The organism is Povalibacter sp. (assembly GCF_036520495.1).
Lineage (GTDB): Bacteria > Pseudomonadota > Gammaproteobacteria > Steroidobacterales > Steroidobacteraceae > Steroidobacter.
The window spans coordinates 1-57,671 of the sequence record NZ_DATDJO010000003.1; the positions used below are offsets into that span (position 1 = coordinate 1).

Consider the following 57,671-nt stretch of genomic DNA (forward strand, 5'->3'; position numbering starts at 1 on the left):
CGCGCAGCCCGTTCCGCGTTTGCCTGAGCCTGCAGTTCCGCGGCGCCATGATTCAAGGCTTCGAGCGAATCCGCGACCTGGCTGAACGCTTCGAGCACGGTCTGTTCATAGTTTGCAGCGCTCGCGTGCAACGCATCGACCGATGCCCGCTTCTGTGCACGCAGCTTGCCGCCATCGAAGATCGGCGCCACGAGATCTGCGGCCAGGCCAAAAACACCGCTGCCGCTGTCGAACAAGTCTGCAGCCGCAATCGACTGCTGGCCGAGCGACGCAGTCAGGTCGATGTGCGGATACAGGTTGGATTCGGCGATGCCGACTGCGGCCGTGGCGGCATGCAGCTGCGCCTCGGCAGCGAGTATGTCCGGCCGGCGACGCGCGAGTTCCGACGGCAATGTCACCGGCAGATCGTCGGGCAAGGTGAGCTGGGCGAGATTCAGATCTGCAGGTGCCGCCGCGGCCGGTGCATTGCCGAGAGTCACCGCCAGCCGATGACGCGCCTCACTCAGCTGCTGGCGCAGCGGCGACAGCGCCGTGGTATCGCTGGCGAGCTGACTCTGCGCGCTGACCACATCGAGACGCGATACTGAACCTGCGTCGAAGGCGATCTGCACGAGCTTCAGGTTCTCCTGGTCGCGATCGAGCAATGCTTCCACCGTCTCGATCTGCGTCCGTAGCGATGCCACGCGCAATGCTTCCGTGATGGCATTGCCAGTGACTGCGAGCCGCGCCGCCTCAACCTGTTGCTCACGGTAGTCGACCAGGGCGCGCTGCTGTTCTATCGAGCGAGTGAGGCCGCCCGTGTAGTCGAGTGCATAACTCACCCTGGCGCCCACCGAGAAATACGTGAATGGCGCCGGCTTCGGAAACGATCCGAGAAACTGCGCGCCGATTTTCTCGCGGCCCACACCGGCAGTCGCATCCACCTGTGGCCAACGCGCACCTGCACGTGCATTGGCGAGTTCCTGCGCTTCGGACAGTGTCCACTGTGCCGCTGTCAGCGTGCGATTGCCTTGCAGCGCACGCGCCACGATCTGATCGAGTGCCTCCGAACGAAACAGCTTCCACCATTCGGTCGGCGGCGCCTCACCCAGCGACAGCGTCTGCATCCCTTCGCCCGCGGGCGTCGGATCCACATAGCGCTCAGCCGCCGGTGGTTCTGGGCGCCGGAAATCCGGGCCGACCGTGCAGGCAGACAGCAACATCGCCAGAGTCAGAACCACCGGGCGTACCGGCATTGCATGTGTCGTCATTCGATCACCGCAGCAGCCTGCTCGTTGCGCGCCCCTTTGGATGAGCGCAGCAGCAGGGTCAAAGGAACCGCACAAAGCGTCAGCACGAGCATCAGCTTGAAATCATTGTTGTAGGCGAGCATGGCCGCCTGTTGCGTCACAGAGGCATTGATGCCCGCCAGTCCCATGGGAGACGCCAGGGCCTCGTTGAGCGGCGTGAGCCCATCGCTGAAGGGCGTGATGTGTTCGGCCAGACGCGAATGCATGATCTGCGTGTTGCGCACCCACATCATCACGACGACGGAGATGCCGATACTGCTGCCGATATTGCGCATCAGACTGAACATCGCCGTGCCCTCGTTACGCAATTGCGGCGCGAGCGTCGAGAACGCAATGGTCGACAGCGGCACGAATGCGAGGCCCGTGCCGATTCCCTGCAGGACACCGGACCAGATCACCATCCCCGGCCCCATCTGCAGATAGAAGCCCGTCATCTGCCACAACGCGAGCGCGGTGATCAGCAGCCCGGCCACCACCATGTAACGCTGGTCGACACGTCCTGCGAGGACACTCACCAGCACCATGGCCAGCAACGTTCCGATACCACGCGGCGCGGTCACCAACCCCGTAAGGACAATCGGGTAATTGAGGAGTCCCTGCAGCATCGGCGGCAGCAACGCCAGAGTGGCGAAGAGCACGACACCGACGATGAAAATGAAAATGCAGCCGGTCAGGAAGTTGCGATCGCGGAACAGACGCAGGCTTACGAACGGCGCATGTTTCGTGGTCAGGATATGGACGATGAACGTGTACATGGAAAGCGCGGCAATGCCTGCTTCGATCCAGGTTTCCGGATCATTGAACCAGTCATTGCCCTGGCCGCGGTCGAGCATGAGCTGGAAGCTGCCGATCGCGAGCGCCAGTGACGCGAAGCCCATGAAATCGAAGCGGGAAATTTTCTGCGGCGTCTCTTTCAGGAAGGACATGACGCCGAGAAAACTCAGGATGCCGATGGGCACGTTGATATAGAACACCCAGCGCCAGGTGTAGGCCTCCGTGAGCCAGCCGCCGAGCGCCGGGCCCAGAATCGGACCGAGCGTAATACCCATCACCCAGGTGGTCATCGCTCGCGCATGGCGCTCGGGTGGATTGATATCGAGCAACGTGGCCTGTGCCATGGGCACCAGTGCCGCGCCGGAAATGCCCTGGAGCAGGCGCGCCGTCACGATCTCCGGCAGGCTGTTCGCCAGACCGCAGAAGGCCGATGCGAGGGTAAAGCCGAAGATGGAGAACAGGAACACGCGCCTGCGCCCGAAGCGCCCGGCGAGCCAGCCGCTCAGCGGCGTCATGATGGCTGCAGCGACGATGTACGACGTGAGCACCCAGGACATCTGATCCTGTGTGCTCGACAGCGATCCCTGGATGTGCGGCAACGCCACGTTGGCGATCGTGTTGTCGAGCACTTGCATGACGGACGCCAGCATCACCGACACGGTGATGAGTCCGCGATGCTTCACGGTCGGATGCACTTCGCTCACGCCGTCCGCCGTGGCAGCCGCGACGCTCATCTGCTGGCAGTGGCCGCCGCCGGCACGCCGGTGGGATCTTCGTTGGCCCCGAACAGATGCCGCTGATAGCGCGTATCGACTTCGACGACCGCACTGAACCCGCTGTGCAGGGGAATGCTGGTATCGATCTCATCGAATTCGACGCGCACCGGCAGTCGCTGTACGACCTTCACCCAGTTACCCGTCGCATTCTCCGCCGGCAGCATCGAGAACTGCGATCCGGTGCCGGGACTGACGCTGACGACGCGTCCAGGGAATTTTCTCCCGGGATAGCTATCGACCTTGATGGTCGCTTCCTGGCCGGGGCGCATATGAGCGAGCTGGTCCTCCTTGAAGTTCGCCTCCAGCCACACGTCATGCGTCGACACGAGCGCAAAGACGGGAGTGGACGCCGCAACGAAGCTGCCGACCTGCAACTGTTCGACCCGCGTCACCACACCGTCGCCCGGCGCGCGCACTTCTGTGTACGACAGATTCAGATTGGCACGATCCAGCGCAGCCTGCGCCCGCAGTACCGTGGGATGTTTCGCCAACGCGATATTGGCGTCGCCGCCCAACTGCGCGAGCACCCCGGTCAGTTCGTGCTGCACGCTGTCGACGCGGGTGCGCGCTTCGTCGAATGCATGATTCGTGCGATCGACTTGCGACTGGGACGCGATGCCGGACGCGAAGAGCTTGCGCTGACGCTCCATCTCGCTGCGCTGATACGCCAATGTCTCCCTGACCGAATCCAGTTCGGCACGCTTCTGCAGGTACGTTGCCTTGAGCGAATTGACCTGCAGCTGCGCCGCGCCAAGCTGCGCTTCGGCCTCCGCCACGGAGATGCGAAACGGCTGCGGATCGAGCCGGAACAGCAGATCCCCGCGCTGCACCACCTGGTTGTCATGAACCAGGAGTTCGACGACGCGGCCAGGCACGTTGGTACTGACCGCCACGCGTGCGGCGGTGACATAGGCGTCGTCGGTCGACTCGTAGCGACCACCCGTCACATAGAACCAGGCAGCGAACGCCACGAGAATCACCGGACCGGCGATGAGCAGCGGCAGACGGGCACGCTGCAAAGCGGTGGCAGCATTCCCCTCATCGGGGACATCAGTTGCGATGGTGGACATGAGAGTGAGTTCTGGATGACGGAAGGAAACTACTTGGCTGTGGCAGCACGCGAGGCGCCGCGGATACGCCGTGCCGGCGAAGGATCCGTTGTCTGCGGCGGCGCTGCTGCCTCGGGGGCGCTGAGCGCGCAGGCGTTCTCATGAACACGTTCGAGAACGCGCATGAATTGTTCGCGCTCGACCTTGCCGATGCCGGCGAAAATTTCTGCGCGTGTGAGCTGCGCGATACGGTCGACTTCCTCGAGCAATGGCTTGGCTTTACTGGTCAGGTACAGTCGGCGGGCCCGCCGATCGCTGGGATCGTCTCGGCGCTCGAGCAGCTTGTCGGCCTCCATGCGATCCAGCATCCTGACCATCATCATCGGCTCGACATCGGTCAGCTCAGCCAGCCGCGCCTGGCTCACTCCTTCGTTTTTCTCCAGTTGCAATAGCAGCTTGCACTGAACCAGGGTCAGCGAAATTTCGCGCGCATGCTGCTCGAAACGCACCGTGAAACGGCGCGTCACATCCTTCAGGAGAAAACCTACATTCTTGAGCGGATCCACGACTCGCCTCGTTCGCCCGCCAACGGCGGGACCTAACGAGCGATATAGTAACGATCGTTACTATATCCAATGTTTCTTTTTCGTAATGCTTGCCGAAATGGCGCGACGCCTGCAGAAGAAATGGCCGCAAAAAAGGCGCAAGAATCGCAACAGCAGGAATCTATTCTTCGATCTGGTTTTGGAGGCACGTAGTGCGCACCTCTGCTTCAGCGTCGCTGCGCCTCCGACTGGCGGCGGATGGCGTTGAACTCCGATTCCGCCCGCCACTGCGGCCAGCGTCGGGAGTTCGCGAGATCCTGGCCAAGGATGCGGAACAGCTCGATGTCCTGAACTGCGCCGCGCAGATCCCAGTTTGCATTCCAGGCGTCGCAGGGCTGGTGATAGCAGCGCATGTAGCCCTCGAGCCAGCGATTGCCCGCCTCGCGTCCGCCATCGACCATGTCGGCGGCGCCGCTGATGGCCATCAACAACAACACGGGCACGCCCTCGCGCGCCAGCGGAAAGTGATCCGCACGGTAGAAGAGTCCACGCTCGGGCAAGGTCTCCGGGGTGATGCTGCGTTGCTGCGTGGCTGCAGCCCTGGCGAGGTCGTCTTCCAGACTGCTCTGGCCGGCGCCGACCAGCAGCACATCGCGCGCGAGACCCGCGGTCTGCAGGATATCGAGCGTCAGGTTCGCGGCGGTCTTCGACAATGGATACAGCGGCTTCGCTGCGTAGGCCTGCGAGCCGATCAAGCCGCGCTCTTCGGCGGTCCAGGCGGCGAAGACCAGCGTTCGCTGCGGTCGCGGCCCGGCTTTGAAAACACGCGCCAGTTCGATCACGCCGGCCACCCCCAGCGCATCGTCGTTGGCACCCGCCCGGATCGTACGACCGTCGGCGTCTGGCGGGCCGACGCCGTATGCATCCCAATGCGCGCCAAACATCACTGTCTCATCAGGTCGCTCGCTGCCGGCGATCTTCGCCAGCACGTTGTGGCTCTCGGCCAGCGTCGCGGTGACCGGTAAGTCGACGGAGAACGTCGTGCCCCGCAATTCGACGGGTTTGAAATCCGCACGACGCGCCTGACGACTCAATGCGGCCAGATCGAGGCCCGCGGCGTGAAACAGCTCGGTCGCCGTGCCGGCTGCGATCCAGCCCTGCAATTGCACGCGCTCCTGCGGATTGGCCCGCACCAGATCGTAGTTTTCGCCCGCGCCAGCGATCACCGTGGGCCAGCCATAGCCCACCCCGTCGGTGTCGTGCACGATCAACGCCGCTGCAGCGCCGCGGCGCGCGGCCTCCTCGAACTTGTAGGTCCAGCGGCCGTAGTACGTCATGCGCCGACCGCCGAACTTGCCGGCCACCGGTTCATCAGGCGCGGCATGGAAATCAGGATCGTTGATCAGGAAGACGGCTACCTTGCCCTTGAGATCGACGCCCTTGTAGTCATCCCATTGCCGCTCCGGTGCATGCACGCCGTAGCCGACGAAGATCACCGGCAGGCTCTCCAGCGCCACCCTGTCAGTGTTGCGCACGGTGCTGACGTAGATGTCCCGGGACTGCGTCAGAGCGCGGTTCTCCGCGTTGACACGGAAACCGAGGGTGCGCGGCGTGCCGACCTGAGTTCGCACCAACTGCACCGCCTGCGTCCATCCGCCCTTTTCCCCGCCAGGCTCGAGGCCCAGGTCGGCGAAAGTCTTCGACAGCCAGGCGATGGTCTTCGTTTCTCCTGCCGTTCCGGGCGCGCGGCCTTCGAAGTCATCGGAGGCCAGCACTTTCACGGTCTGCGACAAGCGCTGCGGATCGATCGTCACCGCCGGTGCGGCACTCACGGCCGACGCGAGGAATGCCGCGATCGGGACGAGTAGCACGTTGCCGCGGGACATGGCTGCCATTGCGATCTCCACATGGACGAATTCGGTGCGCGACAGTGTGCCCTGCACCGGAACAAACAGCATCGTGAAAAAATAATTCCACCGGAAACGCAATGAGGCCTTGGAAGGTTCATTCCCTACTCGCTATGATCGGTCCGTCGCTTGCCGCTCCTACGTGATCGGATGACGCTGATCGAACTGCCTCGCGCACTCGAAGACTATTTTGCTTTCGCCGAAACCGAGCCGACCCGCAGAGGTCGCCGTTTCTCGATCTCATTGCCGTACTTCCAGGGATCGCGACTCGAACGGTTGCAGTGGTGGTATCACGTGACTCCGGGGCAGGAGCAGATGTACGAAGGCACCGGCCTCGTCGTCTTTCGCGAGCGGGCTATCGAGCGTTTTCGCCGCCACATCGAACAGTGGCTCGCGAACACCCACCAGCAACTGCACGGCGACGAGCCCATCCCCCACCTGAGCACACGTCCCAGGTCCATTCCCGAAACCGAAACCGACACGCGGCCACTCGCCGATGTCATCCCGCTTCCCGTCGATCGGGTCGCGGTGAACGGATAAGCAGCGCCCGGATTTCACACAGAGAGCACAGAGGGCACAGTTAGAAAAAAAAGAACGGGAGCACTCACGGGGGAAGAGAGCTCTTTTTCTCGGTGCTCCTTGGGTCCGTGACTCTCCCCCTGTGACCTCTGTGTGAAATCTTTCTCTCTGGCGACATAACACGGTCTGCCAACCGAATCCCGGCACCCGGATGTAAGCAATTGCATCCAATGGACCTCATGGCGGAGGAAATGAGCCGGCGTTCACATCCTGTTACGCGCGCACGTGAATATTCTTCGAGCCACGCACATCTGGATCCCGGGGCAGCTATCCGGTCTGACAAGGAAGAAAGCGTATGGCGCGGCACATCGACCAGATCATCGACGATCTGTGCAACGGCTCGCTGACACTGGAGGCAGCCTGCAGCACGTTGCTGCAGTCGAGTCAGGAGGACCCGACCGGCACCCGCTTCTGGAATCTCTCCATCGAAACTGCGCTGAAGCACAAGCGCATACCGCATGCGGCGGGACGTGTCCTGCTCGATGCCCTCGAGGGCTTCCCGACCGATCGCACCGTGTGGATCGACTCCGGCATGCTCGATGCGTCGATCGGCAATGCCACCGGCGCGCGTATCAGGGATACGGAACGCCGCATTGCCAGTGTCCTGCAGTGCGTCGCCAGCAATGACATCCCCATGGCGGCCGCCGCCCGATCGCAGGCACCACTGACCGGCCCCATCGAGTGGTACGACTCGCGGGCCATCGCCGATGCTTCCTCAACCAGGCCGGAAACGATCGGCGCAGGCTCGGTGCTGAAGGGGCGGTACCAACTGGCCGAACACCTGGGCGCCGGCGGCATCGGCCAGGTCTTCGCAGCCGTCGATCTCGCCGTCACGGACCATGAACGCAAAGTCACGGTGAAGATCGTTGCGGTGAACCTGCGCCATCAGCCGGATGCGCTGTCCATTCTCGAAACCGAAGTGCGGCGCACGCAGCATCTCACGCACCCGAACATCGCCTGCATTCACGACATCGGCCGCCACGGCGACAACGTGTTCATCGTGATGGAGCCGTTGCGCGGCCGCTGGCTGAGCAGCCTGATCCGCGAGGCGCGCGGCAAGGGCCTGCCTTACGCGACGGCCTGGCCGATCATCTCGGCCATTGCGAACGGCCTTGCCCACGCGCACCAGCACGGCATCGTGCACGCGGACCTGAGTCCGCATGCAATCTTCCTGTGCGATGACGGCACGGCGAAGATCATGTGCTTCGGACTGATCAATGCCCTGCCGAACAGCAATGAATCGCTCGACGTTCTGGACACCCAGACTCTGCGGGCCTACACCGAAGCCTATGCCGCCGATCCGTGGGCACAGATCTCCCGCCCGCATCCGGCCGATGATCTGTATCCACTCGGCGTGATCGCGTACGAAATGCTCACCGGCAAGCATCCCTACCAGCGTCACAGCATGATCGTGGCCCGCCAGAAAGGCCTGAAGTTCGCACCCATCCTCGGCCTGCACAGCCGCGCCCGCAAACTGCTCGAACGCTGCCTGTCATTCGAGCGCGCCGACCGGCCGCAGAATGCCGATGGCTTCCTGCGCAAGATGCAGCCCGGCCTTCTGGATCGCATGCTGACGGCGGGATAGGAAGACTGAAGATCTCCACGGGGAGCACCGGGTATCACGGGGCGAGGCAATAAACGCACGACAGTTTTCATGCCCCGCGTTTCCCCGTGAGCCCCGTGGAATTTCTTCTTCCGCTCTGGTCCACCTCAGAAATCCACGCTGATCTCCGCCGAGTACGAGCGCTGCGTATACGGGTGGAAGGCCCAGTACGTTTGGTTGTTGAGGTTGTCGATACCGAGTGAGACCGTGCACAGATCGGTCAGGCGATAGCGCGTACGCGCATCGATGACGAAGTAGCTGCTGGTGCCGGTGTACGTGAATCCGTTCGGATCGGTGTTGTCCAGCGTGTTGTACTGCCGGCCGCTGTAGCGCGCGCCGAGCGATGTGGTCCAGCGATCGCCGCTGCGGTACGTGGCCAGCAGATTGCCACGCCATTCAGGCACGCGTGGCTGCCACTTGCCCTCGCTGTCAGGGAAGTTCTCGTTCTCGACGATGCGCGAATGCGCGTAGGTCAGGCTCGACAACAGGTCCAGACCTTCGATCACGACATCCCGCATCTGCCATGCAACTTCGCCGCCGCTCGTACGGATGTGCTCGACGTTCTGAATGGTCGTGACACTCGTCGTGCCGGTGACATTCGTCTGTGAGTACAGCGCATCGCGCGTGTCCTCGTGGAAGAATGTCATACGCAGCAGTCCGCGATCGAACGCCCGCTCCGCGGTCAGCTCGCCGGTCCAGGATTTTTCCGGTTCGAGATCCGGATCGTTGTTGACGATCGCATTGGTCGCGATCGATCCCTGATACAGCTCGGCCACTGTCGGATTGCGTACTGCTCTGCCGAGCGAGGCCTTGAGCGCCCAGTCCGGCGAGACCTGCCAGGCGATGGCTGCTTTCGGCGAGACATGGGTCTCGGCACGCTTCGCGAATGGCAGCGTGTCCTGCGCATTCGAGATCGACCCATTCGATGCCTGCCACTCCTCGAACCGCAAGCCGAGCGTCGCGCGCCAGTCTGTGGCAAACCGCCACGTGTCCTGCGCATAGAGGCTCTGCAGTCGGGTATCGCCCTGGAATGCGGAGAAACGCGTCATCGCCGCACCGCTCAGCCAGTCGTCGGTGTTCGAGACGAGTGTTCGCAGTTTGTGCGCGTCGCGCTGATACCCCACATCGATCACGTGATTGCCAGCGACCCCGCCGGGTCGCCACGTTCCTTTGAGTGCAATCGCATTCCAACCCGTGCCGTCCTGATCGGTGATGCGGCCTGCCCCGCCGCTGGCGGCCGCGGGCAGCGCGCCGAGCGGCGAGCGCACCTCATCGCGTGCGTAGTCATACAGACTTGCCGCGACCTCCCAATCCCAGGTGCCGCGCGTGTCCGATTTGAGCGCGATCCCGTGCATCAGATGCTGCAGATCGCCGCGGCTGATCGAGATGTCCGTCGGTGCCAGCGTATAGGTGCGTCCGTCGACATTGATCGGACCGCTGTAGATGGGATCGCCGCTGGCATCGTGCAGATAGGTCTCGGCATTGCGATCGGCCTCGTTGCGCCACCAGCCGAACGTGTAGCTGAGGCGCAGCGTCGGGGAGAAATCGTAGGCGAGCTTGGCCTTCGCGTGATCCTGCACGGTGTGCACCTGGCTGGTGGCACCGAGAATCAGCCAGTCCTGATTGCGCGGATTCCTGTCCGCAATCGCACCGGTCACCGGCGTGCCGGCGCTTCCCGGTATGCCCGCACTGACGAGCTTGTTGGCGAAGACGATCGGATGACCGTCGCTGTCCAGGCGATTGTAGTTCAGCCACCAGGACCAGTTGCCGGTGCGATCGCCGACCGATGCGCTGGCCTGCCAGCCGGTGTAGCGCCCGTCGGAGCCGTAGACGCTGAAATCTTCGCCGAAGCTCGTGATCTTCGCGTGTGCCTCCACCTGCGTCGGCATACGCGTCACATAGTCGACCACAGCGCCGACGGAGTTGCCGGGATAGGCCGCGGAAAACGGCCCGTACAGCACGTCGACGCGCTCGATCTCCTCCGGCGTCACCATGCCCCAGCGCGGCGTGAAGGTGGCGCCGTTGCCGAGCAGGTTCGACAGCAGGATGCCGTCCGCATAGACGAGCGATCGCGCACTGTTGTTGGTGCCGGAGGCGCGACTGGCGAGCACGGCATGATCGTAGTCGCCGATGTAGCGCTTGCGCACGACCAGGCTGGGCAGGTACTTCAGCGCGTCCTGGGCGTCGGTGGCATTGATCGTGTCGGCGATATCGGCACCGGTGATGCCTTCGATGGTGGTTGGAATCTGGGTCGGTAACGACGTGGGCCGCGTGCCCACCACCGTCACCGTACCCAACGTCCTGGTCGGCGCCGTGTCTTCAGCCGCGGCAGCCTGCAACAGCGCGCAGGCCACGACGAGGCTCGTCGTAGCCGGCACGCAGATCCGGGTAGTCATTAGTCTGTCTCCGAATGCCGGCGCGAACCGGCATGAAAAGCGTCGCGGCCATTGTCACGACGACAACGGACGCATCATTTCCAGGAAGTTGCTTTTCAGGAGAACTGCGGCGGACCGCGAATGCGCTCGACGTGCAATGGACCGGCACTGACGGCCGGACCGGTGGTGAAATCGACGCGCTCTTCGGGAGCGCGAATCGAATCGGTGGCAACGAAGGACGCATCGAGCAGCGCCGCCGCTGCGACCAGCGAGAACGGACAGGCCGACACTTCGTGCGACGTGTCGTCGGATGCAGCCTCGCTGTGATGGCCGGCGTGCTGCGACATGTCGTGATGACCGGCATGCGCCGAATGATCCATCGCAGGCGCAGGAAGACTCATCGACGCGGGCTGGAGCACGCCCGGACAGAACATGAGCTGCAGGCCATCCGCCGTCGACAACATATAGCCGGCCGGGATCATGGCGCGTGCGATGAGCAGCGGCAGGATCCAGAGCGACAGCAGTTTGAGGATGCGGCGGTTCATGGTGGTATGGGCGGTCGGCCGCAGTATAGGTTCGCGACGCCGCGGACGGTTACCCCAATTGGGAGGGGTCGTCTGCCTGTCTTTGGAGAGGGGTATCAGGCCGCGAGCGGGCTAAACCGCCAACCGATAGCCGATCCCCGGCTCATTGACGATGTACTTTGGCGCACCCGTGGTGTCACCGAGCTTTTCGCGCAGCTGCGCGACATACACGCGCAGGTACTGCACGTCGTCACTGTGAGCGGGGCCCCAGACCTGAGCCAGCAACTGGCGATGCGTGCAGACACGCCCTGCCGCTCTCGCCAACACCAGCAGCAACTCGAACTCCCGGGGCGACAGTTTGATGGGAACGTCGCCGAGTCGCACCTCGTGCGCCGGCACGTCGATGCGCAACGCCCCTGCTTCGATCACCGGCGACGTCGTCTCGCCGGAATACACACGCAGCGACGCGCGGGTGCGCGCCAGCAGCTCCGCGGTACTGAAGGGCTTCTGCACGTAGTCGTTGGCGCCCGCATCGAGCGCTGCCACTTTGTCGGCCTCGTCCGATCGCACCGACAGGACGATGATCGGCAACTGCGTCCACACGCGCACCGCGCGGATCACGTCGAGCCCTGAGATGTCGGGCAGGCCCAGGTCCAGCAGGACCAGGTCGGGCTTCCTGCCAGTGCAGGCCTCGATAGCGGCACGACCATCCGCGGCTTCGATCGTTTGGTAGCCGGCGGCTTTCAACGTGATGCGCAGGAACAGGCGGATCTGTTCATCATCGTCGACAACCAGGATGCGCGGTCGGGCGTTCATGACGGCGATTGTGACCGATCGCCGTCAACCCGACACCGGCAGATCGAATTCGATACGCGTGCCGCGGCCGTCCGCGTTCTCTGCAACAGCAATGCTCCCATTCATTGCCTCGACGAAGCCCTTGCAGATGGACAGGCCCATCCCCGCACCGGCGATGACGCTGTCCCGCAGCAACGCCCGCTGGAACAGGTCGAAGACCTTGCCACGCTCGGCCACGGGGATTCCGGGCCCCTGATCGCTGACGGCAATGCGGACCCGACCGCCGAGATCCGTGGCTTCGATCGTAATGGTCGTGCCCACCGGCGCGAACTTGGCCGCGTTCTCCAGCAGATTCGCCAGTACCTGACCCAGCAACGTGGCATCCGCCTGCACGGCCGGCAGTGCGGCGGGAATGCGGATATCGAGGGTGTACGACGCCAGTAGCGTACCGAGGCGCGCGATCGATTCGTTCGCGGCATCGCGCACGTCGATAGGCCCCAGGCGCAGCGTCAGGGCACCGTACGACAATCGGGTCATATCGAGCAGGTTCTGGATCAGGCGATTGAGTCGCTGCGCCTCGCCGATCGCAGACTCGAGCAGTTGCAGGCGATCGCTTTCCGGCATCTGTTGCGACAGGTCGCGCAACGCCGTGAGTCCGCCCGTGATGGACACCAGCGGCGTGCGCAGGTCATGCGATACGGATGACAGCAATGCAGAGCGCAATGCTTCGGTGGCCTGGCGCACCTGCGCATCCTGTGCGAGCTGCCTGAGGCGAAAGCGCTCCCAGGCCGACCCCAGTTGTGCCTGCAGTGTGAACAACAGGCGACTGTCCTCGGCGCTGACCGACGCCGTACTCAGCGGCAGGTGCACGCCGATCACGCCGAACGAGCGGTCCGACTGCGTGACCGGAAGAAAGTGCCAGTTGGCCGCCGGCAGCGTTCGGGTGCCGCGCCCTGCAGGTTCGCGATGCGCCAGAGCCCAATCCGCCGCTGCCTGATCGGTGTCCGAGAACTCACGTGCCCGCACCGGTCCGAGCGGCGGCGCAACGCGCTGATCCGATGTCGCCGCGAGCACGGCGCAGCGATGACCCAAAAGCTCGGTCATGCCCTGCTGCGCGGCGCTGACCAGGTCGCGCTCATCGACCGCTGTCGCCAATCGCCGCGAGAAATCGAACAACGCTTCGACACGACGCGTGCCCAACCAGGCATCGTTCGCCTGCCGGCGCAGGCGCGCCGCCAGCTGGCCGACGACGAACGACACGGCGAGAAAGACCAATAACGTCGCCGCGTCGACCGGTTGATCGACGGCCAGCGAATAGCGCGGCTCGGTGAACAGGTAGTTGTACGTGAGAAACCCGAACACGCTGCAAAGCAGCGACGCCGCGAGGCCCTGGACCGCGCCGGCAAACGTGACCGCGAGCAGAAAAATCAGCGCCAGGTTGTCGATACCGATCAGCGGTTCGAGCGCCGCGCCGATAGCCGAGGCGCCGGCGGCGAACGCCACTGCCACGAGCGCATCGCTGACCGACACCCAGGAGCGAACCGTCGGCGTCACGCGCTGGCCTTCCGTCTCGGTGGCGGTCGCATCCGCAACCACCGTGATCTCGAAATCAGTCGCGTGTTCGAGCAGCCATTGTGCCAGCCGGCGATGCCGCCAGAAGCGATGCTGCAGGTCGCGGGTCCGGCCGACGACGATCTGGGCAGCATTGTGCGACCGCGAGTAGTCGACGATGGCATCGCCGACCCGGTCCGCCGTCAGAATGGCCGTCTCTGCACCCAGCTGCGACGCCAATGCGAGATTGGTGTCGAGCCGTTCCCGGTGGGCCGCGCCGATCGATGCACCCAGGGTCTGCACATAGATCGCGGTCCACGGCAGATGGCGCTGGTCGGCCAGGCGCTTCGCCGCACGGATCAGACATTCGCCCGCGCCGCTGGCGTCGATACAGACGATCAATCGGCCGCGCGTCGGCCACGGCCCGGCGATGGCGTGCGCGCGCATGAATGTGGACATGTCGTCATCGACGCGCTCGGCGGCGGCGCGTAACGCCAGTTCGCGCAGGGCCAGCAGGTTGCCGCGTGAGAAATAATTGTCGAGAGCACGGCGCGCGGATTCCGGCACGTACACCTTGCCCTGTCGCAGTCGCTCGATCAGGTCGTCCGGCGGCAGATCGATGAGTTCGACATCGCGCGCCTGCTCGATGACGGCATCCGGCACCGTTTCGCGAATCTCGATGCCGGTAATACGCCCGACGAGATCGTTGAAGCTCTCCAGGTGCTGGACGTTCAACGTCGTGTAAACGTCGATCCCCGCGTCCAGCAGTTCCTGCACGTCCTGATAACGCTTCGCATGCCGCGAGCCAGGCACATTGGAATGCGCCAGTTCATCGACCAGCGCCAGGCGCGGCTTGCGGGCGAGCAGCGCATCGAGATCGAGTTCGTCCAGCTCGCGACCGCGATAAGGGATGTGCTGGCGCGGAATCTGCGGCAACCCCTGCAACAGCGCTTCGGTTTCCTGCCGACCATGCGTCTCGACGATGCCGACCACGACATCGACGCCCTCCGCAAGTTTGCGGCGAGCGACACTGAGCATTTCGTACGTCTTGCCGACCCCCGGCGCCGCACCCAGGAAAATCTTCAGGCGTCCGCGGTCGTGACGCTGTGCTTCGACGAGCAATGCTTCCGGTGACGGACGAACGGTTTCGGACGCAGACATGCGCAGGATTATGCGCTCACTCGCTTCCCGGAACGGTGGCCCCGTCCGGTCCACGAACGGCAGTTTCATCCAGCGCGAGGTTCAGCTCGAGCACATTGACCGTCGGTTCGCCGAACAGGCCCAGCCAGCGATCGGTGCTGTGCTTTGTCACCAGCTCACGAACGCGTTCGACCGGCAGCCCGCGCGCACGGGCCACGCGCGCCACCTGATAATTCGCGGCCGCAACGCTGATGTGCGGATCGAGTCCGCTGGCTGACGCCGTCACCAGGTCCACGGGGACAGGCGCATTGTTGCCGGGATCCACCGCCCGCAGACCCTCCATACGGCCCTTCGCCGCATCGACGAGCGCCGGATTCAACGGGCCCTGGTTGGTGCCGCCGGATGCGAGCGCGTTGTAGGGTGCACCGCCAGTCGCCGATGGACGTCCCCAGAAGTACTGCGGCTCGGTGAAGGCCTGTCCGATCAGGCGCGAGCCGACCGGCCTGCCATCCCGAACGATCAGACTTCCGGAAGCCGCGTCGGCAAAGAGCGCTGCCCCGATCCCCGTGATGACGAGCGGATAGACCACTCCAGTCACCAGGGTCAGGAAGGCGAAGATCGTCAACACGGGTCGGATCTGTGAAGTCATGACGCTACCTTCAGGCAATACCGAACAGCACCAGCCCCAGGTCGATCAGCTTGATGCCGATGAACGGCACCACGATGCCGCCGAGGCCATAGATGAGGAGATTGCGGCGTAACAGGGCCGCCGCGCCGAGCGCTCGATACTTGACGCCTTTCAGCGCGAGCGGCACGAGGAACACGATGATCAGCGCATTGAAGATCACGGCCGACAGGATGGCCGAGGTCGGGTTCTCGAGCCCCATCACGTTCAGTGCATCGAGCTGCGGATACGTCGTTGCGAACGCGGCGGGAATGATCGCGAAATATTTCGCGACATCGTTCGCAATACTGAACGTCGTCAGCGAGCCGCGCGTCATGAGCATCTGCTTGCCGGTCTCGACCACTTCGATGAGCTTGGTCGGATTGGAATCCAGATCGACCATGTTGCCCGCCTCCTTCGCGGCCTGCGTGCCCGAGTTCATGGCAACAGCCACGTCCGCCTGGGCCAGGGCCGGCGCATCGTTCGTGCCGTCGCCCGTCATCGCGACCAGTCGGCCCTGCGACTGATGCTCACGAATCAGTTTGAGCTTCATCTCCGGCGTGGCTTCGGCAAGAAAATCATCGACGCCCGCCTCGGCGGCAATGGCGGAGGCCGTCAGAGGATTGTCGCCCGTGATCATGATGGTTTTGATGCCCATGCGACGCAGCTCGGCGAAACGATCCTTGATGCCGCCTTTGACGATGTCCTTCAACTCAATGATGCCCAGCACCCGCGCATCGTCCGCGACGACCAGCGGCGTGCTGCCTCGACGCGCGACTCGCTCGATCGCCTCCGTCACTTCCGGCGGAATGCGCTGACCGAGCCCTTCCACGTGCTTGCGGATGGCATCCTGCGCGCCCTTGCGGATCTGCCGTCCACCCGTATCGACGCCGCTCATGCGCGTGTGCGCCGAGAACGGCACGAACGTCACGTCCTGCGATGAGCGTTCGCGAATGTTGAAGCGCTTGGCCAGGACGACGATGCTGCGGCCCTCCGGCGTTTCATCCGCCAGCGAGGCCAGCTGGGCTGCATCGGCGAGTTGCAGCTCGGTGACGCCGTGGGCCGGCAGGAAGGCCGCGGCCTGGCGATTGCCCAACGTGATGGTTCCTGTCTTGTCGAGGAGCAGCACATCGACATCGCCTGCCGCCTCCACCGCCCGACCCGACGTTGCAATCACGTTCGCCTGCATCATGCGGCTCATGCCCGCGATGCCGATCGCCGAGAGCAACCCGCCAATGGTGGTGGGTATCAGGCACACCAGCAGCGCGATCAGCGCCGTGATTGCCACCGGCTGACCGAGCTGCGCCACCTCGACGCCATAGACCGAGAACGGCAGCAGCGTGACGGTGGCCAGCAGGAACACCAGCGTCAGCGCGACCAGCAGGATGGTCAGCGCAATCTCGTTCGGTGTCTTCTGCCGACGCGCGCTTTCGACCATGGCGATCATGCGATCGATGAACGTCTGGCCGGGATTGACGGTGATCTTCACCACGAGCCAGTCCGACAGCACTTTGGTGCCGCCGGTGACCGAGGAAAAGTCGCCGCCCGATTCGCGGATGACAGGCGCGGACTCGCCGGTAATCGCGCTCTCATCCACCGATGCAGCACCGTCGATCACGACACCGTCGGTCGGAATGATGTCGCCAGCTTCGACGACGACGATGTCATCGATATGCAGCTCCGTCGCCGCCACCGTCTGGTGCATGTGGCGATGTTTCGGATGCGTGATGAGTTTCGCCTGGACGGTCTGCTTTAGCCCGCGTAGCGAAGCGGCCTGCGCCTTGCTGCGTCCCTCCGCCAGCGCTTCAGCGAAGTTGGCGAACAACACGGTGATCCACAGCCAGACGGTGACACCGAGAATGAAACCCGATGGCGCATCGCCGCTGCCATCGAGCGACTGGATCCACAGCAGTGTCGTGAGCATCGCGCCGACATAGACGACGAACATCACCGGATTACGCCACTGCGCACGCGGGTCGAGCTTGCGCAGCGAATCCAGCAGCGCAGGACCGAGCAACGTGCCATCGAGCATCGGAAGTTTTTGTCTGGTCATAAAAGAATCGGAAAAGAAATTCTCCACGGGGTACACGGGGAAACACAGGGTCTCGGAGGGAAAGAGCGGGGCCTTCTCGCCCCGTGATCCCCCATGTTCCCCGTGGAGTTCTTCCTTTCTTCAGCTCCTCATCATCAAGTGTTCAACGATGGGCCCCAGCGCCAGCGCCGGGACGTAAGTCAGCGCGCCGATCAGCAATACCGAACCGATCAACAGCACGACGAACAGCGGGCCGTGCGTGGGCATCGTGCCGGCGGTCGCTGGCGCGCGCTTCTTTGCGGCCAGCGAGCCCGCAATGGCAAGCACCGGTATCAGTACCCAGAAGCGGCCGAGCCACATCGCAATGCCGAGCGCGGTGTTGTAGAAGGGAGTGTTCGCCGACAGTCCTGCGAACGCGCTGCCGTTGTTGTTTCCCGCGGAACTGAATGCGTACAGGATCTCGGAGAAACCATGCGCGCCGGGGTTGGCAACGCCCACCTTGCCCGCTGTCACCGATACCGCGACCGCAGTGCCCAGCAGTACGACGAACGGCGTCGCGAGAATGGCAATCGACGTCATCTTCATGTCGAAGGCTTCGATCTTCTTGCCGAGGTACTCTGGCGTGCGGCCGATCATCAGTCCGGCGATGAAGACGCCGAGCAGCGCATAGATCAGCATGCCGTAGAGCCCGGAGCCGACACCGCCGAACGCCACCTCGCCCAGCTGCATCAGGAACATCGGCACGAGTCCGCCGAGCGGCGTCATCGAGTCATGCATCGAGTTCACGGCGCCCGTCGAGGTCGCAGTCGTCACCGCAGCGAACAGCGCCGACGCACCGATACCGAAGCGGGCTTCCTTGCCTTCCATGTTGCCGCCGGGCTGCGCATCGCTGCGCGCCGCATCGGCCCCCACCTGCGCGAAGATCGGATTGCCCTGCTGCTCGAAGTGGATGGCGACCACCCACATCGACACGAACAGGATCGCCATCCCGGCCAGCACTGCCCAACCCTGACGCGCATCACCGACCATGCGGCCGAAAGTGAATGTCAGCGCAATCGGAATCAGCAGGATCGCGAAAAGTTCGATGAAGTTCGTCAACGTATTCGGGTTCTCGTAGGGATGCGCGGAGTTGGCATTGAAGAAGCCGCCGCCGTTCGTGCCGAGTTCCTTGATCGCTTCCTGCGAGGCGACCGGCCCCATCGCCAGCGTCTGCGAATGACTGCTCTGCACCTGCGGCGCAATCGCGACGACTTCCTTGTAGGCGTCGAAATTCTGGATCACACCCTGCGATATGAGCACGAGCGCGATGACGGCCGCGATCGGCAACAGGACATAGAGCGTGATGCGCGTCAGGTCGACCCAGAAATTGCCGATCGTGGCCGCGCCGTGGCGGGCGAAGCCGCGAATGAGCGCCACCGCGACAGCGATGCCGGTCGCGGCGGAGACGAAGTTCTGTACCGCGAGAGCGAGCATCTGCGTCAGGTAGCTCATCGTGGATTCGCCGACGTAACCCTGCCAGTTGGTATTCGTGACGAAGCTGACGGCCGTATTGAACGAAGAGTCCGCCGTCACTGCGCCGAACTGTTGCGGATTGAGCGGCAACCAGGCCTGCAGGCGCTGCACGCCATAAACGAACAGCGTGCCGACCACGCTGAAGAGCAGCACGCCGATGGCGTACTGCTTCCAGCCTGTTTCGCGTTCCGGATCGATGCCCGCGACGCGATACACCAGCCGCTCGACGCCGAAGCGCAAACGGCTGCGCGAGGTCGCCCCGCCCTCGAGCACGTCCGCAATGTAGTGGCCCAGAGGCCGGCCGCACACAGTGGCCAGGGCCAGTACTGCCAGCCCCAGCACGATCGCTGCAATCGTCATTGGATTCTCCGCGTCAGAACTTTTCGGCCTTCAGCAAGGCATGGATCAGGTAGGCCGCCAGCGCCCCGGCTATCCACATTGCAAACTGCACGAACGTCATTCGATTCTCCCGAGGCGGGACAACGCCACGACCAACGCGTGGGTCGTCGCGTACAAGACGACGATGAGTCCGATGAAGACCAGATCCTGCATGTGCGCTCTCCTTCGATGGCGAAGATGCTACGGCGCAAATGCATCAAGAAGCGGCAGGGAAAGAGCAGCGCCCGCATAAGGAATGCATAAAGACGCGGCCAGGCCGTGCGATCGGGAGTTACACTGCCGCGAACACTGGAGAGCCTTCTATGCTCATTACCTGCGCCGCCTATCGCAACGGTGAAAAGCTGGCAGATATCAGCGTGGAGACGATCAGCGAGTACGTCTGCCAGCCCGATTGCTTCGTCTGGGTGGCCCTGGCCAATCCCGAGCCGGCAGAGCTGGAGCAGATGCAGGAAGAATTCGACCTGCATCCGCTGGCCGTCGAAGACGCCCGCCACGGCCATCAGCGTCCCAAGATCGAGGAGTACGGCAACAGTCTGTTCGCCGTGCTGCACATGATCGAGGAAAGCGGCAGCGAACTGAGCGTCGGCGAGGTCGCCATCTTCACCGGCCCCAACTACGTGCTCTCGGTGCGCAGTCGCGCGCACAAGGGCTTTCAGGAGGTGCGCACACGCGCGGAGCGAGAACCCGAGTTACTGAAACACGGCGCCGGCTACGTGCTGTACGCGCTGATGGATGCGGTGGTCGATCGCTACTTTCCCGTGCTCGAACACCTGGAGGACGAACTCGAAGTACTCGAGGAACGCATCTTCGCCAACTCCTCCGCGCGGACCAATATCGAAGCCCTTTACGGGCTGAAACAGCGCCTCATGATCGTCAAGCATGCCGTCGGCCCGCTACTGGATGGGTTGGGCAGCCTGTCCGGGGCCCGCGTTCCCCTCATGTGTGCAGGCATGCAGGAATACTTTCGCGACATCGCCGATCACCTGCAGCGACTGAATCAGACCATTGAATCGGTACGCGACACCGTTTCCACCGCCACGGCGGTCAATCTGTCGATGATCACGTTGCAGGAAAGCGAAGTGATGAAACGACTCGCGGCCTACGGCGCGCTGGTGGCCGTACCCACGCTGATCGTGGGCATCTACGGCATGAACTTCGAGTTCATGCCGGAACTGCGCTGGCGCTATGGCTATGCCATCACGCTCGCACTGATGGCGGCGCTCGATGGCTATCTCTTTTATCGGTTTCGCAGGGAGAAGTGGTTGTGAGACGGAACGACGGCTGGCTGCGCCAGCAGGAGGCCGTGTGCAGGATGGCCGGAAGACCGGCAGGGGGGCCGCGCAGACGCGGCAGGTCAGAGCGGAGAAGACGTTCCGCAGGGAGGACAATGACCGCCTTCGATCGTACGAATCTGACTTGCCGCGTCTTCGCGACCTTCATGTGACCAATGGCGACCAGCGGGAGCCCGGGGGAATCCCGCGCGGACCGCAGGCCTACTTGCCGTAGGCCCCTTGCTCGCGAAGCGAGCCGCCATTTCCTCCCCGTCACTTCCTACGCTACCGCCCTCTTACCTTCCGGCTCCTCCTCCTCCTTCAGCTCCCCTTCCCACTTCGACACCACTGCCGTCGCGATGCTGTTGCCGATGACATTGGTGGCCGAGCGGCCCATGTCCAGGAAGTGGTCGATGCCGAGCAGCAGGACCAGCCCCGCTTCCGGAATGCCGAACTGGGCCAGCGTCGCTGCGATCACCACGAGCGAAGCGCGCGGGACGCCGGCGATGCCTTTCGAGGTCAGCATGAGCACGGCGACCATCGCGATCTGCTGACTGATCGGAATCTCGATGCCGTACACCTGCGCGATGAACATGACGGCGAAGGTGCAGTACATCATCGAGCCGTCCAGATTGAAGGAGTAGCCGACGGGCAGGACGAAGCTGGCGATGCGATTGCTGCAGCCGAACTTCTCCAGTTCCTCCAGCGTGCGCGGGTAGGCCGCTTCGGAACTGGCCGTCGAGAACGCGAGAATGACAGGCCCCCGTACACGCTTGATCAGGCGCACCACGCGGGGTCCGATGATCAGGCCGCCCAGGATCGTGAGGATCACCCACAGGAGCAGCAGGCCCAGGTAGAACTCACCCATGAAGATGCCGTAGACCCGCAGAATATCCAGGCCCTGCTTCGCCACCGTCGTCGCCAGCGCACCGAATACCGCGAGCGGCGCGAACAGCATCACGTAACCCGTCACCTTCAGCATGATGTGCGCGAGCACATCGACCACCTCGATGACCGGCTTGCTGCGCTCGCCGAGTGCGGCCATCGCAGTACCGAAGAACAGCGAGAACACGACGATCTGCAGGATCTCGTTGCGCGCCATCGCATCGAGGATGCTGGTCGGAATCGTGTGAGCGATGAATCCCTGCAGCGACAACGCACCGGCCTCGATGCCGGACTGCACGTGCGATTCAGGAATCGGCAGCGACATGGCCTTTCCCGGCTCGAGGGTCTCGACCAGCACCAGGCCGAGCGTCAGCGAAATGAGCGATGCAAAGATGAACCAGCCCAGCGCCTTGCCGCCGATGCGGCCCACCGTGGCGATATCGCCCATCTTGGCAATGCCGACGACCAGCGTGGAGAACACCAGCGGCGCGATGATCATCTTGATCAACCGCAGGAACATGGTCGGCAGCAGCCCGGTTGTCTCGGCGAATTCGGCTGCCGACTCGGGAAAGTAGGTGTAGCTGATGTAACCGCTCACCAGGCCCAGGATGAGTCCGATGATGATGAACGTGGTCAGGCGACTGGAGGGCATTGCGCGTGATCCTTGGTTGCGACGACGGATATCAGACGAATGCCAGCAGCAGCGCTCCCAGGGCGATGCGATACCAGGCGAACGGCACGTAACTGTGGGACTGGATGTAACGCAGCAACCACTTCACTGCAACGAAACCAACGACGGTGGACACGCCAAAGGCGATCGCAAGATCTCCCCACGCCTCGCCCGCCAGACCGCCTTCGAAGTAGAGCTCCATGAACTGATAGGCAGTGGCCGCAAACATGGTGGGAATCGCCAGCAGGAAGGCAAATTCCGCAGCGGCCGGACGTGAGGTCGTGCCGGCGAGCATGGCGGCAAACAACGCCGCGGCCGATCGCGATGTGCCGGGAAACACTGCAGCGATCACCTGCGCCACGCCGACCCAGGCCGCGGCATTCCAACCGATCAGCGCGCTCACCGGGCGCTTCGACACGTACCATTCGACAGCGAAGATGATGAAGCCACCGATGATCAGTGCAGCGGCGACGGGATAGACGGTTTCCGGCAGTTCGATGCCAGCCAGTCTCGCGCCCAGACCGCCAATCACCGTGATACCGAGTGCAAGTGCGAGCTTGAGCAGATAGTCACGATTCTCGGCGCGCGCAAACCCGAGACCCATGTCGAGCAGACGGCGCCAGTAGACGAGCGTCACGGCGAGAATGGCGCCGGACTGGATCGCCACCGTGAACAGATCGGAACGCCGGCCCAGCCAGTGTTGCGCGATCAGCAAGTGGCCGGTGCTGGAGATAGGGAGAAACTCGGTGATGCCTTCGATGATTCCCAGCAGAATGACCTGAATCAGATTTTCCACGCACAGCCCATTGTTCGATATTCAGTGACGGGCATCATACTGGCAGACGGCGACGGGACGACAGTTTCATCGACCCGCCCAGGGTCGGGCTGTCGGGCCTTTCACCAGACAATGCTCACCGTCAGGCCAGGCCCGGTCCGCCATGCATACAATTCGCGGCACTGTGCCCAGCCTGCTGCGACCGCATTGACCTCCATCAATCGGCGCACCTATAGTCGCCGCCATGTCGCGAATCGTCGCTCGCACTCTCCAGCAACAACCGTCGTTACAGGCGGCGGTGGTTGCGCGCGCGTTCCAAAGCCGGGATCCGATCCCGGGCTGACCGAACCGTCTCTCGCTACCCCGCCATCGGCGGGGTTCGCACCGAGCTTCGCCGGGCTGTTTCACGCACCCCTCAAGGAGCTCATCATGCTTCATTTCACTTCCGACGCTGATATCGAACGCATCGCCCGCGGCGTGATCGACCGGTCGCTGCCCAAACGCGAATGGACCCACGCGGCGCATTTCGCCGCGGCGCTCTGGTTGCTCGCCCGCTCGGACATGGACCCGATGCGCGAGATGCCCACATTGATTCGTGCATACAACGAAGCCACAGGCGTCGCCAACACCGACACCAGCGGCTATCACGAAACGATCACGCTCGGTTCGCTGCGTGCCGCCCAGGCCTGGCTCGAAACCCGGCGCGACCGTCCGCTGCACGAGTCGCTGACCGACCTACTGGCTTGCGAGTTCGGTCGTAGCGACTGGTTGCTCGCGTACTGGTCGAAACCGGTGCTGTTCTCGGTAGTCGCACGACGCAGCTGGGTCGAGCCGGATCGGCGGCCCCTGCCGTTCTGATCTCAACCGGCCGCGCTATCATGCCGCTCCCGAACTCGTCCCTTCGCTGCAATCCGGAGATCGATCGATGACTGCCAGCCGTCGTGAATTCATCGTGGGCACAGGAGCTGCGATTGCCGCTGCCAGCCTGCCGGTTTCCGCGTCACCCGCGAGCAGTGCCGCGGCCGATGCGGCCGTGCAGAAGCTGCTCGCCGATTTCGCCGAAGGCTTGCTGATCGATTACCCCGAAAGCGCCACGGGGCTGGGCATCGACACCGGCGCACGCGCGGTATTGAAGTCGAAGCTCTCCGATCGTTCGATGGCGGGTCAACAGGCGATCGCGCAACGCGTGACGCAACGGCTGCAGCGACTGCAAGCGATCGATGTCACTGCACTCGGTGCGGCGACGCGTGTCGATGTGGACGTGATGCGCACGGCGCATGAGTTCGCCGCGGAAGGATTCGCCTTCCCATACGGCGACACCGCCCTGCTCAACCTGACCTGGTCGTGGCGCAATGCGCCTTATGTGGTCGCACAGAACACCGGCGCCTTCCTGGAAATTCCCAGCATGCTGGAAGAGCAGCACACGATCACGACGCGGGAAGATGCAGACGCCTATCTCGCACGGCTCGACGCGTACGCCGGTCAGATCGACGGAGAAACCGGACGCCTGCACAGCGCGGCGGCACAAGGCGTCATCGCACCGGATTTCCTGCTCGACAAGACGCTCGAGCAACTGCGCATCGCGCGCGGCGCGAACGTCGCGAACTGGTCACTGGTGACGTCGCTGGCGAAGCGCACGAAAACCCTCGGCGGCGACTATGCAACGCGAGCCGGGAAAATCTCAGCCGATCGCATCGCACCTGCCCTCGATCGACAGATCGCTGAACTCGATGCCCACCGTCGCAAGGCGACAGCCGATGCGGGTGCGTGGAAGCTGCCGCGAGGCGATGAATACTATGCGTGGACACTCCGGGCCGCGACGACGACCCGGCTGACGCCGGATGAGATTCACCAACGCGGCCAGGAGGAACTGCGTGAACTGCAGTCACGCATGGATGCGATCCTGAAACGCGAAGGGTTCACTTCGGGCACTGTCGGCGAACGCATGACGGCTCTGGGCAAGCAGCCGCGGTTCGCCTTCGAGGACAGCGATGCCGGACGCGCACGCCTCATGGCGTACCTGGAAGAACGGGTGCGGGACATGCGCGCGCGACTGCCACGCGCGTTCGCGACGCTGGTGCCCGGCAATTTCGAGATCAAGCGTATGTCGCCCGAAGTCGAACCAGGTGCACCGGGCGCCTACGGTGGCGCCGGCACGATCGACGGCAAGGTGCCCGGCAAGTTCTGGATCAACCTGCACAACATGAAGGTGTGGACGACCTACAACTTGCCGACGCTGTGCTTCCACGAGTCCATTCCGGGGCATGTCTGGCAAGGGGAATATACGTTCGACCTGCCACTCTCACGGTCGCTGCTGGCCTTCAACGCCTACTCCGAAGGCTGGGCACTGTATGCGGAGCAGCTGGCCGATGAACTCGGTGTCTACGATGACGATCCGTTCGGCCGTCTCGGCTATCTGCAGTCCATCGCCTTCCGCGCCTGCCGGCTCGTCGTCGACACGGGCCTCCACGCCAAGCGCTGGACACGCGAACAGGCGATTCAATGGTTCGCCAGCACCAACGGATCGAGCGTCGACGAAGTCACGAGCGAAGTGGATCGCTACTGCGCCTGGCCGGGCCAGGCCTGCGGCTACAAGGTGGGCCACAGCGAGATCAACCGGCTGCGTACGCAGGCACAACAGGCCCTCGGCGCGAAGTTCGATCTGCGACAGTTCAACGACACGGTCGTCAAAGGCGGCGGCGTGCCGATGCTCACGCTGGCGCGCATGATCGATGCTTTCGTCACACAACGTCGATAGTCCGTCGTTCGCTGCTCAGGCCGGGGTGCGCAGCGTTCCTGACGGTGCCGGTCACGGCATGCCGATGGTTCCATAGGCGCGCCGATAGAACCGCGTCTTCTGTTCGAGGGCGTCGCGAATCGCCTCGGGATGCAGCGAATCCTCGTCCAGCTCGCTGTAATCGAGTCCCAGCACCTCGAAGCCGTATTCACTGACCACCGCAATGCGGTCGTGCTGGACGAGAGCGAAGCCCATGTACTCGGATATCAGCAGCGTGTCGCGTCCGCCGGCTTCGAGCAGCGGCCGGCCGACACTGTGCGTGGAGAACGGATCGCTGCAACCCAGGTGGTCGCGCATCAGCGTCGGCATCACGTCGAAATGCGACGTGCGGTGAGTGAGCACCGCGGCACTCGTTCCCGGCGCATAGAGAATGAACGGCACACCGGTCTGGTAGCGTGTGAAATTGCTGGAGTGCCCCCAGTAACCCCGCTCGTTGTCGTTGAACTCCTGGCCATGGTCGCCGGTGATCATGATCAGCGAATTCTCCAGCAGACCGCGCGCCTCGATATCGGCCAGGACCCTGCCGACGAGGCTGTCGACGTAATGCACCGAATTGCGATAGCGGTTCAGCCATGGCAGCGGATCGGAACCGCGCCCGAGCTGCAGATAGTTGATGTCCCCGATGCTGGGCTGGAACTGCAACGGATAACCGGCTGGAAACTCGAAGCTGTGCGGCGCATCGTAGAACAGCAGCGCAAAAAACGGCTGTTTGGCATCGCGGCCATCGAGATACCGCAGGAAGTCGTCGGTCAGATCCCGATCCCAGTCGGCCGGCCCCTGGCCGTCGGAACGCATGCGCACGTCCTTGAGCGAGGCGAACACGGTGCGATCGAACTCCGGGCTGTACAGCGGAGCACTGCGGAAGGCACGAATGTCGTACTGCTGACGCAGCAGCTCATCGAAGATCGCAGGTCCCTTGCGATCGCTGAGCACCGCATGCCAGTACGTACCCGGAATCGAATAGAACAGCGAGAACACGCCGATGCGGGTGGCGTTGCCGCCGCTGTGATGATCGACGAATTGCTGCGAGCGGCGCGCGAACGCTGCGATGTTCGGACTGACCCTGTCATTCATCGCATCGAAACGCCACGAGTCGATCATGATGACGATGATGTTCCTGCGTCGCGCCGGCGCTTTGCAGCTGCGCTCCTGCAGCGGGTACTGCAGCGTGCCACTGTCCGAGGCGCCGGCGAGCGGCTGCACTTCGCGACGCACATTCACGCCGACCGAACGCAGGAAGCGCTTGGCCGTGGCCGCATAACGCAACGGCAGCACGTCCGTCTGTTTGAGCAGCGATTCCTTCGAGACCACGTCGGCCCACAGGTGCGCCCCATGGAAGCCCAGCAGCGACAGGATGATCAGCGTCAGCCCCACATGGACGAAGCGCGGCTGACCGGCGGTGCGTCGCACGTGACGCCACGTGAGCAGTCCGACGATGGCGACCGTGGTGACGACGGCGACTGCGATCGCGAGCGCCTGCACGTACATGGCGCGCGAGAAGACGAACGTCTCCTGCGCAGCACCACCGAACATCAGGTTGAGCACGCCCGCATTGATGTGAAACCGGTAGAGCCGGTAGACCTGCGTATCGATCAGCAGCGCCATGAGTATCAGCGCTGCGCTCAGAATGCCCAGCGGCAGGATGAAGCGCGGCCGTGGCAGCAGCAGGCTGAACAGCAGCACCGGCAACAGCAGCAGGGCGATCAGCGCAGCGAAATGACCGATGAGCATCGCGGCGCGAAAGAGCAGCGAGGCAGGCGCATCGTCGAGATCCGGCACACCGAAGTAGCGCGCCGAGCCCACGAGCGCCAGCAGCAGGGTCGACAGCAACAGCCATCCCCACCAGCGCCACAATTGCCGCCGGGGGAGTGATGAACCGCTCCGATCAGCACCCATTTGTGACGGAGTATATCGGTCACCACCCCGTCGGGACGCCGTCGTGATCAGCGCCATCGCTCTACCGCCCGTTTCCTGATATTCAGGCATCTATAACTGATGCACTGAATCCGAGTTCGATGAATACCCTGGAAATCACTTACTCCCTGACCGTCGCGGACTGGCGGGCCTACCAGGCTGCCTGGGCGCAGCGTCTGCAGGACCGTACGCGACTGTCGCGCCGCGCGATACTGAGCATCGTCCTGCTGGCGCTTGGCCTCGCCTGCGTACTGGTGCTGCTCGCCGTGCAGTTGCAGCAACCGATCCCCTTCCTGGCGGTGGTCGTCGGCGCCTGCGCCGCCGTGCTGGGCGTGATGATCAACATGCGGCGCCTGCGCAAGGCGTCACACCCGGATGAGCAGGGCGTGATTCTCGGCCCCGGCCGGCTGACCTTCGACGACAGCGGCATGCGCCTGGAAAAAATGCATTCGCTGATCCGCCACGACTGGTCCGTCTTCCAGGACATCACGCAGTCACCCGAGCACCTGTTCGTCTGGATCGACCGGATGGCAGGACTCATCGTGCCCATTCGCGACCTGCCCACCGATCTCACCGCCGCGCAGGTCATGGAACAGATTCGTGCTTTCGCCTCCAGTGCGATCGTGATCCCCGCTATGCAGGCGCCGCCGACGAATACCGTGACCGCGCAGAGCCTGTCGACGTCGGCATCTTCCGGTGAACACTCTTTCTGGAAATCCATCGCAGGATTTCTGTTGCTGCGGCCGGTGACGCAGCCTGCACTTGCGCTTCCCGATCGCGCTCTGTGCGCGCTGGCACTGACGTACCTCGCCTCGTGGCTGCTGCTCGATTGGCTGACGGCGGCGCCGGGCTCGACGTTTTATATCTATGGCCTGCTGGGAATCGGCTGGTACGCCAGCCTGATCCTGCTGGTCGCGGCTATATGGGCCCGGCTGTCACAGCCGCTGGCGCCGTTTCGCAGCACGCTGGCAGTCGTGCTGGCTTTCACGCCGCTGGCGATCGCGCTGGCGCTGTTGATCCTGCAATACGTCCCCGACGCTGCGATCCTCGGCGCTCTGATCCTGGTCGCATTCTATGCCAGCACCTATGGACACGCGGCGCTGCGCTCGCTCACGGCACGCCACCAGCCGCAGGCAATGTTCGCTGGCCTGCTGGTGCTGTCGCTGGCCGCGTGGTTTGCGCAGACCCAGTACGTGACACCGCAGTTCTGGTATCCCGATGACGATGCCGAAGCCTCGGGCGAGGCGGCCAGCTCCATGGAGCAATGGCGGCAGATGGAAGCATTGCTGTTCGGGCAGTCCGGGCGCATCGACGCCGCGGTGGCCGCCATGGAGCGACCCGACGATCTGGCGTCGGCCGCATTCTTTCTCGGATTTGCCGGCATGGGCGAGCAACGCGTGTTCGCGGGTGAGATCGCACTGGCCAGCGAGGTGATCGCCGAAAACTACGGCACCGGGTCGCGATCCCTGCAACTGATCAACGACCGCCGCGACCTCGCATCGCAACCGTTCGCCAATACCTCGGCGCTGCGCCAGGCGCTGACCGACATCGCGAGGCGCATGAACCTCGACCAGGACGTGCTGTTCCTGGCGCTTTCCTCACATGGCTCGGAAGACGGACAGCTTTCCGTCAGCAACCTGGGAATGCCCGTCAACAATCTTTCCGCTCAGGATCTCGCCGAGGCGCTGGACGACTCGGGTATCCGCTGGCGCGTGATAATCGTCTCCGCGTGCTACTCCGGACAGTTCATCGAACCGCTGCGCAACGACACCACGATTGTCATCACCGCGGCGGCGCCTGATCGTACCTCGTTCGGCTGTGCCGACGATCGTGACCTCACCTACTTCGGCGAAGCGTTCTATCGTGATGCGCTGCACTCCTCTGTCGATCTGCGCACGGCCTTCCAGCGGGCGAAGGCGGAGATCGCGAGGCGAGAGGAACAGGAAGACATCGAGGCGTCGCATCCGCAGGCGCACTTCGGCGCGGCGATCGAACGGCATCTGCGGGGGATGAGGACTGCGAATCGATAGACAGGAAAATCAGCGGCCGCAAGCGAAGGGAGGGCTGCTGGGCGCTGGGCTGCTGGCCAGAATTCGAAACAAAGACGGTGACCGCCGATCCGCTTCGTTGCTCTGGCCAGCAGCCAGGAGCCCAGGACCCAGCAGCCCCTCTGTTACGCCCCGTGCGATTCCCTTCCGGTCACGGTCTTTCGCGGCGTTCTTCTGCGGATCACTACGGCGCCGGCGATTACTACAGCGCACAGGAGGATCACCGGCCAGTTGCCGACGTGCGCGTAGGGCGTGAGTCCGGTGCGCGGCTGCACGACGCCAGTGAGGACGTCGGGCTTGAATCGCGGCAACGTCTTTTCCACCCTGCCGTCCGCCAGGATCAGGGCCGAGATACCGTCGTTGGCCGCACGCAGCAGCGGCCGCTGCGCCTCCATCACACGCATGCGGCTGATCTGCAGGTGCTGCGGGGCCGCCGTCGTATCGCCGAACCAGGCATCGTTGGTGACGTTCACCAGCAGCGTGGCTTCCTTGAGGACCGCGAGCTGCTCGGCGCCGTAGGCATCTTCATAACAGATCGTGGCCCCGATCTTGTTCGCGCCCGCGCGCAGTGCCGGCTGATTGCGTTCGCCCGCGGTGATATCCGTGTACGGCAAACTCTGCAGCCGCATCCACGCCCGCACGAAGGACGGAACCGGAAAGAACTCGCCGAATGGCACGAGGCGACGTTTGTCATACCACTGCGCCTCTTCGTCGAGCGCCAGCAAGCCGTTGCGGATGTCGTCCTGGTCCTTGCCGTAGTGGAGCATCCCGGTGATCAGCGTCGTGTTCTTGGCGCGGGCCGCCGACCACAGCTGGGAAACGAAATCGCGTAACTGATCGGGCATATCGGGCAGGGCCGCCTCCGGCCACAGCACGATGTCCTTGCCTAGTTGCGGCAACGTGAGATCGCGGTACAGATCGAGCGTGGAATCACGATACTCGAGGCTCCACTTCAGATCCTGCGGAACCGCACCCTGCACGATCGCCACGGTGACCGGGCGACCGATCGGCTGTGTCCATTCGTGATTCCAGAGTGCAGCGCCGGTCACCCAGATCGCTGCACCTGTTGCGACTGCGATGATTCGCTCACGCCGCGTACTCGTGAGAAGCACGACAAGCACACCTGCGGAAATGGCGGCCAGCAGACTGATGCCGTAGACACCGACGATCGGTGCATAACCCGCCAGCGGCGAATCGGTCTGCGAATAGCCCAGGGCAAACCAGGGAAAGCCGCTGAGGAACCAGCCGCGAAACCATTCGAGCAGCGCATACGCCGCCGGATAGACGATGAGCGGATGCCATATCCCCCCGATTCCGGCGCTCGCCCGTGATGGCAGCCATCGCGTCAGGCCGTAACCGAGCGCTGCCGTGTAGCTGCCAAGAATCGCCACCATCGCGAACATGAGAAAGATCGCGATCCATGCCGGTGCGTGGCCGATCTCGTGAATCGTGTTGTAGAGCCAGTAGGTTCCGGACAGGAACAGCCCCACGGTGAACAGGAAGCCCGCCTTCGCCGCATGGCGCGGTGACGCTGCGAACCGCCAGCTCAGGAACAGGAAGGTCGGACACAGAATCGCGAGCGGCCACCACTCGAACGGCGCAAACGCCAGCGACAGCAGCCCGCCGACCGGCAGTGCGAGCCATTGCGCGAGACGCGTCTCGAAAAAATACTGGAGAGGAAGAGGTTTCACACAGAGTACTCAGAAATCACAGAGCGCCGGAATACGGAAAGCAGAGCAACCATCTCGTTGCCCCTGGCTCTGTGTACGCTGTGCTCTCTGTGTGAAATCTTTTTCTTCTCCGTGCCCTGCCGTGACATCCGGTGTTCATTCTTCCTTCGGCACGATGTCCTCGGTGGTCGTGACACGCAGCAGATCGAGACGGCGGCGGTCGGCACGCACGACGCGGAACTCCAGGCCATCGAGAGTGAAAGTTTCGCCACGCCGCGGCAGCCGACTCAGGTAGTTGATGACCAGGCCGCCGATCGTGTCGAACTCGTCGTCGCTGAACGACGTGCCGAAGTACTGATTGAAGTCCTCGATGCGCGTCGTGCCCTTCACGCTGAACTGACGTTCGGCCTCCTTGCGGATGTCGAGATCGTCTTCGACGTCGTATTCATCGCCAATGTCGCCGACGATCTGTTCGAGCACGTCTTCGATGGTGACGAGGCCGGAAACGCCGCCGTATTCGTCGACCACGATCGCCATGTGATGATGGCTGGCGCGGAATTCCTTGAGCAGTTCGCTCAGGCGTTTGCTTTCCGGAATGAAGGCGGCGGGACGCAGGCACTCCTTGATGTCGAAGTTCTCCCTGCCGCCGTCGACGAAGTATCGCAGCAGGTCCTTCGCCAGCAGGATGCCGACCACCTGATCGCGATCTTCACCGATGACTGGAAAACGCGAGTGCCCGGATTCGATCACCGCCGGCAGGATGTCCTCCGGCGGATCGTCGCGATTGACGATTACGATCTGCGATCGCGGCACCATGATGTCGCGCACCTGCATCTCGACCACCTCGAGCACGCCTTCGAGCATTTCGAAAGCGTCGGAGCTGATCACGCCGCGCGACTTCGCATTGACCAGAAGATCGATGAGATCCTCGATATCGCGCGGCTCGCTGCTGAAGCTGTCGGTGATACGCCGCAGCCAGCGACCCGTCGGACCTTGTTCCTCAGACATATGGATTGGGATACCCGAATGTCGCCAACAGATTCATTTCGCGCTCTTCCATCAACTCGGCTTCACCTTCGATTTCATGATCGTAACCTAACAGATGCAACACCCCATGGATGACCATGTGGGCCCAGTGGGACTGCGGAGATTTCACCTGTTCCCGCGCCTCACGGGCCACGACCGGGGCACAAATGACGAGATCGCCCAGCGGCAGGGAGTCATCGCTCGCTGCCGGCTGCCCGGCATCCGCCAGCCCGGAGGGAAAGGACAAGACATTGGTCGGCTTGTCCTTGCCACGCCACAGACGGTTCAGGCGCCGGCTTTCTGCCGCGCCAACGATGCGGATGGTGATCGAAATCCGGGGGACACGAAGCCGGGTCGCTGCACCGGGTGTTCCGCCGATGAACGCCGCCACTGCCCAACGACGCAATACACCCGGATGAGGCACGCCCTTGCGTGTTGCGGCGAACTGGATCGGCACTTCGAGTTCGAGATCGTCGGCGTTGACGCGCCGCGGCCGGCGACTCGCCGATGTCTCGCGAACGGGTCGCGGCATTACCGATCAGGCCCTTGCGCATCGGCGGCATCGGGCGGCGCCTGTGTACGTTCGTACGCTTCGACGATCCGTTGCACCAGCGGATGACGGACGACGTCGCGCGACGTGAAGTGCGTGAAGGACACGCCGGTTACTCCCGGCAACACCTTCATCGCATTGCGCAGCCCGGACACCTGCTGCTTCGGCAGATCGGTCTGCGTGATATCGCCGGTCACGACGGCTTTCGAGCCGAAGCCCAGGCGCGTGAGGAACATCTTCATCTGCTCGACGCTGGTGTTCTGCGCCTCATCGAGGATGATGAAGGAATCGTTCAAGGAACGGCCGCGCATGAATGCCAGCGGCGCGATCTCGATGACCTGGCGCTCGACGGCGCGCGCCACTCGATCGAATCCCATCATTTCATAGAGCGCGTCGTACATCGGCCGCAGGTACGGATCGACCTTCTGGGCCAGATCGCCCGGCAGGAACCCGAGTCGCTCGCCCGCTTCGACGGCAGGACGCACGAGCACGATGCGGCGCACACGTTCCGACTGCAACGCCTCGACGGCACAGGCGACCGCGAGGAACGTCTTGCCGGTACCCGCAGGGCCGATGCCGAACGTCAGGTCCGAGGTATGGATGTTGTGCAGGTACTGGCGCTGATTCGGCCCGCGTCCGCGGATACCGCCACGCTGCGTGTGAATCGACAGGTCGTCCTCTCGCGGGTGCGATGAGGCCACAGCGGCGTTCGTATCCATTCCGGCTTCCTGCAAGGCGAGGTGCACGCGGTCCGGCGTCAGCGATTCGCTCGCCGACAAATCGAACAACGCACGCAGTACGATCTGAGCCGTGGCTGCGGCAGCGGCGGGTCCCGTGACTTCGACCTGTCCACCGCGACGACGCACCTGCACGCCGAGACGCTGCTCGACATGACGCAGATTCTCATCCAGCGGTCCGACGAAATTGGCCAGCCGGGTGTTGTCGACAGGCTCGAAGGCGAGATCGCGGGTTTCGACGAGAATGCTCAAGAGAAAATTTCCACGGGGTACACGAGGAACACTGGGTCGGACAAGAACATGGAAATATTCATCTTCAATCTGCGGTCCATATGCTGCATCTATGCGGCTTGAATTTTTCCGCCCCCCGTGTGCCCCGTGGAAATCCGATCTTCTCCGACGAGGCGGCCGCGCAGGGAGTTGGTCAGGCCTTCAGTGATCAGCACGTCGGCGAACTGACCGATCAGCGACTGGGGTGCATCGAAGTTCACCCAGCGCATGTTCTCCGTGCGACCCGCTACCTGGCGGGAATCCTTCTTCGCTGACCGCTCCACCAGGACACGCTGCACGCTGCCGACCATCGACTGACTGATGCCGCGTGAATGCGCATCGATGTGTGCCTGCAGCACCGAGAGCCGCTGATGCTTTTCCTCGTGCGTGACGTCGTCGGGCAACGAAGCGGCTGGCGTACCGGGACGACGGCTGTAGATGAAGCTGAAGGACTGGTCGAAACCGACATCCCGGATCAGGTTCATGGTCGCTTCGAAATCACGCTCGGTCTCGCCGGGAAATCCGACGATGAAATCGGAAGAGATGCTGATGCCAGGCCGCACGGCGCGCAGTTTGCGGATCTTCTGCTTGAATTCGAGCGCTGTGTAGCCGCGCTTCATGGCCGCAAGAATCCGGTCGGACCCCGACTGCACCGGCAGGTGCAGATAATTCGCGAGCTTCGGCACGTCGCGATACGCCTCGATGAGCGCGTCATTGAACTCGAGCGGATGCGACGTCGTGAAGCGAATGCGCTCGACCCCATCGATGTCGGCGACGCAATAGATGAGCGTGGACAGATCGCACAGCGTGCCATCGTCCATCGGACCGCGATACGCATTGACGTTCTGGCCCAGCAGATGGATTTCGCGCACGCCCTGGGCGGCCAGCTCACGGATTTCCGCCATCACCGGCTCGAACGGGCGACTGACCTCCTCCCCCCGCGTGTAAGGCACCACACAGAACGAGCAGTACTTGCTGCATCCTTCCATGATCGACACAAACGCTGTCGAACCTTCGGCGCGCGGCTGCGGCAGGTGATCGAACTTCTCGATCTCCGGGAAGCTGATGTCCACGACGGGACGACCGGTCGCACGCAGCTCGCTGATCATGTCCGGCAACCGATGCAGAGTCTGCGGCCCGAACACCAGGTCGACGTAATTGACGCGCTTCGTGATGCTCTCGCCTTCCTGGCTGGCAACGCAGCCACCGACGCCGATGATGAGATCCGGCCTGGCCTGCTTCAGATGCCGCCAGGTCCCCAGCTGCGAGAAGACCTTGTCCTGCGCCTTCTCGCGAATCGAACAGGTATTGAGCAGGATGACGTCGGCCTGCGCCGGATCTTCCGTCAGCTCATAGCCGCCGGATGCCCTCAGTACGTCCGCCATCTTGGCGGAGTCGTACTCGTTCATCTGACAGCCGTTGGTACGGATATGAAGGAAAGGCATGGGACCGGGTGAAAAACGGGGCGGGTAGGATACTGGGAGAAGGGCCTGGGCTCTAGGCCTTAGGCTCTAGCCAGAAAAAACAAAGACTTGGGATGTCCCTGACAGGTAATCCCCCTCGTCGTGGATTACCTTAATTCCTGCATGGCTACCAGGACCTGGGCCCTGGTGCCTTCCTCAGAACGGAATATCGTCGTCGAAGCCGGCGTCATCGCCTGCGGGTGCGCCACGATCCTCGACGGCCGCGGGACGCGACTGGCGCGATTCGCCACCACCCCGCGACTCGAACCCACCACTCGCACCACCGCCGCCTCCAGCACCGGCGCCAGCACCCCCACGACTACCGAGCATCTGCATATCACGGCCCACGATCTCGGTGGTGTAGCGGTCCTTGCCTTCCTTGTCCTGCCATTTGCGGGTGCGCAGGCTGCCTTCGATGTACACCTGCGAGCCTTTACGCAGATATTCGGCGGCGATTTCACCCAGCTTGTCGAACAGCACGACGTTGTGCCACTCGGTCCGCTCCTGCTTGTCGCCGGACTGCTTGTCAGTCCAGGCCTCGGAGGTCGCGATGCTGAAATTGGTGACCGCCTTGCCACTCGGCATGTAGCGGGTTTCCGGATCCTTGCCCAGATTACCCACCAGAATGACTTTGTTGATGCCGCGCGCCATGGAATACGTACCTGACAGATTGGAATGCGCGATTGTAGACGCCACCGCCGGGTGGGAACAGGTTGAATTGGCCGCTCGATCGTAGAAAGGGGCCGCTGAGCACCGGGCTGCTGGCCGGAAGCAAGGGAAGAGCCTTTGCTGCACGGTTGCCGCCGCCCGTATATTGAACGGCTTGGAGCCGGCTCCACATCAGCTCCCTTCGTCCTGTTTTGCCAGAGTCCAGAAGTCCAGAGTCCAGCAGCCCAGAGCCCCCTCACAGTCATGTCCTCGTCGTCCATCGTCATCCGCGGCGCTCGTACGCACAATCTGCGCAATATCGACCTCGAATTGCCGCGAGATCAGCTGATCGTGTTCACGGGCCTGTCGGGATCCGGCAAGTCCTCGCTCGCGTTCGACACCATCTACGCGGAAGGTCAGCGGCGCTATGTCGAGTCGCTGTCGGCGTACGCGCGCCAGTTCCTGTCGATGATGGAAAAGCCCGACGTCGATTCGATCGATGGCCTGTCGCCGGCCATCGCGATCGAGCAGAAATCCACGTCCCACAATCCCCGCTCCACCGTCGGCACGGTGACGGAAATCTACGACCATCTGCGACTGCTGTTCGCGCGGGTCGGCACGCCGCGCTGCCCGGATCATGGCGTCGATCTGGCAGCGCAGACCGTGAGCCAGATGGTCGACCAGGTCCTGCGCCTGCCGGAAGGTACGCCGCTCATGCTGCTCGCGCCGATGATCGACGGACGCAAGGGCGAACACGTGCAGGTGATCGAAACCCTGCGCGGCCAGGGGTTTGTGCGTGCGCGCATCGACGGCAAGGTGGCCGAACTCGATCAGCCGCCCAAGCTGGACAACAAGCGCAAACACACGGTCGAGGCCGTGGTCGACCGGCTCAAGGTCCGCGGCGATATATCGCAGCGACTGGCAGAGTCTTTCGAGACCGCCCTGCGCCTGTCCGATGGCACCGCCCGCGTCGCCTTCATGGACGAGCCCGACCGCGACGATCTGGTCTTTTCCGATCGTTTCGCCTGCACGATCTGCGGCTACAGCCTCGCCGAACTCGAGCCGCGGCTGTTTTCGTTCAACAATCCGGCAGGCGCCTGCCCCACTTGTTCCGGCCTGGGCGTGCAGCAGTTCTTCGATCCGGCGCGCGTCGTGCACCATCCGAATCTGTCGCTCGCGGGCGGCGCGATCCGCGGCTGGGACCGTCGCAATGCTTACTACTTCGCGCTGATCCAGTCGCTGGCGCGGCAGTACAAGTTCGACATCGAAACGCCGTGGAGCGAACTCGCCGCGAAGCATCAGAAGATCGTCCTGAACGGCAGCGGCGACGAGAAGATCGAGTTTCGCTACGTCGATGCACGGGGCGGCACCACCAAGCGCTCGCACAAGTGGGAAGGCGTCATTCCCAATCTGCAACGGCGTTATCGCGAAACCGAATCGATGGCGGTGCGCGAAGAACTCGCGAAGTACCTGAGCAATCAGCCGTGCCCGGACTGCAAGGGCACGCGCCTGAATCGCGCCGCGCGCAACGTGTTCGTTGCCGGACGCGCGTTGCCGGAACTTACGAGCATGGCGGTCGGCGATGCCATGCGCTTCAGCGCCGAGCTCAAGCTCGACGGCTGGCGCGGCGAAGTCGCCGTCAAGATCATCAAGGAAGTCGCCGAGCGTCTGCGCTTCCTGTGCGATGTCGGACTCGATTATCTGACGCTCGACCGCAGCGCCGAGACGCTGTCGGGTGGCGAGGCGCAACGCATCCGACTGGCGAGCCAGATCGGCTCAGGCCTCGTGGGCGTGATGTACATCCTCGATGAGCCATCGATCGGGCTGCATCAACGCGACAATGAACGACTGCTGCTGACCCTCAACCGGCTGCGCGATCTGGGCAACACAGTCATCGTGGTCGAGCATGATGAGGATGCGATTCGTCATGCGGATTTCGTCGTCGATCTGGGTCCCGGCGCCGGCGTTCATGGCGGCGAGGTCATTGCCAAAGGCTCGCCTGCAGAAGTCGCCGCCAATCCCAGATCGCTCACCGGCCAGTATCTGTCAGGCGCGCGCAGCATCGCGATTCCGCCACTGCGAGCGCCGAAACAGGACGATCGATTCCTGCGCATCGTCAATGCGCGCGGCAACAACCTCAAAGGCGTGACGGTCGACATCCCCCTGGGCGTGATGACCTGTGTCACCGGGGTGTCGGGCTCGGGTAAATCCACTCTCATCAACGACACGCTGTACCAGGTCGTGGCGCGCACGTTGAACGACGCATCGAACGACCCGGCGCCGAATGACGGCGTCGAAGGACTGGAGCAGATCGATCGCGTCATCGACATCGACCAGACGCCCATCGGCCGCACGCCGCGCTCGAACCCCGCGACCTACACCGGGTTGTTCACACCGATCAGAGATATTTTTGCGGCAGTGCCCGAGGCCCGCACGCGCGGCTATGAACCGGGACGCTTCAGTTTCAACGTGAAGGGCGGCCGCTGCGAGGCCTGCCAGGGCGACGGTGTCATCAAAGTCGAAATGCACTTCCTGCCGGATATCTACGTCCCCTGCGATGTGTGCAAGGGCAAGCGCTACAACCGCGAAACGCTGGAAGTTCGCTACAAGGGCAAGAACATCAGCGAAGTCCTGGAGATGACCGTCGAGGATGCCCTCGCCTTCTTCAAGCACGTTCCGGTCATCGAACCGAAGCTGCAGACCCTGATGGACGTCGGGCTGTCGTACATTCATCTCGGTCAGAACGCGACGACCCTGTCGGGCGGCGAAGCGCAGCGCGTGAAACTGGCAAAGGAACTGTCCAAACGCGCCACCGGACGCACGCTGTACATTCTCGATGAGCCGACGACAGGCCTGCACTTCTTCGATATCGAGCAGCTGCTGGCCGTGCTGCAGCGACTGCGCGACGAGGGCAATACGATCGTCGTGATCGAACACAATCTCGATGTCATCAAGACCGCGGACTGGATCATCGATCTCGGCCCGGAAGGCGGCTCCGGCGGCGGCGAGATCGTCGCGCAGGGAACGCCGGAACAGATTGCCGCCAACAAGAAATCCCACACAGGCCACTTCCTGCGATCCGTGCTGGAGCAGGCACGACAACGCTCGCGCAAGCGGGCGTAAGCAGCAGCAACTTATTCGATACGTCGCACGCGCAACGCCTGCCCGCCCTTCGCGCGCTTCAGCAGAAAAGACCCCAAACTACCGCGGTGAATGGTGACCTGATCACCGGCTTTGAACCAGAGCGGCGGCAACACCTCTGACACGTACCAGCGCTGACGGTTGTCCAGCGTCAGCGCGAAGTAGCCCTGCGAATTGCGCTGCGCCTCGCTGATCGTCGCGACCAGTGTCTGCGGTGCCGGGTCTTTCTCCGGCTCGCCGGCCTTCTCGCGTTTGAGACGTTCGCTCATACCGAACTCGCTTGCCGCGGCCGCAGGTTCTGCAACAGTCGGCCTGGTGGTACGCCCGGCAGCCGCGTCGTAGCACGCGAGGCGGGCTGTGGGTTCTTCGATCGCGAGACAACTGTCGAGATCCGCCGCCTGCACTGCGCCGGACAGCAGGAGACACAGCAAGGTCGACCGATACACTTGGGCCTTCATCGCGTAGATATCCAGGGTCTGACGAACGCGTATCATGGCTGGCAAAGGATGGTACCCATGACCGATACACTCTCCCATCAGGCGCTCTGTTCGTTCAGCGGCGGCAAGGACTCCTGCCTGGCATTCTGGACCGCCATGCGCCAGGGATACGAGATACGCACGCTCCTGACCATGTTCGACGAATCCGGCGAACGCAGCCGCTCCCACGCCATACCCCTGCCCCTGATCGAGGGCCAGGCGCACTCGCTGGGTTGCGAGCTGATGGTTCGAAAAGCCACGTGGCAGACCTATGAATCCGTGTTCGTCACCGCATTGCGTGAACTGCGGGAGAACGGACATCGCGTCGCCATCTTCGGCGATATCGATCTGCAGGCGCATCGCGATTGGGAAGAGAAGGTCTGCGCCGCCGCCGACGTGCGCGCGGTACTACCGCTCTGGCAGAAAGATCGGCGGCAACTCGCCGACGAAGTGCTGGCGGCCGGCTTCCGCGCCACCGTGGTGTGCACCGATTCGCGGTATCTCAGCGACGAGTATTGCGGACAGCCATACGACGCCGATTTCATCGCCAGCCTGCCGGCTGGCGTCGACGCCTGTGGCGAGAACGGCGAATTCCATACGTTCGTGTACGACGGGCCGTGCTTCCGGCACCCGGTCCAGCATCGCATCGATGCATTCGAGGACTACACCGCGCCTGCGGAATACGGCGGCGTGCGCTATCGATTCGCGCGTCTCACTACGGGCTGACGCTGAACTCTTCAGCGTCGTTGCACGAAGTCTTGCGAACTGAATACCTGACGCACCTCGCCGTGCGTGACGGATTCGCGGAAACGACCGGCCGTCAGGTGATTGACGATCGAACGCCAGAATGCGACTGCTGGCTTGTTATAGAGAAACTCGGTGATCTCCCAGCTGCCGGAGAATCGCGCGAAGATCAGCTTCGCCGCGTCGCGTCCGACCCCGAGTCGGCGCTGCGCGGGCGACACGAAAAACTCGGCCATGCGGTAGTCGATGGATTCGCGCTGATTCCGCAGGGGACGGCTCACCAATGCGAAGCCGGCGGGGCGATCGTTCTGCAGCAGGATGAGAGGATGGGAACTGTCGTCGGCAAACCAGCGAGCCATCAGCTCCTGTTCCCGCTCGCCATATTCACCCCGAACCGGGAACATGCCCGTGTTCATGCTCTGTTGCGAGAGATCCTCGAGATACTCGGGATAGTTCCGCTGAATCCATTTGCGGTCTGCTTCCGTGTTCTTGGCATCACGAATACTGACTGGCACTTGATGTAAACGGCGCGTCCTGTGCCGCCTCTGCTGCGAATGTCGATGGAGGCCGTATTGTCTTCCTGACGACTGCCGCGATCCAGCGTGGATCGATACGGATGTGAAGTAGTCGGCAGGAAAGGTTTCGTTGGCGGGCCACGTGGCCGGGCAGGCACCAGGTGCCGGCCCGGCCACTCAACTCAATTACTGAGCAGGAGTCGCGGCATCCTTGGCAGCTTCGCCAGCGGCCTGAGCTGCATCGCCAGCAGCGGCAGCAGCGTCGCCAGCAGCAGCAGCGGCATCGCCGGCAGCTTCAGCAGCGGTATCGCCAGCAGCGCCAGCAGCAGCAGCAGCGGCATCGCCAGCAGCAGCGGCAGCGTCACCGGCAGCTTCGCCGGCAGCCTGTGCAGCATCGCCAGCAGCAGCAGCGGCGTCCTGAGCCTCGTCCTTCTTCGCGCAGGCGGCCAGCGACAGGGACAGCGCGAGAGCAGCAAGAATCATCTTTGTGTTCATATGATCTATCACCCCAGTGATTGCGTAGATGTGATTGCGAGTAGATAACTTCCACGGCAGTCGGGAGATAAGACTCTCTCGTCGATTGCAGCGGAGCGGATTCTAGAATGTTTCACCGGTGTTTGAAATGTTCTCACCGTCGACGTCGCGAACAGAAGACATCACAAAGGAACGCGCAAACATGCTGAATCACAGATCCGCAATTGCGGTCACGATTGCTCTGTACGCATGTATGACGCTGTCTGCGTGCATTTCTCCGCAGCAACGCGTGGTGACAGAGGTCATCGAAGCAAGTCGTCGCAGCGACGCGCTGCCGCTGCCGCATCTCATTGACGAAACATTGACAATTGCAGAGGCATATCGCGTTCAGAAGCGCGTCGCTCTCGCACAGCTTCGCGGTGCGCAACCCGGAGGCTTCAAAGCCGGACTGACCTCGGCACAATCGCAAGCACGCTTTCGCACCGATGCTCCTGTTGCGGGAGTCCTGCCACGCGATGGTCTGCTGCCTGCGGATGCAACGCTACGACTGAGTGAGCTGCGCGGCTTGAATATCGAAACCGAAATCGCGATGCGCATTGGCACGCCCATCCGCTCACGCATCCCCGATGCGAACGAATTGCGAAAGCACATCGATGGCATCGCACCCGCCATCGAACTGCCCAACCTTCACTTCGTCGCACTCGATCAGGCAGACGCCATGGACATCATCGCCACCAACGTCGGCGCCGCGGCCTACATCGTCGGCGACTTCGTCTCGCCCGCGACGCGCGACCCCAACGAACCGACGCCGCGCCTTGCGTGTAACGGCAATGAAATCAATAAAGGCCATGCTCGCGACGCCTTGGGCGATCAGTGGGAAGCCGCACGCTTTCTCGTGAATACCATGCTGGAACAGGGTTGGGCCCTGGAGCCGGGCCAGATTCTGCTGACAGGCGCGCTCGGACGAATGATCCCCGCCAGCGTCGGAGACTGCAGCGCCGACTACGGCAATTGGGGCACAATCACCTTCCACATTGTGCAGTAGTCGGGCAGCGGGTTCGTTCTCGCGTGCCGTCGCTTTCAGAGAGAGTGACCCCCATGGCAACCCTCGACAGCCTTTACGACGACCATCTGCGAATCCTGCGTCAGCGCACCGACGAAGCACTCGCCGCCTGCGGCTTCGATTCGCTCGCCATTCACTCGGGCCGGCTGTGGATGCAGTTTCTCGACGACCAGCCGTACCCGTTCAAGGTCAACCCGCATTTCAAGTCGTGGGCGCCCCTGACCGATACGCCGGACTGCTGGATTCTGTACGAGCCGGGCAAACCGCTGCGCCTGCTGTTCCTGCAGCCCAACGACTACTGGCACAAGACACCGCAAATGCCGAGCGAATACTGGGCTGCTCGTTTTCATATCGAAGTCATGCGTGAGGCGTCCGAAGCCCGTCCGCATCTCATGCGGTTGCCAAACTGCGCGCTGATCGGCGAGTGGCAGGCGGAATATTCGGAATGGGGGTTTGCGGCCGGCAATCCCAATGGGCTGCTGGATCGGCTGCACTATCACCGCGCCAGTAAGACGCCTTACGAACTCGAGTGCATGCGATTGGCATCCGTCCGCGGCGCACGCGGACACAAGGCTGCCGAGGCTGCGTTTCGCGCCGGCGCATCGGAACTCGGCATTCATGTCGAGTATCTGCGCGCGACACAGCACAGCGAAGCAGAACTGCCCTACCCCAACATAATCGCGCTGAATGAACACGCCGCGGTCCTGCACTACCAGTATCAGGAAAGACAGCCCCCTGCCTCGCTGCGCTCATTCCTGATCGACGCCGGCGGCGAAGTGGCTGGCTATGCAAGCGACATCACACGCACCTACTCGTCGCAGCACGATGAGTTCCAGACACTGATCGCTGGCATGGAACGGTTGCAGCTCGAGTTGTGCAACGAGGTACGTGCAGGCGTGGACTACGCCAACATCCATCTGAGCGCGCATCGGCGCATCGCGAGCCTGCTGCGCGACTCCGACATCATCAGCGCCGACGCCGATGAGGCGGTGGCATCGGGTCTGTCAGGGGTGTTCTTTCCGCACGGCATCGGTCATCTGCTGGGCCTGCAGGTGCACGACGTCTCGGGCTTCACCGTCAATATCGACGGCAAGCAGAAAGCGCGCCCGCCGGGCCATCCCTACCTGCGGCTCACCCGCACGCTGGAGCCCGGTTTCGTGGTGACCATCGAACCGGGCCTGTATTTCATCGACTCCTTGCTCGCCGCAGCGCGGCAGGCACCGTATGCCGGCAGCATCAACTGGAAGCGGGTTGAGCGCTTCAAGCCCTACGGCGGGATTCGCATCGAAGACAACGTGGCGTGTACGAGTGGCGTACCGGAGAATCTGACCCGGTCGGCGTTCAGTCGGATCGACTGAACGCGGCCTTGGTCATGCCCGCGACTTCAGCGTTTTTCTTTCAGCAGATCGCGGATCTCTTCCAGCAGCACTTCCTGGCGCGGCGGCGGCGGCGGCACGGCAGGAGCAGCCTCTTCTTTGCGACGCACCCGATTGATGAGCTTGATGATGAGGAAGATCGCAAACGCCACGATCGTGAAATCGAACACCGTCTGCAGGAAGGCGCCGTAGCGGATCGTCACGGCTTCCGCGCTTTCAGTGATCGCCGGTAACGTCACGGCCAGATCGGTGAAATCCACACCACCAATCACATACCCCAGCGGCGGCGTCACCACGTCGCTCACCAACGAGCTGACGATCTTGCCGAACGCGGCGCCGATGATGATACCGACGGCCATGTCGACGACATTGCCCTTGACGGCGAACTCACGGAATTCTTTTATGACACTCATGCGGACCTCTCCCCGGCGCCGATCGAAAAAATTGGCGACACTCTGTAGCACGCCACCGTGTCCTTCGCCAATACGGACAAGGGCGACCTCCGCAACCGCAGTCGACTTCCCGTATCAGGTGAGCCTGTTCAGCCCGTTGTACGCGGCGACCCGATAAGCCTCCGCCATGGTCGGATAGTTGAATGTAGTGTTGGTGAAATAGCGGATGTTGTTGAGCTCGGGGCTGGCCATGACGGTCTGGCCGATATGGACGATCTCGGACGCGCCGTCGCCGAAGCAGTGCACGCCAAGGACGGCGAGCGATTCGGCATGGAAAATGATCTTGAGCACCCCCACGCGCTCATCGGTCATCTGCGCGCGCGCCAGATTCTTGAACGCGCAATGCCCGACTTCATAAGGGACTTTGCCTTCCTGCAGTTCGCGCTCGTTTTTGCCGATCGAAGAGATCTCCGGAATCGTGTAAATGCCGCTCGGCACCATGTCGAGCCGATGCTCGGGAACGGCCGGATCGAGAATGTGCTGAACCGCATGCGAACCCTGGACATACGCCGCGCTCGCCAGCGCGGGCGGACCGGCAATATCTCCGACCGCATAGATATGCGGCACCGCGGTCTGGTAGTGCCCATTGACGGCAATCTGTCCGCGCGAATTGGCAGTCAGACCAATTCGGTCGAGCTGCAGACCCTGCGAATTTCCCGTGCGACCGTTGGCCCACAGCAGCAGATCGGACTTGATCTTGCGCCCCGATTCCAGATGCAGCACCACATCCCTTTCGCGCGCCTCGAGCGTCTTGAACTGTTCGTTGTGTCGAATGACACAGCCCTGCTCGCGCAGATGGTAGGACAGCGCCTCGGCAATCTCGTCGTCGAGAAACGACAGGAGCCGCTCCTGTGTATTGACCAGCGTGACCTTGACACCGAGGTTGATGAAGATCGATGCGTACTCGCAGCCGATCACTCCGGCACCGTAGATCGTGACGGCGAACGGATTATCGGGATAGCGCAGGATCGAATCACTGTCGCGGATGTGGCGGTGCGTGAAATCGACTTCCGGCGGGTGATACGGCCGGGAACCTGCAGCGATGATGATGTGCCGCCCGGAAATTCTTTGCGACTTGCCGACGGTAGGTTGAATCTCGATGACATGATCGTCGATGAACGTCGCTTCGCCGCCGAAGATCGGCACGCGGTTGCGTTCATAGAATCGATGGCGGCTCGCGACCTGTGAGTCCACGACCTTGGTCGCCGTCGCCAGCAACTGCGGATAGGTCAGCGGGGTGTCCGCATGGAATTCCCGCAGCAGTGGATTGCGGCGCAGGTCATGGAGAATTTTCACCGCGTGCCGCAGCGCCTTGCTGGGAATCGTTCCCCAATGAGTGCAGCCGCCGCCCACCTCGAAATGGCGCTCGACCAACGCCACCGTCCGATGATTTTTTGCAGCCATCATCGCGGCTCCCTCGCCGGCCGGACCGCTCCCTACGACGACAACATCGAACTCTTGCATGGGCGACTGTTTACCTTGAGACGACGAAATACGGCGCCTGCTGCACGAACTCAGCAGACACGACGAAAGGCGGAACTGTATCGCATCGCAGAAGGTGCGGCGCTCAGGGAGGGTACTCAGCGTGAAAAATTCTGCGCTGCAAAATCGCCTACCCGCTTCAGCGCATCGAGGCAGCCACAATCACGTTGCTTTCTCGCTAAATGCCTTCCGCTTGCCAGCTATAGCCAGTACCCTTCACGCCACGGTACGGGCGCACTGCTATGTAACCACCGGCCCGTCACGCGGAACCAAAAAACTTCGGCCACGGATCAAGCTAGGGGGATTCATGTCTATAAGAAGCGTCACTCTGCGTTGGGCGATCGTTGCTGCACTCGCCTTGTCTGCTGCCACCACACTGCCCGCATCTGGCCAGGAAACCAGCAGCGGCGGAGCCCGCAACATCGAGACCATCATCGTCACCGCGCAGAAGCGCGAACAGAACCTGCAGGACGTGCCGATCTCCGTGACTGCGGTTTCCGAACAGCTACTCAAGGACACGGGCGTCAAGGACATCAAGGATCTCACCATTCTGACCCCCGGCCTGCTGGTGACGTCAACCTCCAACGAGTCGGTAACCACGGCCCGCATCCGTGGCATAGGCACCGTGGGTGACAACGCCGGCCTCGAATCCTCTGTCGGCGTCGTGATCGACGGCGTGTACCGCCCGCGCAATGGTGTCGGATTCGGTGACCTCGGCGAACTCGAGCGCATCGAAGTGCTGAAAGGGCCGCAGGGCACCCTCTTCGGCAAGAATACCTCGGCGGGCGTCATCAACGTCGTCACGAAGAATCCTTCGTTCACCTTCGGCTCCGATATCGAACTGACTGCGGGCAACTTCGGGGCGATGGAAGCGGCCGCATCGGTCACCGGTCCGCTGAGCGAGACCATAGCCGGCCGGCTGTACGCGGCGGCGCGTGAACGCGATGGTTTCATGGACGTCGATGTCGGTCCCGGACCGCGCACCCAACGCGAGGACGGTGATCGCAGTTTCTACACCGTGCGCGGACAACTGCTGTTCAAGCCGAGTGACTCCCTGGATATCCGCGTTGTCGGCGACTACACCGAACGCGATGAGAACTGTTGCGCGGCGCCGCAAGCAGTGCTCACGCCCGTCGCCGGCGTGCTGGCCGTGCTGAACGCCCTGCAGCCCGGCTCCGTTACGAATCCCGCCGACCCATTCGGCCGGCTCGCGCATTCGAACCGCGGCACAGCACAGGAAGTGACCGACGAGGGCGCTTCCATGGAAATCAACTGGGATCTGAAGGCGCTGGGAGGCGCGACGCTGACGTCGGTTACGGGCTGGCGCGACTGGGAAACCATCAATGGCCAGGACGCAGACTTCACGACCGTCGACATCCTGTATCGCGATCCTAACGGTGACTTTGCCAACGCGTTCGAGCAACTGAGCGAGGAGTTGCGGCTCGCCGGCGAGACCGAACGCCTGAGCTGGTTGGTGGGCGCGTTCTACGCAAGCGAAGATCTCGACTCACACAACCAATTGATCCTCGGCAACCAGTTCCGGGCCTACTACAACGCGCTGCTGCAGGGCGCGCTCTCCTCGCTGCCAGCAAACGCCTGGCCGGGTGGCCTGGGGACGCGCGATATCTATGAACAGGACTCCACCAGCTGGGCCCTTTTCACCAACAACACTCTTCGCTTCACCGACGCCCTCGAGCTGACCGTCGGTCTGCGCTACACGGACGAATCCAAGGATCTGGATACGCGCTATTTCAACGAACATGGCGGCGTCGGCTGCTCGATCATTCGCGGCATCCCGGCCTTCGTCGGCAACCCCTCGGCTGCCACGATCTTCGGCCTCGGGTGCTCGACTTTCGCCGACCCGATCTACAACAACGTGGCCACGTCGCAATCCATCGATGAGAGCGAATGGAGCGGCACCGCCAAACTGGCATACCGCTTCACCGACGAAGTCATGGCATACGCCTCCTATGCCCGCGGCTACAAGGCCAGCGGTTTCAACCTCGACCGCGAACGCATGGGCAGTGCGGCGATCGCGCCGACGAATCCCGCACAACCCTTCTGCCCAGAGGCCGGCGTTGCGCCCAACGCCCCTGCCTGCGTCGATATCAACACCCGCTTCGACAAGGAACTCGTCGACTCGTATGAGTTGGGCCTGAAGACACAATGGGCAGACAACACCATATTGCTGAACATTGCCGGCTTCTATCAGGACTACACGGACTTCCAGCTCAATACGTTCACCGGTGTCCAGTTCGTTGTCACGTCCCTGCCCAAGGTGAACTCGCAGGGTGTGGATCTGGACATCGTGTGGTACACGCCGCTGGAGCAGTTGAGCATCCAGGGCGGTGTCACGTACGCGGACACGCAGATCGAGGATTTCGGCGCGGCGGCCGGCTTCTTCCGCCCCGAGCGCGAAAACGACAGGTTGTCCTTCGCGCCGGAATGGTCGGGTAGCCTGTCGGCAACTTTCGAACAGCCCATCGGCAGCAGCCTGCTGTTCCGTGCCAACGTCGGCGGGAAGTTCATGTCCGAGTACAACACCGGCTCGAATCTGGATCCGCGCAAGAATCAGGACGGCTATTCGCTCGTCAACGCGCGTATCGGTCTCGGCTCGGCCAGCGAGAGCTGGATGATAGAAGCATGGGCACAGAACCTGACTGACGAGGAGTACTACCAGGTCGCATTCGATGGGACGCTGCAAGGTTCATCAGCGGGCGCGGTGCCGACCAGCACGATTGACGCGTTCCTCGGCGCACCGCGCACTTATGGCCTGACAGCACGGTTCAAGTTCTGAAGCCGTCAGCCACTCAGAAGTACTCCATCAAAAAAAAACAGGTGCATAACATGAGCACAACTTCGCATCTCGTGGTCGTGGCAGTTACCGCGGCCATTTTCACCAGTGCGTGCAGCGACGACGGCTACGAGTCCTCGGTCCAGACACCGTCTACGTCGCAGGGACCCACGCTCTCACAGGTCGTGGCATTCGGAGACAGCCTTTCCGATGCGGGCACGTACAACCCCACCACCGCCGATAGCAATCCTGCCAACGACAGCGCGACTGGACTGACGTTCAGCACCAAGCCCGGCAGTACGTGGGCCGTATACGTGGCCGGTACGTTCGGCCTGTCGCTAACACCGAACCAGCAGGTGAATTTCGGTATTGTCGGCAATGGTGGCCGCATCATCGAACTCGGCGGTCTGAACTATGCCGAAGGCGGCGCCCGCGTCGAGGTCGATGGGGCGAATGGCGGGGTCGTGATGCAGACCATTCCGGGTGTGGGCACCGTGCCGGTGCAGTTGGCCACGGCCCGCGCCATCAAGACCCAGATCGATGACTATCTCGCCGGGCACAACAATGCGTTCGGCGACGATCAGCTGGTGCTGATCCAGGGCGGTGCCAATGACTTCTTCGCGTTCCTCGGCCAGGTGGCGGCGGATCCGACGCAGGCTGCCAATGCACCCACGGTGATCACGAACACGGCCACGGCAATGGTGGCGCAGATCGGAAGGCTGCGATCGGCAGGTGCGACGCGCATCGTTTATTCGAATCTGCCGGACTTGGGAAAGACACCGCAGTTTCGCACCACCCCCCTTGCCGGCCTCGCCACGCAGCTTGCCACCGCATACAACGCGGCCATGGTCACGCAGTTGAATGCCTGGGGCGTGAGCATCTTCGACGCGGCCGCCCTGATCAATGAGGTCATCGCATCGCCGGCATCGTTGGGATTCACCAACGCGACGACACCCGCCTGCAACAGCTACACGACACCGGGCAATCCCGCGACGCTGAGCGCCCTGATCTGCTCACCAGCGACTCTCGTGGCACCTGGAGCCGATATCACGTATGTCTTCGCCGACGGAGTTCATCCCACGGCACGCGCGCATGCCGTATGGAGCGACCGGGTGACGGCAGCGTTTCCCTCGCTCTGATTGCCACTGCGAATAGGCGAGTCGCCCAGTCACTTGCACTGGCCGACTCGCTTTCGCTTTCCCGTTCACGACGGACTTCCCTTCATCTGGTTGCTACCATGGCGACATGAGAACTGCTGTCGCCTGGATGCTTCCGGCCCTGCTCTTTCTGGGGGGGGCGGCTCATGCCGAATGGCTGGAACGGGTCGAGGACGGCATCATGGGCACGCGGATCGTCGTCGAGCTGTGGGCTGACGATCGCAACCAAGGCAACGCCGCCATCGAAGCAGTGCTCACCGAGATGCGCCGTGTCGATCAGGAAATGAGCACGTACAAGGCCACCAGCGAAGTATCGAAGGTCAATGCCGAGGCGGCGAAAGCGCCAGTGAAAATCAGCGGCGAGCTGTTCGACCTGCTGACTCAGGCACAGGAGTATTCGCAACTCACGGACGGTGCGTTCGATATCACCTACGCCAGCGTCGGCTACCTGTATGACTATCGCAAACACGTCAAACCGGACGATGAGGCGATCGCGAACGCATTGCCCGGCATCAACTATCGTCACGTCGTGCTGGATCGTCAGACTCACACGGTGAAATTTGCGCGTGCGGGGGTTCGTATCGATCTGGGCGGGATCGGCAAAGGACATGCAGTCGATCGCGGTATCTGGATCCTGCAGCAACACGCAATTTCACATGCGCTGGTCACGGCTGGCGGCGACAGCCGCATCATCGGCGATCGCATCGGCAAACCGTGGGTAATCGGTATCCGCCATCCCGATCGCAAGGAAGAAGTGATCGCACGCATCCCGCTGGAAGACGCGGCCATTTCGACGTCAGGCGACTATGAGCGGTACTTCGACGAGAATGGCGTGAGGTATCACCACATCCTCGACCCTCACACTGGCAGATCGGCGCGCAAAGTGCGCAGCGCCACCATCATCGGCCCGACGGCGACCCGCACCGATGGTCTCTCCAAAACCGCATTCGTGCTGGGCGCGGAGGAGGCAATTGCCATCTACAACCGGCTCGAAGACATCGACGCAATCGTCGTGAAGCCGGACGGCCAGGTGCTTTATACCAAGGGCCTCGAAGCGCCGGCTGCGCCATCGAGTCCGCGCTAGCTGTCAGCTAAAACAAAAAGGCCGGGCATTGCCCGGCCTTTTGCACTCATCGATCCGAAATCCGCTACCTGGCGGACTTCTTCCTGACAGCTGCCTTCTTCTTCGGAGCTGCCTTCTTCTGCGCCCTGGAAGTTTCGGTCTTCTTGGCCTTCACTTCGGCCTTCTTCGCAGCCTTGGCCTTCTTCTCGGCCCTCTCCTCAGCCGTCACCGTCGACTTCCTCTTCAGCGAAGTCTTCTTGGCGGACACCTTCTTCGGAGCAGCCTTCTTCTTTGGCGCTTCGGCACCATCATCACCAGGCGCTGCGGTCTCTTCCGTCGCGACTTCCGGCTGATCCAGAAGCTGCATGAGCGCCATCGGGGCGGCGTCACCGGGACGCACGTCCATGCGCAGGATGCGGGTATAGCCACCTGGACGCGTCTTGAAACGCGGCCCGAGGGTCTCGAACAACTTCACCACGACTTCTGCATCGCGCAGCTGTGCAAAAGCACGGCGGCGATTTGAATCGCTGTCAGCCTTGCCGAGAGTGATCAGCGGCTCGACGACGCGACGCAGTTCCTTGGCCTTCGGCAAGGTCGTGCGGATGGTTTCATGACGCAACAGCGACGCCGCCATGTTACGAAGCATCGCCGCGCGGTGCGACGAATTACGGCTGAGCTGACGGCCGGACAGTTGATGACGCATTTTCTTTTGACTCTATCTATCGGGACCAGGCTTCAGGCGGAGCTTGTACTGCCCGCGCCTGGCCCGATCCCAGTGACTTTTCAGATGACATCCCGCTCGTCTTCGCGCTTGAGGCTGATCGGCGGCCAGTTGTCCAACCGCATGCCCAGCGACAAGCCGTGGCTCTCGAGCACTTCCTTGATCTCGGTGAGGGACTTCTTGCCGAGGTTCGGTGTACGCAGCAGCTCCACTTCGGTGCGCTGCACGAGATCACCGATGTAGTGGATGTTCTCGGCCTTGAGGCAGTTCGCACTGCGAACTGTCAGCTCGAGCTCGTCCACCGGACGCAACAGGATCGGATCGAACTGCTGTTCAGCAGTCTTCGATGCGCCCTCGTCCTGACCCTGCAGATCGACGAACACCGAGAGCTGATCCTTGAGGATCGAGCCCGCGCGGCGGATGGCTTCTTCCGCGTCGATCGTGCCGTTCGTTTCGATGTCGAGGATCAGCTTGTCCAGGTTCGTGCGCTGTTCGACGCGCGCGCTTTCCACGTTGTAGGTCACGCGGCGGATCGGGCTGAACGAGGCATCCAGCTGCAGACGACCGATTGGGCCGGACGACTCTTCGAATGTCGCACGCTGAATCGCCGGACGATAACCACGGCCGCGCTCAACCTTCAGCATCATGTTCAGTTCGCCAGCCTTGGTCAGGTTGGCAATCACGAGATCGCTGTTCAGGACTTCAACGTCGTGATCGAGCTGGATGTCACCGGCGGTCACCGGGCCGGGGCCCTTCTTGTGAAGCCGCAGCTCGGTCGAATCGCGGGCATTCAGACGGATGGCGACCTGCTTCAGGTTCAGCAGGATGTCGACTACGTCCTCCTGCACACCCTCGATGCTGGTGTACTCATGGAGCACGCCATCGATCTCGACTTCGGTGATGGCGCAGCCGGGCATGGACGAGAGCAACACGCGACGCAGCGCGTTACCCAGCGTATGGCCGAAACCGCGCTCGAAAGGCTCAATCACAACCTTGGCCTGACGGGCCGTGGTCGGAGTGACTTTGACGACACGAGGCTTCAGGAATTCGCCAACGGATGCCTGCATGGAAAATTTACCTGCTTGTGTGCCGAGACGGCATTAGCGCCCAGAGGTGAGCGCAACCAAAACCAATTCCGGGGACATGCGTCCCCGGCAGAATCCCAGGATCACTTCGAATACAGTTCGACCACGAGGTTCTCGTTGATGTCCGGCAGGATGTCTTGCCGATCCGGAAGCTGCTTGAACGTGCCGGTGAGCTTCTTCTCGTCGACTTCCACCCATTGCGGGAAACCGACCTGCGACTTGATCTGCAGCGCCGACTGAATACGCAGCTGCTTCTGCGCCTTCTCGCGAATCGCCACCACATCGCCCGCTTTGCACTGATAGGAAGCGATGCTCACCACTTCGCCGTTCACATTGACGGACTTGTGGCTGACGAGCTGACGGGCCTCAGAGCGCGTCGATGCGAAACCCATGCGGTAAACGACGTTGTCCAGACGCGCTTCAAGCATCTGCAACAGCACCGAACCGGTAGCGCCCGGACGACCGGAAGCCTTGATGTAGTAGTTGCGGAACTGCTTTTCAAGGACGCCGTACATACGACGCAGCTTCTGCTTCTCGCGCAGCTGCACGCCGTAGTCGGACAGGCGCGACTTGCGCTCGCCCTTGATGCCGCCCGGCGGCACTTCGAGCTTGCACTTCGATTCGAGCGACTTTACGCCGCTCTTGAGGAACAAGTCCGTGCCTTCGCGGCGCGACAACTTGCACTTCGGACCCAGATAACGTGCCATGAAAATTCCTCGCCGCGGCTATTCGCGGGCAATCAGACGCGACGCTTCTTCGGCGGCCGGCACCCGTTGTGCGGGATCGGCGTCACGTCAGAAATATTGGTGACCTTGAGGCCGCAGGCATTGAGCGCGCGAACCGCAGACTCACGACCAGGACCAGGACCCGTCACGCGGACTTCAACGGTCTTCAGACCGTGTTCCTGAGCAGCAGTGCCAGCCTTCTCGGCAGCGACCTGCGCGGCATACGGCGTGCTCTTACGTGAACCACGGAATCCACAACCACCCGACGTCGCCCACGACAGGGCATTGCCCTGGCGATCGGTGATCGTGATGATCGTGTTGTTGAAGGAAGCGTGCACGTGCGCGACGCCGTCCGTCACGTGCTTCTTGACCTTCTTGCGGCCTTTCGATCCACCCGCCGTCTGTTGCTTCTGCTCAGCCATGTTGCCTCATCAAACGATAAAGACTTGCTGTGAAAACCTGGCCAGCGGCCAGGCACCAACAGCTAGTTGCCGTATTACGACTTGCCCGTAGCAGCATTCATCTTCACGGCGGCCTTGCGCGGACCCTTACGGGTACGGGCATTGGTGCGCGTGCGCTGACCGCGCAACGGCAGGCCACGGCGATGACGGATGCCACGGTAGCAACCAAGGTCCATCAAACGCTTGATGTTCATGGAGACTTCACGCCGCAGGTCGCCCTCGACAGTGAGCTTACTGACCTGCGAGCGCAGGGCTGTAACCTCAGCATCCGTGAGATCCTTGACCAAGGTGTTCAGCTTCACGCCGGCGGCCACACAGGCCTTTTTTGCCTGCGTTACACCAACGCCGTAGATGGAAGTCAATCCCACCCACACGTGCTTATTCATCGGTATGTTGATACCGGCGATACGAGCCATTGCCTACTCTCTCTTCCGCGAAGAAAAGCGCGGAACTGTAAACTAAAAAACCCTGTAACTCAACGCTTTAACAAACGTGCCCGGGTATTAACCCTGGCGCTGCTTGTGACGGGCGTCTGAGCAAATGACATACACCACGCGACGGCGGCGGACGACCTTGCAGTTCTTGCAGATCTTTTTGACGGAAGCGCGAACCTTCATGACAACTCTCCAAAATCCCGCGACGGGGAATCAGGTCTGGCCTAGCTAAGTCTGACCTGGTCGGCCGTACCCACGCAGGTTGGCCTTCTTCATCAAGCCTTCGTACTGGTGCGACATCAGATGAGCCGCCACCTGGGCCTGAAAATCCATGATCACCACCACCATGATCAGCAGCGACGTACCACCGAAGTAGAACGGCACGCTGAACTTCGAAATCAGAAACTCGGGTAGCAAGCAGACCACCGCGATGTACAGAGCGCCCCAGAGCGTCAGGCGAGTCAGCACCTTGTCGATGTACTCGCCAGTCTGCTGCCCCGGACGGATCCCCGGAATGAAGGCACCTGACTTCTTCAGGTTCTCGGCCGTCTCCCGCGAGTTGAACACCAGCGCGGTATAGAAGAAGGCGAAGAAAATGATCAGCGCCCCGTACAGCAGCATGTGAGCTGGCTGACCAGGGCCGAGCGCTGCCGCAACGTTCTGCAACCAGCTCAGGCCCTGTGAAGTGCTGGACCAGCTGGCAATCGTCGCCGGAAACAGCAACAGGCTCGATGCAAAGATCGGCGGAATCACACCCGACATGTTCAGCTTGAACGGCAAATGCGTGCTCTGCCCCGCGTACAGCTTACGACCCTGCTGACGCTTGGCGTAGTTCACCTGGATGCGGCGCTGGCCGCGCTCCACGAACACGACGAATGCCGTCACCGCAATGACCATCGCGAACAGGATCAGCGCGAACGCTGGATTCAGCTCACCGGTGCGCACCAGTTCCAACGTTCCAGCCACTGCTGCGGGCAACCCCGCGACGATGCCGGACAGAATGATCATCGAAATACCGTTGCCCAGGCCGCGCTCGGTGATCTGCTCGCCCAGCCACATCAGGAACATTGTTCCTGCAATCAACGTCACCGTGGCAACGAACACGAACTGCGGCCCCGTGGAGATCACAACGCCTTGATTCTGCAACGCAATGGCTGCCGAAGAGCCCTGGACAGCAGCGAGAAATACAGTGCCATAGCGCGTGTACTGCGTCAGCTTGCGCCGACCGGACTCGCCTTCCTTCTTGATCGACGCCAGCGATGGCAGCACGACCGCCATCATCTGGATGATGATCGACGCCGAAATGTACGGCATCACACCCAGCGCAAAGATCGACAGACGCTCGATCGCACCGCCGGAGAACATGTTCACCATGCTCAGGATCGTGCCCTGCTGCGACTCGAAGAATCGCGCCAGCGCAATCGGATCGATGCCCGGCACCGGAATGAACGTTCCGATGCGGTATACGACCAGCGCTCCCAGCAAGAAGAACAGCCGCTGTCGCAACTCTGCGAAGCGGGTCATCTCGCCAAAGGCGGAGAGCGATGATGTGGCGGCGGATTTAGTGGCCACTGGTTCTCTGGTGATTCAGTAAGGAGCTAACGACTGCAATCAGCCATCAATCAGGCTTCGACCGTGCCGCCAGCGGCCTCGATCGCCGCCTTCGCGCCCTTGGTCAGGTGGATGCCCTTGACAGTCACTGCCTTGGCAAACTCGCCGGACGCGACGATGCGCGCACGCAATGCCTGCGCCGGCACCACATTCGCAGCCTTGAGTGCAGCGAGATCGACGATCGTGCCTTCGAGCTTCGCGAGCTCCGACAGACGCACTTCGGCCACGGTTGCCTTCACCTTCGAGCGAAAGCCCACCTTCGGCAGGCGGCGCTGCAATGGCATCTGGCCGCCTTCGAAGCCGACCTTGTGGTAGCCGCCCTTGCGAGCGCGCTGACCCTTGACACCACGGCCGCAGGTCTTGCCCTGGCCGGCGGAGGCACCACGACCGACGCGCAGCCGCGTCTTCTTGCTGTCGGGATTCGGGGCGATGGTATTCAGTTTCATGGAATCAGTCCCAGGTTAGCAGTCGAGCAGAGCTCAGACGGCTTCTTCCACTTTCAATATGTGGCCGGAGGCGCGGATCATGCCGCGGATCTCTGGCGTGTCTGCGACGATCGACGTGTCGCGGATCTTGCGCAAGCCGAGACCGCGCACGGTTGCGCGGTGCGACTTCAGCTGTCCGAACACGCTCTTGATCAGCGTGACTTTGATCGACTTCAGTTTCGCGTTGGCCATGACTTCAATCCAGTCGGGTCACTTCGGGGCTCAGGCGCCCAGGATGTCTTCGACGCGCTTGCCGCGCTTCGCAGCAATGTCTTCAGGCGACTGAATGCTGGTCAGTGCCTTGAATGTCGCGCGTACGACGTTGATCGGGTTGCGCGAGCCGTAGCTCTTCGCCAGCACGTTGCGGACGCCGGCGCACTCGAACACTGCGCGCATTCCGCCACCGGCGATGAGGCCGGTACCGTCAGCTGCAGGCTGCATGTACACGCGCGTGGCGCCGTGCGCGCCCTTCAGCGCGTAGTGCAGCGTCGCGTTCTTCAGGGCAACCGAAGCAAGGTTCTTGCGGGCAGCCTGCATCGCCTTCTGGATGGCGACCGGCACTTCACGCGCCTTGCCATACCCGAAGCCGACTTTGCCGCGTCCGTCACCTACGACCGTCAGCGCAGTGAAGCCGAACTGACGTCCGCCCTTCACGACCTTGGCGACGCGATTTACTGCCACGAGTTTCTCGATGTACTCGTCGCTTGAGGCAGTTCTTTCAACTCTGGCCATTATCTATTCCTCGGAGCTCTTAGAACTCAAGCCCGTTTTCACGTGCGGCATCGGCCAACGCCTTGATGCGACCGTGATACTTGAAACCGGAACGATCGAATGCGACCTGCTTGATACCGGCTGCCTTCGCCTTTTCGGCGATTGCCTTGCCGACTGCAGCTGCAGCCGTGACGTTGCCGGTGCCTTTCAGCTCGCCGCGCACGTCCTTCTGCACCGTTGAAGCAACGGCCAGAACCTTCGAATCGACATCGAGGATCTGCGCGTAGATGTGCTGCGACGTGCGATGCACAGACAGACGCAGCGCCTTCAGTTCGCGAATCTTGGCGCGTGCGCGGACCGCACGACGCAAACGCTGGGCATTCTTGTTCATCACTCGTTACTCGTATCTCGTGGTTACCTGAAGCAAAGCGATTACTTCTTCTTCGCTTCCTTCAGTTCGATC

General features: G+C 62.5%; 50 protein-coding genes and 1 pseudogene (1 of these 51 running past the window's edge). 13 read left to right on the forward strand and 38 right to left on the reverse strand.

From position 1 onward, the window contains the following. The 5 genes from VIZ63_RS00590 to VIZ63_RS00610 form a co-directional block, all read right to left on the reverse strand. Nucleotides 1–1,250 (reverse strand): efflux transporter outer membrane subunit (locus VIZ63_RS00590; protein WP_331607532.1); only part of this gene is annotated, 1,250 nt, incomplete at its 3' end. Beyond that, nucleotides 1,247–2,797, reverse strand: a complete 1,551-nt coding sequence (locus VIZ63_RS00595) for a DHA2 family efflux MFS transporter permease subunit (RefSeq protein ID WP_331607533.1) — start codon at nucleotides 2,795–2,797, stop codon at nucleotides 1,247–1,249. The genes VIZ63_RS00590 and VIZ63_RS00595, both read right to left, overlap by 4 nt. Continuing rightward, complete coding sequence (locus tag VIZ63_RS00600; protein WP_331607534.1) at nucleotides 2,794–3,909, reverse strand: HlyD family secretion protein; 1,116 nt, start codon at nucleotides 3,907–3,909, stop codon at nucleotides 2,794–2,796. Before VIZ63_RS00600 ends, VIZ63_RS00595 begins: the two co-directional genes overlap by 4 nt. Nucleotides 3,910–3,938: 29 nt before the next feature. Continuing rightward, nucleotides 3,939–4,454, reverse strand: a complete 516-nt coding sequence (locus VIZ63_RS00605) for a MarR family winged helix-turn-helix transcriptional regulator (protein WP_331607535.1) — start codon at nucleotides 4,452–4,454, stop codon at nucleotides 3,939–3,941. Between the two features lie 206 nt (nucleotides 4,455–4,660). After that, nucleotides 4,661–6,319, reverse strand: a complete 1,659-nt coding sequence (locus tag VIZ63_RS00610) for a M28 family metallopeptidase (RefSeq protein WP_349261090.1) — start codon at nucleotides 6,317–6,319, stop codon at nucleotides 4,661–4,663. A 171-nt stretch (nucleotides 6,320–6,490) separates the two neighbouring features. Between VIZ63_RS00610 and VIZ63_RS00615 the strand changes: the two genes are divergently transcribed. Together VIZ63_RS00615 and VIZ63_RS00620 are read left to right on the forward strand one after the other, a co-directional pair. After that, nucleotides 6,491–6,880 carry a hypothetical protein gene (locus VIZ63_RS00615; protein WP_331607537.1) on the forward strand — a complete coding sequence of 130 codons (390 nt, stop codon included), beginning with the start codon at nucleotides 6,491–6,493 and terminating at the stop codon, nucleotides 6,878–6,880. A 334-nt stretch (nucleotides 6,881–7,214) separates the two neighbouring features. Continuing rightward, nucleotides 7,215–8,504 (forward strand): serine/threonine-protein kinase, encoded by a 1,290-nt coding sequence (locus VIZ63_RS00620; RefSeq protein ID WP_331607538.1) that lies wholly within the window; start codon nucleotides 7,215–7,217, stop codon nucleotides 8,502–8,504. Nucleotides 8,505–8,629: 125 nt separating this feature from the next. Here the strand turns inward: VIZ63_RS00620 and VIZ63_RS00625 are convergent, their stop codons facing one another. From VIZ63_RS00625 to kdpA, 7 genes are all read right to left on the reverse strand, one after another. Continuing rightward, complete coding sequence (locus VIZ63_RS00625) at nucleotides 8,630–10,918, reverse strand: TonB-dependent receptor (protein WP_331607539.1); 2,289 nt, start codon at nucleotides 10,916–10,918, stop codon at nucleotides 8,630–8,632. Nucleotides 10,919–11,013: 95 nt separating this feature from the next. Continuing rightward, nucleotides 11,014–11,442, reverse strand: a complete 429-nt coding sequence (locus VIZ63_RS00630) for a hypothetical protein (RefSeq protein ID WP_331607540.1) — start codon at nucleotides 11,440–11,442, stop codon at nucleotides 11,014–11,016. Between the two features lie 111 nt (nucleotides 11,443–11,553). Next, the gene (locus VIZ63_RS00635) at nucleotides 11,554–12,237 is read right to left on the reverse strand and encodes a response regulator transcription factor (protein WP_331607541.1); all 684 of its coding nucleotides are present in this window, start codon (nucleotides 12,235–12,237) and stop codon (nucleotides 11,554–11,556) included. Nucleotides 12,238–12,261: 24 nt separating this feature from the next. Next, the gene (locus VIZ63_RS00640; RefSeq protein ID WP_331607542.1) at nucleotides 12,262–14,928 is read right to left on the reverse strand and encodes a sensor histidine kinase KdpD; all 2,667 of its coding nucleotides are present in this window, start codon (nucleotides 14,926–14,928) and stop codon (nucleotides 12,262–12,264) included. Between the two features lie 16 nt (nucleotides 14,929–14,944). Next, nucleotides 14,945–15,556, reverse strand: a complete 612-nt coding sequence (gene kdpC / locus VIZ63_RS00645) for a potassium-transporting ATPase subunit KdpC (protein ID WP_331607543.1) — start codon at nucleotides 15,554–15,556, stop codon at nucleotides 14,945–14,947. Between the two features lie 10 nt (nucleotides 15,557–15,566). Next, nucleotides 15,567–17,624, reverse strand: coding sequence for a potassium-transporting ATPase subunit KdpB (gene kdpB, locus VIZ63_RS00650; RefSeq protein ID WP_331607544.1), 2,058 nt, complete (start codon nucleotides 17,622–17,624; stop codon nucleotides 15,567–15,569). A gap of 120 nt (nucleotides 17,625–17,744) precedes the next feature. After that, a complete protein-coding gene (gene kdpA / locus VIZ63_RS00655; RefSeq protein WP_331607545.1) occupies nucleotides 17,745–19,475 on the reverse strand; it encodes a potassium-transporting ATPase subunit KdpA in 1,731 nt (576 codons plus the stop codon). Between the two features lie 341 nt (nucleotides 19,476–19,816). On the opposite strand from kdpA, the gene corA reads away from it, so the two are divergent. After that, entirely contained in the window at nucleotides 19,817–20,782 is a 966-nt protein-coding gene (gene corA, locus VIZ63_RS00660) for a magnesium/cobalt transporter CorA (RefSeq protein ID WP_331607546.1), read from the forward strand. Between the two features lie 283 nt (nucleotides 20,783–21,065). Here corA and VIZ63_RS00665 read toward each other — a convergent pair whose 3' ends face one another. Both VIZ63_RS00665 and VIZ63_RS00670 read right to left on the reverse strand, forming a co-directional pair. Then, entirely contained in the window at nucleotides 21,066–22,322 is a 1,257-nt protein-coding gene (locus VIZ63_RS00665; RefSeq protein WP_331607547.1) for a dicarboxylate/amino acid:cation symporter, read from the reverse strand. Between the two features lie 31 nt (nucleotides 22,323–22,353). Beyond that, on the reverse strand, nucleotides 22,354–23,136 hold the full coding sequence (locus VIZ63_RS00670; protein WP_331607548.1) for an undecaprenyl-diphosphate phosphatase: 783 nt from the start codon (nucleotides 23,134–23,136) through the stop codon (nucleotides 22,354–22,356). 408 nt (nucleotides 23,137–23,544) lie between these two features. On the opposite strand from VIZ63_RS00670, the gene VIZ63_RS00675 reads away from it, so the two are divergent. Together VIZ63_RS00675 and VIZ63_RS00680 are read left to right on the forward strand one after the other, a co-directional pair. Continuing rightward, nucleotides 23,545–23,973, forward strand: coding sequence for a hypothetical protein (locus tag VIZ63_RS00675; RefSeq protein ID WP_331607549.1), 429 nt, complete (start codon nucleotides 23,545–23,547; stop codon nucleotides 23,971–23,973). A gap of 67 nt (nucleotides 23,974–24,040) precedes the next feature. Then, the gene (locus VIZ63_RS00680) at nucleotides 24,041–25,873 is read left to right on the forward strand and encodes a DUF885 domain-containing protein (RefSeq protein WP_331607550.1); all 1,833 of its coding nucleotides are present in this window, start codon (nucleotides 24,041–24,043) and stop codon (nucleotides 25,871–25,873) included. A gap of 51 nt (nucleotides 25,874–25,924) precedes the next feature. Here VIZ63_RS00680 and VIZ63_RS00685 read toward each other — a convergent pair whose 3' ends face one another. Next, entirely contained in the window at nucleotides 25,925–27,808 is a 1,884-nt protein-coding gene (locus tag VIZ63_RS00685; protein WP_331607551.1) for a DUF3413 domain-containing protein, read from the reverse strand. 119 nt (nucleotides 27,809–27,927) lie between these two features. Here VIZ63_RS00685 and VIZ63_RS00690 point away from each other — a divergent pair, with 119 nt between their 5' ends. Beyond that, the gene (locus VIZ63_RS00690) at nucleotides 27,928–29,856 is read left to right on the forward strand and encodes a C13 family peptidase (protein ID WP_331607552.1); all 1,929 of its coding nucleotides are present in this window, start codon (nucleotides 27,928–27,930) and stop codon (nucleotides 29,854–29,856) included. Between the two features lie 143 nt (nucleotides 29,857–29,999). Here VIZ63_RS00690 and lnt read toward each other — a convergent pair whose 3' ends face one another. The 6 genes from lnt to ssb form a co-directional block, all read right to left on the reverse strand. Continuing rightward, a complete protein-coding gene (gene lnt, locus VIZ63_RS00695; protein ID WP_331607553.1) occupies nucleotides 30,000–31,565 on the reverse strand; it encodes an apolipoprotein N-acyltransferase in 1,566 nt (521 codons plus the stop codon). Nucleotides 31,566–31,700: 135 nt separating this feature from the next. Continuing rightward, the gene (locus tag VIZ63_RS00700) at nucleotides 31,701–32,552 is read right to left on the reverse strand and encodes an HlyC/CorC family transporter (protein ID WP_331607554.1); all 852 of its coding nucleotides are present in this window, start codon (nucleotides 32,550–32,552) and stop codon (nucleotides 31,701–31,703) included. Continuing rightward, a complete protein-coding gene (gene ybeY, locus VIZ63_RS00705; RefSeq protein WP_331607555.1) occupies nucleotides 32,545–33,102 on the reverse strand; it encodes an rRNA maturation RNase YbeY in 558 nt (185 codons plus the stop codon). The genes VIZ63_RS00700 and ybeY overlap by 8 nt, the downstream gene beginning before the upstream one ends. Further along, nucleotides 33,102–34,109 carry a PhoH family protein gene (locus tag VIZ63_RS00710; RefSeq protein WP_331607556.1) on the reverse strand — a complete coding sequence of 336 codons (1,008 nt, stop codon included), beginning with the start codon at nucleotides 34,107–34,109 and terminating at the stop codon, nucleotides 33,102–33,104. The genes ybeY and VIZ63_RS00710 overlap by 1 nt, the downstream gene beginning before the upstream one ends. An 89-nt stretch (nucleotides 34,110–34,198) precedes the next feature. Then, complete coding sequence (gene miaB, locus VIZ63_RS00715) at nucleotides 34,199–35,572, reverse strand: tRNA (N6-isopentenyl adenosine(37)-C2)-methylthiotransferase MiaB (RefSeq protein ID WP_331607557.1); 1,374 nt, start codon at nucleotides 35,570–35,572, stop codon at nucleotides 34,199–34,201. 174 nt (nucleotides 35,573–35,746) lie between these two features. Beyond that, nucleotides 35,747–36,241, reverse strand: a complete 495-nt coding sequence (gene ssb, locus VIZ63_RS00720; RefSeq protein WP_331607593.1) for a single-stranded DNA-binding protein — start codon at nucleotides 36,239–36,241, stop codon at nucleotides 35,747–35,749. Between the two features lie 261 nt (nucleotides 36,242–36,502). On the opposite strand from ssb, the gene uvrA reads away from it, so the two are divergent. Beyond that, a complete protein-coding gene (gene uvrA / locus VIZ63_RS00725; protein WP_331607558.1) occupies nucleotides 36,503–39,361 on the forward strand; it encodes an excinuclease ABC subunit UvrA in 2,859 nt (952 codons plus the stop codon). Nucleotides 39,362–39,372: 11 nt separating this feature from the next. On the opposite strand, the gene VIZ63_RS00730 is transcribed toward uvrA, so the two are convergent. Continuing rightward, entirely contained in the window at nucleotides 39,373–39,873 is a 501-nt protein-coding gene (locus VIZ63_RS00730; RefSeq protein WP_331607559.1) for a hypothetical protein, read from the reverse strand. A 21-nt stretch (nucleotides 39,874–39,894) separates the two neighbouring features. Here VIZ63_RS00730 and VIZ63_RS00735 point away from each other — a divergent pair, with 21 nt between their 5' ends. After that, complete coding sequence (locus tag VIZ63_RS00735) at nucleotides 39,895–40,581, forward strand: diphthine--ammonia ligase (protein WP_331607560.1); 687 nt, start codon at nucleotides 39,895–39,897, stop codon at nucleotides 40,579–40,581. A gap of 11 nt (nucleotides 40,582–40,592) precedes the next feature. Here VIZ63_RS00735 and VIZ63_RS00740 read toward each other — a convergent pair whose 3' ends face one another. After that, a complete protein-coding gene (locus VIZ63_RS00740) occupies nucleotides 40,593–41,114 on the reverse strand; it encodes a GNAT family N-acetyltransferase (protein ID WP_331607561.1) in 522 nt (173 codons plus the stop codon). A gap of 182 nt (nucleotides 41,115–41,296) precedes the next feature. Next, nucleotides 41,297–41,509, reverse strand: a complete 213-nt coding sequence (locus VIZ63_RS00745; RefSeq protein ID WP_331607562.1) for a hypothetical protein — start codon at nucleotides 41,507–41,509, stop codon at nucleotides 41,297–41,299. Nucleotides 41,510–41,790: 281 nt separating this feature from the next. Between VIZ63_RS00745 and VIZ63_RS00750 the strand changes: the two genes are divergently transcribed. Both VIZ63_RS00750 and pepQ read left to right on the forward strand, forming a co-directional pair. Continuing rightward, a complete protein-coding gene (locus VIZ63_RS00750; RefSeq protein WP_331607563.1) occupies nucleotides 41,791–42,633 on the forward strand; it encodes a 2-keto-4-pentenoate hydratase in 843 nt (280 codons plus the stop codon). A 53-nt stretch (nucleotides 42,634–42,686) separates the two neighbouring features. Next, the gene (gene pepQ, locus VIZ63_RS00755; protein ID WP_331607564.1) at nucleotides 42,687–44,009 is read left to right on the forward strand and encodes a Xaa-Pro dipeptidase; all 1,323 of its coding nucleotides are present in this window, start codon (nucleotides 42,687–42,689) and stop codon (nucleotides 44,007–44,009) included. A gap of 26 nt (nucleotides 44,010–44,035) precedes the next feature. Here the strand turns inward: pepQ and mscL are convergent, their stop codons facing one another. After that, the gene (gene mscL / locus VIZ63_RS00760) at nucleotides 44,036–44,440 is read right to left on the reverse strand and encodes a large-conductance mechanosensitive channel protein MscL (protein ID WP_331607565.1); all 405 of its coding nucleotides are present in this window, start codon (nucleotides 44,438–44,440) and stop codon (nucleotides 44,036–44,038) included. Between the two features lie 114 nt (nucleotides 44,441–44,554). After that, on the reverse strand, nucleotides 44,555–45,943 hold the full coding sequence (gene sthA, locus VIZ63_RS00765) for a Si-specific NAD(P)(+) transhydrogenase (protein WP_331607566.1): 1,389 nt from the start codon (nucleotides 45,941–45,943) through the stop codon (nucleotides 44,555–44,557). A gap of 325 nt (nucleotides 45,944–46,268) precedes the next feature. Here sthA and VIZ63_RS00770 point away from each other — a divergent pair, with 325 nt between their 5' ends. The 3 genes from VIZ63_RS00770 to VIZ63_RS00780 all read left to right on the forward strand — a co-directional run bounded on the left by VIZ63_RS00770 (nucleotide 46,269) and on the right by VIZ63_RS00780 (nucleotide 50,996). Beyond that, nucleotides 46,269–48,758, forward strand: coding sequence for a TonB-dependent receptor (locus tag VIZ63_RS00770; RefSeq protein ID WP_331607567.1), 2,490 nt, complete (start codon nucleotides 46,269–46,271; stop codon nucleotides 48,756–48,758). 50 nt (nucleotides 48,759–48,808) lie between these two features. Then, nucleotides 48,809–49,894: an SGNH/GDSL hydrolase family protein gene (locus VIZ63_RS00775; protein WP_331607568.1), complete on the forward strand. Its 1,086-nt coding sequence runs from the start codon at nucleotides 48,809–48,811 to the stop codon at nucleotides 49,892–49,894. A gap of 106 nt (nucleotides 49,895–50,000) precedes the next feature. Next, the gene (locus VIZ63_RS00780) at nucleotides 50,001–50,996 is read left to right on the forward strand and encodes an FAD:protein FMN transferase (protein ID WP_331607569.1); all 996 of its coding nucleotides are present in this window, start codon (nucleotides 50,001–50,003) and stop codon (nucleotides 50,994–50,996) included. Between the two features lie 301 nt (nucleotides 50,997–51,297). Here the strand turns inward: VIZ63_RS00780 and rplQ are convergent. From rplQ to rplF, 12 genes and pseudogenes are all read right to left on the reverse strand, one after another. Then, nucleotides 51,298–51,678 (reverse strand): annotated as a pseudogene (rplQ, locus tag VIZ63_RS00785) (50S ribosomal protein L17); the annotation flags it as partial. 80 nt (nucleotides 51,679–51,758) lie between these two features. Further along, complete coding sequence (locus VIZ63_RS00790) at nucleotides 51,759–52,763, reverse strand: DNA-directed RNA polymerase subunit alpha (RefSeq protein WP_331607570.1); 1,005 nt, start codon at nucleotides 52,761–52,763, stop codon at nucleotides 51,759–51,761. Nucleotides 52,764–52,864: 101 nt separating this feature from the next. After that, entirely contained in the window at nucleotides 52,865–53,488 is a 624-nt protein-coding gene (gene rpsD / locus VIZ63_RS00795) for a 30S ribosomal protein S4 (protein ID WP_331607571.1), read from the reverse strand. Between the two features lie 32 nt (nucleotides 53,489–53,520). Continuing rightward, complete coding sequence (gene rpsK / locus VIZ63_RS00800) at nucleotides 53,521–53,928, reverse strand: 30S ribosomal protein S11 (RefSeq protein WP_331607572.1); 408 nt, start codon at nucleotides 53,926–53,928, stop codon at nucleotides 53,521–53,523. A gap of 74 nt (nucleotides 53,929–54,002) precedes the next feature. Continuing rightward, entirely contained in the window at nucleotides 54,003–54,383 is a 381-nt protein-coding gene (gene rpsM / locus VIZ63_RS00805) for a 30S ribosomal protein S13 (RefSeq protein WP_331607573.1), read from the reverse strand. Nucleotides 54,384–54,470: 87 nt separating this feature from the next. Continuing rightward, complete coding sequence (gene rpmJ, locus VIZ63_RS00810) at nucleotides 54,471–54,584, reverse strand: 50S ribosomal protein L36 (protein WP_116808875.1); 114 nt, start codon at nucleotides 54,582–54,584, stop codon at nucleotides 54,471–54,473. Nucleotides 54,585–54,629: 45 nt separating this feature from the next. Continuing rightward, on the reverse strand, nucleotides 54,630–55,925 hold the full coding sequence (gene secY / locus VIZ63_RS00815) for a preprotein translocase subunit SecY (protein ID WP_331607594.1): 1,296 nt from the start codon (nucleotides 55,923–55,925) through the stop codon (nucleotides 54,630–54,632). A gap of 98 nt (nucleotides 55,926–56,023) precedes the next feature. Continuing rightward, nucleotides 56,024–56,458, reverse strand: coding sequence for a 50S ribosomal protein L15 (rplO, locus tag VIZ63_RS00820; protein WP_331607574.1), 435 nt, complete (start codon nucleotides 56,456–56,458; stop codon nucleotides 56,024–56,026). A 33-nt stretch (nucleotides 56,459–56,491) separates the two neighbouring features. Continuing rightward, nucleotides 56,492–56,689: a 50S ribosomal protein L30 gene (gene rpmD / locus VIZ63_RS00825; protein WP_331607575.1), complete on the reverse strand. Its 198-nt coding sequence runs from the start codon at nucleotides 56,687–56,689 to the stop codon at nucleotides 56,492–56,494. Nucleotides 56,690–56,719: 30 nt separating this feature from the next. Further along, nucleotides 56,720–57,229: a 30S ribosomal protein S5 gene (rpsE, locus tag VIZ63_RS00830; RefSeq protein WP_331607576.1), complete on the reverse strand. Its 510-nt coding sequence runs from the start codon at nucleotides 57,227–57,229 to the stop codon at nucleotides 56,720–56,722. Between the two features lie 19 nt (nucleotides 57,230–57,248). Continuing rightward, on the reverse strand, nucleotides 57,249–57,599 hold the full coding sequence (gene rplR / locus VIZ63_RS00835) for a 50S ribosomal protein L18 (protein WP_331607577.1): 351 nt from the start codon (nucleotides 57,597–57,599) through the stop codon (nucleotides 57,249–57,251). A gap of 41 nt (nucleotides 57,600–57,640) precedes the next feature. Continuing rightward, nucleotides 57,641–57,671 carry the 3' portion of a 50S ribosomal protein L6 gene (rplF, locus tag VIZ63_RS00840; protein WP_331607578.1) on the reverse strand. The gene runs 506 nt beyond the window's last position, so 31 of the gene's 537 nt are visible here — the last part of the coding sequence; the start codon falls outside the window, past its right edge; the stop codon is at nucleotides 57,641–57,643.

Bases quoted from the DNA above. Each gene is read 5' to 3' on its own strand.
- VIZ63_RS00630 (WP_331607540.1), bottom strand. From the start codon at position 11,442: ATGAACCGCCGCATCCTCAAACTGCTGTCGCTCTGGATCCTGCCGCTG.
- VIZ63_RS00735 (WP_331607560.1), top strand. From the start codon at position 39,895: ATGACCGATACACTCTCCCATCAGGCGCTCTGTTCGTTCAGCGGCGGC.
- kdpB (WP_331607544.1), bottom strand. From the start codon at position 17,624: ATGACCAGACAAAAACTTCCGATGCTCGATGGCACGTTGCTCGGTCCT.
- rpsM (WP_331607573.1), bottom strand. From the start codon at position 54,383: ATGGCTCGTATCGCCGGTATCAACATACCGATGAATAAGCACGTGTGG.
- VIZ63_RS00680 (WP_331607550.1), top strand. From the start codon at position 24,041: ATGACTGCCAGCCGTCGTGAATTCATCGTGGGCACAGGAGCTGCGATT.
- sthA (WP_331607566.1), bottom strand. From the start codon at position 45,943: ATGCAAGAGTTCGATGTTGTCGTCGTAGGGAGCGGTCCGGCCGGCGAG.
- VIZ63_RS00665 (WP_331607547.1), bottom strand. From the start codon at position 22,322: ATGCCCTCCAGTCGCCTGACCACGTTCATCATCATCGGACTCATCCTG.
- VIZ63_RS00730 (WP_331607559.1), bottom strand. From the start codon at position 39,873: ATGATACGCGTTCGTCAGACCCTGGATATCTACGCGATGAAGGCCCAA.
- ybeY (WP_331607555.1), bottom strand. From the start codon at position 33,102: ATGCCGCGACCCGTTCGCGAGACATCGGCGAGTCGCCGGCCGCGGCGC.
- miaB (WP_331607557.1), bottom strand. From the start codon at position 35,572: ATGCCTTTCCTTCATATCCGTACCAACGGCTGTCAGATGAACGAGTAC.
- VIZ63_RS00685 (WP_331607551.1), bottom strand. From the start codon at position 27,808: ATGGGTGCTGATCGGAGCGGTTCATCACTCCCCCGGCGGCAATTGTGG.
- rpmJ (WP_116808875.1), bottom strand. From the start codon at position 54,584: ATGAAGGTTCGCGCTTCCGTCAAAAAGATCTGCAAGAACTGCAAGGTC.
- VIZ63_RS00770 (WP_331607567.1), top strand. From the start codon at position 46,269: ATGTCTATAAGAAGCGTCACTCTGCGTTGGGCGATCGTTGCTGCACTC.
- rplO (WP_331607574.1), bottom strand. From the start codon at position 56,458: ATGAAACTGAATACCATCGCCCCGAATCCCGACAGCAAGAAGACGCGG.
- VIZ63_RS00750 (WP_331607563.1), top strand. From the start codon at position 41,791: ATGCTGAATCACAGATCCGCAATTGCGGTCACGATTGCTCTGTACGCA.
- kdpC (WP_331607543.1), bottom strand. From the start codon at position 15,556: ATGACTTCACAGATCCGACCCGTGTTGACGATCTTCGCCTTCCTGACC.
- VIZ63_RS00775 (WP_331607568.1), top strand. From the start codon at position 48,809: ATGAGCACAACTTCGCATCTCGTGGTCGTGGCAGTTACCGCGGCCATT.
- VIZ63_RS00745 (WP_331607562.1), bottom strand. From the start codon at position 41,509: ATGCTGCACAGGCTGCCGGCGAAGCTGCCGGTGACGCTGCCGCTGCTG.
- ssb (WP_331607593.1), bottom strand. From the start codon at position 36,241: ATGGCGCGCGGCATCAACAAAGTCATTCTGGTGGGTAATCTGGGCAAG.
- VIZ63_RS00675 (WP_331607549.1), top strand. From the start codon at position 23,545: ATGCTTCATTTCACTTCCGACGCTGATATCGAACGCATCGCCCGCGGC.
- pepQ (WP_331607564.1), top strand. From the start codon at position 42,687: ATGGCAACCCTCGACAGCCTTTACGACGACCATCTGCGAATCCTGCGT.
- kdpA (WP_331607545.1), bottom strand. From the start codon at position 19,475: ATGACGATTGCAGCGATCGTGCTGGGGCTGGCAGTACTGGCCCTGGCC.
- VIZ63_RS00700 (WP_331607554.1), bottom strand. From the start codon at position 32,552: ATGTCTGAGGAACAAGGTCCGACGGGTCGCTGGCTGCGGCGTATCACC.
- rpsD (WP_331607571.1), bottom strand. From the start codon at position 53,488: ATGGCACGTTATCTGGGTCCGAAGTGCAAGTTGTCGCGCCGCGAAGGC.
- VIZ63_RS00595 (WP_331607533.1), bottom strand. From the start codon at position 2,797: ATGAGCGTCGCGGCTGCCACGGCGGACGGCGTGAGCGAAGTGCATCCG.
- rplR (WP_331607577.1), bottom strand. From the start codon at position 57,599: ATGAACAAGAATGCCCAGCGTTTGCGTCGTGCGGTCCGCGCACGCGCC.
- rpsK (WP_331607572.1), bottom strand. From the start codon at position 53,928: ATGGCTGAGCAGAAGCAACAGACGGCGGGTGGATCGAAAGGCCGCAAG.
- rpmD (WP_331607575.1), bottom strand. From the start codon at position 56,689: ATGGCCAACGCGAAACTGAAGTCGATCAAAGTCACGCTGATCAAGAGC.
- rpsE (WP_331607576.1), bottom strand. From the start codon at position 57,229: ATGGCCAGAGTTGAAAGAACTGCCTCAAGCGACGAGTACATCGAGAAA.
- mscL (WP_331607565.1), bottom strand. From the start codon at position 44,440: ATGAGTGTCATAAAAGAATTCCGTGAGTTCGCCGTCAAGGGCAATGTC.
- VIZ63_RS00615 (WP_331607537.1), top strand. From the start codon at position 6,491: ATGACGCTGATCGAACTGCCTCGCGCACTCGAAGACTATTTTGCTTTC.
- VIZ63_RS00690 (WP_331607552.1), top strand. From the start codon at position 27,928: ATGAATACCCTGGAAATCACTTACTCCCTGACCGTCGCGGACTGGCGG.
- secY (WP_331607594.1), bottom strand. From the start codon at position 55,925: ATGACCCGCTTCGCAGAGTTGCGACAGCGGCTGTTCTTCTTGCTGGGA.
- uvrA (WP_331607558.1), top strand. From the start codon at position 36,503: ATGTCCTCGTCGTCCATCGTCATCCGCGGCGCTCGTACGCACAATCTG.
- VIZ63_RS00610 (WP_349261090.1), bottom strand. From the start codon at position 6,319: ATGTCCCGCGGCAACGTGCTACTCGTCCCGATCGCGGCATTCCTCGCG.
- VIZ63_RS00635 (WP_331607541.1), bottom strand. From the start codon at position 12,237: ATGAACGCCCGACCGCGCATCCTGGTTGTCGACGATGATGAACAGATC.
- VIZ63_RS00640 (WP_331607542.1), bottom strand. From the start codon at position 14,928: ATGTCTGCGTCCGAAACCGTTCGTCCGTCACCGGAAGCATTGCTCGTC.
- corA (WP_331607546.1), top strand. From the start codon at position 19,817: ATGCTCATTACCTGCGCCGCCTATCGCAACGGTGAAAAGCTGGCAGAT.
- VIZ63_RS00790 (WP_331607570.1), bottom strand. From the start codon at position 52,763: ATGCAGGCATCCGTTGGCGAATTCCTGAAGCCTCGTGTCGTCAAAGTC.
- VIZ63_RS00625 (WP_331607539.1), bottom strand. From the start codon at position 10,918: ATGACTACCCGGATCTGCGTGCCGGCTACGACGAGCCTCGTCGTGGCC.
- VIZ63_RS00620 (WP_331607538.1), top strand. From the start codon at position 7,215: ATGGCGCGGCACATCGACCAGATCATCGACGATCTGTGCAACGGCTCG.
- VIZ63_RS00600 (WP_331607534.1), bottom strand. From the start codon at position 3,909: ATGTCCACCATCGCAACTGATGTCCCCGATGAGGGGAATGCTGCCACC.
- VIZ63_RS00780 (WP_331607569.1), top strand. From the start codon at position 50,001: ATGAGAACTGCTGTCGCCTGGATGCTTCCGGCCCTGCTCTTTCTGGGG.